The 55,382-nt window shown below is 69.2% G+C and carries 52 protein-coding genes and 1 pseudogene (1 of these 53 running past the window's edge); 21 read left to right on the top strand and 32 right to left on the bottom strand.

Going from position 1 to position 55,382, the window contains the following annotated elements; genetic code table 11:
* A partial coding sequence (locus tag LWW96_RS18240; RefSeq protein WP_291489284.1) for a thioredoxin family protein occupies nucleotides 1-1,469 on the top strand: 1,469 nt, incomplete at its 5' end.
* Nucleotides 1,470-1,505: 36 nt separating this feature from the next.
* On the opposite strand, the gene LWW96_RS18245 is transcribed toward LWW96_RS18240, so the two are convergent.
* Together LWW96_RS18245 and LWW96_RS18250 are read right to left on the bottom strand one after the other, a co-directional pair.
* Complete coding sequence (locus LWW96_RS18245) at nucleotides 1,506-1,856, bottom strand: MliC family protein (protein ID WP_291489285.1); 351 nt, start codon at nucleotides 1,854-1,856, stop codon at nucleotides 1,506-1,508.
* A 286-nt stretch (nucleotides 1,857-2,142) separates the two neighbouring features.
* Nucleotides 2,143-2,952 (bottom strand): IclR family transcriptional regulator, encoded by an 810-nt coding sequence (locus LWW96_RS18250; RefSeq protein ID WP_291489286.1) that lies wholly within the window; start codon nucleotides 2,950-2,952, stop codon nucleotides 2,143-2,145.
* Nucleotides 2,953-3,094: 142 nt separating this feature from the next.
* Here LWW96_RS18250 and LWW96_RS18255 point away from each other — a divergent pair, with 142 nt between their 5' ends.
* From LWW96_RS18255 to LWW96_RS18270, 4 genes are all read left to right on the top strand, one after another.
* The gene (locus LWW96_RS18255; protein ID WP_291489287.1) at nucleotides 3,095-4,054 is read left to right on the top strand and encodes an MBL fold metallo-hydrolase; all 960 of its coding nucleotides are present in this window, start codon (nucleotides 3,095-3,097) and stop codon (nucleotides 4,052-4,054) included.
* Between the two features lie 187 nt (nucleotides 4,055-4,241).
* The gene (locus tag LWW96_RS18260) at nucleotides 4,242-5,894 is read left to right on the top strand and encodes an FAD-dependent oxidoreductase (RefSeq protein WP_291489288.1); all 1,653 of its coding nucleotides are present in this window, start codon (nucleotides 4,242-4,244) and stop codon (nucleotides 5,892-5,894) included.
* A 14-nt stretch (nucleotides 5,895-5,908) separates the two neighbouring features.
* Complete coding sequence (locus LWW96_RS18265) at nucleotides 5,909-6,166, top strand: DUF2783 domain-containing protein (RefSeq protein WP_291489289.1); 258 nt, start codon at nucleotides 5,909-5,911, stop codon at nucleotides 6,164-6,166.
* Between the two features lie 96 nt (nucleotides 6,167-6,262).
* Nucleotides 6,263-7,231: a tripartite tricarboxylate transporter substrate binding protein gene (locus tag LWW96_RS18270; protein ID WP_291489290.1), complete on the top strand. Its 969-nt coding sequence runs from the start codon at nucleotides 6,263-6,265 to the stop codon at nucleotides 7,229-7,231.
* Nucleotides 7,232-7,251: 20 nt separating this feature from the next.
* Here LWW96_RS18270 and LWW96_RS18275 read toward each other — a convergent pair whose 3' ends face one another.
* Complete coding sequence (locus LWW96_RS18275; protein ID WP_291489291.1) at nucleotides 7,252-8,235, bottom strand: TerC family protein; 984 nt, start codon at nucleotides 8,233-8,235, stop codon at nucleotides 7,252-7,254.
* A 127-nt stretch (nucleotides 8,236-8,362) separates the two neighbouring features.
* Between LWW96_RS18275 and LWW96_RS18280 the strand changes: the two genes are divergently transcribed.
* Nucleotides 8,363-9,268: a LysR substrate-binding domain-containing protein gene (locus tag LWW96_RS18280; RefSeq protein WP_291489292.1), complete on the top strand. Its 906-nt coding sequence runs from the start codon at nucleotides 8,363-8,365 to the stop codon at nucleotides 9,266-9,268.
* A gap of 38 nt (nucleotides 9,269-9,306) precedes the next feature.
* Here the strand turns inward: LWW96_RS18280 and LWW96_RS18285 are convergent, their stop codons facing one another.
* Nucleotides 9,307-9,891, bottom strand: a complete 585-nt coding sequence (locus tag LWW96_RS18285; RefSeq protein ID WP_291489293.1) for a hypothetical protein — start codon at nucleotides 9,889-9,891, stop codon at nucleotides 9,307-9,309.
* 187 nt (nucleotides 9,892-10,078) lie between these two features.
* Between LWW96_RS18285 and LWW96_RS18290 the strand changes: the two genes are divergently transcribed.
* The 3 genes from LWW96_RS18290 to LWW96_RS18300 all read left to right on the top strand — a co-directional run bounded on the left by LWW96_RS18290 (nucleotide 10,079) and on the right by LWW96_RS18300 (nucleotide 13,833).
* Nucleotides 10,079-11,665, top strand: a complete 1,587-nt coding sequence (locus LWW96_RS18290; RefSeq protein ID WP_291489294.1) for an MFS transporter — start codon at nucleotides 10,079-10,081, stop codon at nucleotides 11,663-11,665.
* A 154-nt stretch (nucleotides 11,666-11,819) separates the two neighbouring features.
* Nucleotides 11,820-12,938: a uroporphyrinogen decarboxylase gene (gene hemE / locus LWW96_RS18295; protein ID WP_291489295.1), complete on the top strand. Its 1,119-nt coding sequence runs from the start codon at nucleotides 11,820-11,822 to the stop codon at nucleotides 12,936-12,938.
* Nucleotides 12,939-12,972: 34 nt separating this feature from the next.
* The gene (locus tag LWW96_RS18300; RefSeq protein ID WP_291489296.1) at nucleotides 12,973-13,833 is read left to right on the top strand and encodes a helix-turn-helix transcriptional regulator; all 861 of its coding nucleotides are present in this window, start codon (nucleotides 12,973-12,975) and stop codon (nucleotides 13,831-13,833) included.
* Nucleotides 13,834-13,840: 7 nt separating this feature from the next.
* Here LWW96_RS18300 and LWW96_RS18305 read toward each other — a convergent pair whose 3' ends face one another.
* Nucleotides 13,841-14,362 carry an NADH-quinone oxidoreductase subunit B gene (locus LWW96_RS18305; protein WP_291489297.1) on the bottom strand — a complete coding sequence of 174 codons (522 nt, stop codon included), beginning with the start codon at nucleotides 14,360-14,362 and terminating at the stop codon, nucleotides 13,841-13,843.
* A gap of 782 nt (nucleotides 14,363-15,144) precedes the next feature.
* Between LWW96_RS18305 and priA the strand changes: the two genes are divergently transcribed.
* Nucleotides 15,145-17,277: a primosomal protein N' gene (priA, locus tag LWW96_RS18310; protein WP_291489298.1), complete on the top strand. Its 2,133-nt coding sequence runs from the start codon at nucleotides 15,145-15,147 to the stop codon at nucleotides 17,275-17,277.
* Between the two features lie 86 nt (nucleotides 17,278-17,363).
* Here priA and LWW96_RS18315 read toward each other — a convergent pair whose 3' ends face one another.
* From LWW96_RS18315 to LWW96_RS18330, 4 genes are all read right to left on the bottom strand, one after another.
* Nucleotides 17,364-17,936, bottom strand: a complete 573-nt coding sequence (locus LWW96_RS18315) for a midcut-by-XrtH protein (RefSeq protein WP_291489299.1) — start codon at nucleotides 17,934-17,936, stop codon at nucleotides 17,364-17,366.
* A 204-nt stretch (nucleotides 17,937-18,140) separates the two neighbouring features.
* Nucleotides 18,141-19,142: a CDF family Co(II)/Ni(II) efflux transporter DmeF gene (dmeF, locus tag LWW96_RS18320; RefSeq protein ID WP_291489300.1), complete on the bottom strand. Its 1,002-nt coding sequence runs from the start codon at nucleotides 19,140-19,142 to the stop codon at nucleotides 18,141-18,143.
* A gap of 58 nt (nucleotides 19,143-19,200) precedes the next feature.
* A complete protein-coding gene (locus LWW96_RS18325; RefSeq protein ID WP_291489301.1) occupies nucleotides 19,201-20,154 on the bottom strand; it encodes an AEC family transporter in 954 nt (317 codons plus the stop codon).
* 120 nt (nucleotides 20,155-20,274) lie between these two features.
* Nucleotides 20,275-21,507, bottom strand: a complete 1,233-nt coding sequence (locus tag LWW96_RS18330) for an ABC transporter substrate-binding protein (RefSeq protein ID WP_291489302.1) — start codon at nucleotides 21,505-21,507, stop codon at nucleotides 20,275-20,277.
* Between the two features lie 230 nt (nucleotides 21,508-21,737).
* Between LWW96_RS18330 and LWW96_RS18335 the strand changes: the two genes are divergently transcribed.
* From LWW96_RS18335 to LWW96_RS18350, 4 genes are all read left to right on the top strand, one after another.
* Nucleotides 21,738-23,813 carry a UvrD-helicase domain-containing protein gene (locus LWW96_RS18335; protein WP_291489303.1) on the top strand — a complete coding sequence of 692 codons (2,076 nt, stop codon included), beginning with the start codon at nucleotides 21,738-21,740 and terminating at the stop codon, nucleotides 23,811-23,813.
* Between the two features lie 179 nt (nucleotides 23,814-23,992).
* Entirely contained in the window at nucleotides 23,993-24,343 is a 351-nt protein-coding gene (locus LWW96_RS18340) for a hypothetical protein (RefSeq protein ID WP_291489304.1), read from the top strand.
* Nucleotides 24,334-25,566, top strand: coding sequence for a phospholipase A (locus LWW96_RS18345; RefSeq protein ID WP_291489305.1), 1,233 nt, complete (start codon nucleotides 24,334-24,336; stop codon nucleotides 25,564-25,566). The genes LWW96_RS18340 and LWW96_RS18345 overlap by 10 nt, the downstream gene beginning before the upstream one ends.
* A gap of 335 nt (nucleotides 25,567-25,901) precedes the next feature.
* Nucleotides 25,902-26,288 carry a hypothetical protein gene (locus LWW96_RS18350; protein ID WP_291489306.1) on the top strand — a complete coding sequence of 129 codons (387 nt, stop codon included), beginning with the start codon at nucleotides 25,902-25,904 and terminating at the stop codon, nucleotides 26,286-26,288.
* 18 nt (nucleotides 26,289-26,306) lie between these two features.
* On the opposite strand, the gene LWW96_RS18355 is transcribed toward LWW96_RS18350, so the two are convergent.
* From LWW96_RS18355 to LWW96_RS18365, 3 genes are all read right to left on the bottom strand, one after another.
* Nucleotides 26,307-26,753 carry a hypothetical protein gene (locus LWW96_RS18355; protein WP_291489307.1) on the bottom strand — a complete coding sequence of 149 codons (447 nt, stop codon included), beginning with the start codon at nucleotides 26,751-26,753 and terminating at the stop codon, nucleotides 26,307-26,309.
* Nucleotides 26,754-26,836: 83 nt separating this feature from the next.
* Entirely contained in the window at nucleotides 26,837-29,179 is a 2,343-nt protein-coding gene (locus LWW96_RS18360; protein WP_291489308.1) for a cytochrome P450/oxidoreductase, read from the bottom strand.
* Nucleotides 29,180-29,266: 87 nt separating this feature from the next.
* Entirely contained in the window at nucleotides 29,267-30,100 is an 834-nt protein-coding gene (locus LWW96_RS18365; protein WP_291489309.1) for an IclR family transcriptional regulator, read from the bottom strand.
* 90 nt (nucleotides 30,101-30,190) lie between these two features.
* Here LWW96_RS18365 and LWW96_RS18370 point away from each other — a divergent pair, with 90 nt between their 5' ends.
* On the top strand, nucleotides 30,191-31,165 hold the full coding sequence (locus LWW96_RS18370; RefSeq protein WP_291489310.1) for a tripartite tricarboxylate transporter substrate binding protein: 975 nt from the start codon (nucleotides 30,191-30,193) through the stop codon (nucleotides 31,163-31,165).
* A 67-nt stretch (nucleotides 31,166-31,232) separates the two neighbouring features.
* Here LWW96_RS18370 and LWW96_RS18375 read toward each other — a convergent pair whose 3' ends face one another.
* Nucleotides 31,233-31,718 carry a universal stress protein gene (locus tag LWW96_RS18375; RefSeq protein ID WP_291489311.1) on the bottom strand — a complete coding sequence of 162 codons (486 nt, stop codon included), beginning with the start codon at nucleotides 31,716-31,718 and terminating at the stop codon, nucleotides 31,233-31,235.
* A 224-nt stretch (nucleotides 31,719-31,942) separates the two neighbouring features.
* Here LWW96_RS18375 and tgt point away from each other — a divergent pair, with 224 nt between their 5' ends.
* The 4 genes from tgt (at nucleotide 31,943) to LWW96_RS18395 (ending at nucleotide 36,493) form a co-directional block, all read left to right on the top strand.
* The gene (gene tgt, locus LWW96_RS18380) at nucleotides 31,943-33,115 is read left to right on the top strand and encodes a tRNA guanosine(34) transglycosylase Tgt (protein ID WP_291489312.1); all 1,173 of its coding nucleotides are present in this window, start codon (nucleotides 31,943-31,945) and stop codon (nucleotides 33,113-33,115) included.
* A gap of 144 nt (nucleotides 33,116-33,259) precedes the next feature.
* Nucleotides 33,260-33,703, top strand: a complete 444-nt coding sequence (locus LWW96_RS18385) for a hypothetical protein (protein WP_291489313.1) — start codon at nucleotides 33,260-33,262, stop codon at nucleotides 33,701-33,703.
* Nucleotides 33,704-33,789: 86 nt separating this feature from the next.
* The gene (locus tag LWW96_RS18390; protein ID WP_291489314.1) at nucleotides 33,790-34,923 is read left to right on the top strand and encodes a GGDEF domain-containing protein; all 1,134 of its coding nucleotides are present in this window, start codon (nucleotides 33,790-33,792) and stop codon (nucleotides 34,921-34,923) included.
* Between the two features lie 178 nt (nucleotides 34,924-35,101).
* Nucleotides 35,102-36,493: a GGDEF domain-containing protein gene (locus LWW96_RS18395; RefSeq protein ID WP_291489315.1), complete on the top strand. Its 1,392-nt coding sequence runs from the start codon at nucleotides 35,102-35,104 to the stop codon at nucleotides 36,491-36,493.
* Between the two features lie 34 nt (nucleotides 36,494-36,527).
* Here LWW96_RS18395 and LWW96_RS18400 read toward each other — a convergent pair whose 3' ends face one another.
* The 4 genes from LWW96_RS18400 to LWW96_RS18415 form a co-directional block, all read right to left on the bottom strand.
* Entirely contained in the window at nucleotides 36,528-37,580 is a 1,053-nt protein-coding gene (locus LWW96_RS18400; protein WP_291489316.1) for a zinc ribbon domain-containing protein, read from the bottom strand.
* A 76-nt stretch (nucleotides 37,581-37,656) separates the two neighbouring features.
* Complete coding sequence (locus tag LWW96_RS18405) at nucleotides 37,657-38,457, bottom strand: DUF2145 domain-containing protein (RefSeq protein WP_291489387.1); 801 nt, start codon at nucleotides 38,455-38,457, stop codon at nucleotides 37,657-37,659.
* A 137-nt stretch (nucleotides 38,458-38,594) separates the two neighbouring features.
* A complete protein-coding gene (locus tag LWW96_RS18410; protein ID WP_291489317.1) occupies nucleotides 38,595-39,059 on the bottom strand; it encodes a hypothetical protein in 465 nt (154 codons plus the stop codon).
* A 106-nt stretch (nucleotides 39,060-39,165) separates the two neighbouring features.
* A complete protein-coding gene (locus LWW96_RS18415; RefSeq protein ID WP_291489318.1) occupies nucleotides 39,166-39,663 on the bottom strand; it encodes a YiaA/YiaB family inner membrane protein in 498 nt (165 codons plus the stop codon).
* A 227-nt stretch (nucleotides 39,664-39,890) separates the two neighbouring features.
* Between LWW96_RS18415 and LWW96_RS18420 the strand changes: the two genes are divergently transcribed.
* Nucleotides 39,891-41,078, top strand: coding sequence for a saccharopine dehydrogenase NADP-binding domain-containing protein (locus LWW96_RS18420; RefSeq protein WP_291489319.1), 1,188 nt, complete (start codon nucleotides 39,891-39,893; stop codon nucleotides 41,076-41,078).
* Nucleotides 41,079-41,217: 139 nt separating this feature from the next.
* On the opposite strand, the gene LWW96_RS18425 is transcribed toward LWW96_RS18420, so the two are convergent.
* The 15 genes and pseudogenes from LWW96_RS18425 to LWW96_RS18495 form a co-directional block, all read right to left on the bottom strand.
* Entirely contained in the window at nucleotides 41,218-42,201 is a 984-nt protein-coding gene (locus LWW96_RS18425; RefSeq protein ID WP_291489320.1) for an NAD-dependent epimerase/dehydratase family protein, read from the bottom strand.
* Nucleotides 42,201-43,196 carry a fumarylacetoacetate hydrolase family protein gene (locus LWW96_RS18430; RefSeq protein ID WP_291489321.1) on the bottom strand — a complete coding sequence of 332 codons (996 nt, stop codon included), beginning with the start codon at nucleotides 43,194-43,196 and terminating at the stop codon, nucleotides 42,201-42,203. Before LWW96_RS18430 ends, LWW96_RS18425 begins: the two co-directional genes overlap by 1 nt.
* Before the next feature lie 11 nt (nucleotides 43,197-43,207).
* Entirely contained in the window at nucleotides 43,208-44,197 is a 990-nt protein-coding gene (locus LWW96_RS18435) for a tripartite tricarboxylate transporter substrate binding protein (RefSeq protein ID WP_291489322.1), read from the bottom strand.
* Between the two features lie 4 nt (nucleotides 44,198-44,201).
* Complete coding sequence (locus tag LWW96_RS18440) at nucleotides 44,202-44,948, bottom strand: SDR family oxidoreductase (RefSeq protein WP_291489323.1); 747 nt, start codon at nucleotides 44,946-44,948, stop codon at nucleotides 44,202-44,204.
* Nucleotides 44,945-45,916 (bottom strand): tripartite tricarboxylate transporter substrate binding protein, encoded by a 972-nt coding sequence (locus LWW96_RS18445; RefSeq protein WP_291489324.1) that lies wholly within the window; start codon nucleotides 45,914-45,916, stop codon nucleotides 44,945-44,947. The genes LWW96_RS18440 and LWW96_RS18445 overlap by 4 nt, the downstream gene beginning before the upstream one ends.
* Nucleotides 45,913-46,497: a cupin domain-containing protein gene (locus LWW96_RS18450; protein ID WP_291489325.1), complete on the bottom strand. Its 585-nt coding sequence runs from the start codon at nucleotides 46,495-46,497 to the stop codon at nucleotides 45,913-45,915. The genes LWW96_RS18445 and LWW96_RS18450 overlap by 4 nt, the downstream gene beginning before the upstream one ends.
* Nucleotides 46,498-46,512: 15 nt before the next feature.
* Nucleotides 46,513-47,310: a cyclase family protein gene (locus LWW96_RS18455; RefSeq protein ID WP_291489326.1), complete on the bottom strand. Its 798-nt coding sequence runs from the start codon at nucleotides 47,308-47,310 to the stop codon at nucleotides 46,513-46,515.
* A gap of 16 nt (nucleotides 47,311-47,326) precedes the next feature.
* Complete coding sequence (locus LWW96_RS18460) at nucleotides 47,327-48,343, bottom strand: tripartite tricarboxylate transporter substrate binding protein (protein WP_291489327.1); 1,017 nt, start codon at nucleotides 48,341-48,343, stop codon at nucleotides 47,327-47,329.
* Nucleotides 48,340-49,497, bottom strand: coding sequence for an MFS transporter (locus tag LWW96_RS18465; RefSeq protein ID WP_291489328.1), 1,158 nt, complete (start codon nucleotides 49,495-49,497; stop codon nucleotides 48,340-48,342). Before LWW96_RS18465 ends, LWW96_RS18460 begins: the two co-directional genes overlap by 4 nt.
* Nucleotides 49,498-49,509: 12 nt before the next feature.
* Nucleotides 49,510-50,643: an FAD-dependent oxidoreductase gene (locus LWW96_RS18470; RefSeq protein ID WP_291489388.1), complete on the bottom strand. Its 1,134-nt coding sequence runs from the start codon at nucleotides 50,641-50,643 to the stop codon at nucleotides 49,510-49,512.
* A gap of 99 nt (nucleotides 50,644-50,742) precedes the next feature.
* A pseudogene (locus LWW96_RS18475) lies at nucleotides 50,743-50,994 on the bottom strand (Rieske (2Fe-2S) protein); the annotation flags it as partial.
* A gap of 9 nt (nucleotides 50,995-51,003) precedes the next feature.
* Nucleotides 51,004-51,945 carry a VOC family protein gene (locus LWW96_RS18480; RefSeq protein WP_291489329.1) on the bottom strand — a complete coding sequence of 314 codons (942 nt, stop codon included), beginning with the start codon at nucleotides 51,943-51,945 and terminating at the stop codon, nucleotides 51,004-51,006.
* A gap of 46 nt (nucleotides 51,946-51,991) precedes the next feature.
* The gene (locus tag LWW96_RS18485) at nucleotides 51,992-53,155 is read right to left on the bottom strand and encodes a prolyl oligopeptidase family serine peptidase (RefSeq protein WP_291489330.1); all 1,164 of its coding nucleotides are present in this window, start codon (nucleotides 53,153-53,155) and stop codon (nucleotides 51,992-51,994) included.
* An 11-nt stretch (nucleotides 53,156-53,166) separates the two neighbouring features.
* Entirely contained in the window at nucleotides 53,167-53,655 is a 489-nt protein-coding gene (locus LWW96_RS18490; protein WP_291489331.1) for a nuclear transport factor 2 family protein, read from the bottom strand.
* Between the two features lie 25 nt (nucleotides 53,656-53,680).
* On the bottom strand, nucleotides 53,681-54,592 hold the full coding sequence (locus LWW96_RS18495) for a transporter (RefSeq protein WP_291489332.1): 912 nt from the start codon (nucleotides 54,590-54,592) through the stop codon (nucleotides 53,681-53,683).
* A gap of 258 nt (nucleotides 54,593-54,850) precedes the next feature.
* Here LWW96_RS18495 and LWW96_RS18500 point away from each other — a divergent pair, with 258 nt between their 5' ends.
* Nucleotides 54,851-55,382, top strand: the 5' portion of a protein-coding gene (locus LWW96_RS18500; protein ID WP_291489333.1) for a LysR family transcriptional regulator. It continues 380 nt past the right edge of the window; only the first 532 of its 912 coding nucleotides appear in the window; the start codon lies at nucleotides 54,851-54,853; its stop codon lies off the right edge, out of view.

Below are 55,382 nucleotides of genomic sequence, written 5' to 3' on the forward strand. Positions count from 1 at the left end.
CGGCGAAGGTGCCCTTGTCGGACCAGCGCAGCGCCAGCCCGAACCGCATCTCCGTGGTGCTGGCCGAGCAGGCCGGCGCGGCCCATGGCGACGGCCCCGACACGCGCACCGGCTACCGCGCCGAGCTGCTGGTGCTCGGCACGTGGCCGCCCGCGGCGGCTGCGGGCGGCGCGGTCTCGCCCGCGCTGGAAGCCGCGCTCAAGGTCAACGCCGCGCAGGCCGCCGGCGGCGCGGGCACGGCCGGCGGGGCCTCCGCGCTCACGTTGTCGGCCGCGCTGCTCGGGGCCCTGCTGGGCGGGCTGATCCTGAACCTGATGCCCTGCGTGTTTCCGGTGCTGGCCATCAAGGTCGTGGGCTTCACCCGGCACGCGCAGGACCGCCGCGCCCACCGCCTGAGCGGCATGGCCTATACGGCCGGCGTGGTGCTGTCCTTCCTGCTGCTGGGCGCGCTCATGCTGGGCCTGCGCGCGGCGGGCGAGGCCATCGGCTGGGGGTTCCAGCTGCAGTCGCCTGCGGTGGTGGCGTCGCTGGCCGCGCTGTTCACGCTGATCGGGCTGAACCTGGCGGGCGTGTTCGAGTTCGGGCGCTTCCTGCCATCCTCCGTGGCCAGCCTGCAGGCCCGCCACCCGGTGGCCGACAGCTTCCTCACGGGCGTGCTGGCGGTGGCCGTGGCGTCGCCCTGCACCGCGCCGTTCATGGGCGCGTCCGTGGGCCTGACGGCCACGCTGCCCGCCGCGCAGGCGCTGGCCGTGTTCGCCATGCTGGGCCTGGGGCTGGCGCTGCCCTACCTGGCAGCGAGCCTGGTCCCCGCGGTGGCGCGCGCCCTGCCGCGCCCGGGCGCGTGGATGGACACCTTCCGCAAGTTCATGGCCTTCCCCATGTTTGCCACCGTGGTGTGGCTGGTGTGGGTGCTGGGCCAGCAAAGCGGCATCGACGGCGCAGGGGCACTGCTGATCCTGCTGGTGGGCCTGGGCTGGCTGGCCTGGGCGCTGTCGCTGGCCGGCCGCGCACGGCTGTGGATGGGCAGTGTGGCCGTGGCGGCGCTGGCCCTGCTGGCCTGGGCCTTTGCACCCCACATCACCCGCGTCGCGGCGGAACCGGCGGCTGCAACCGCATCCACGGCGTCCGCCGCCGGCTGGCAACCCTGGAGCCCGGGCGCTGCCGAGCAGATCGTGGCCGGTGGGCGCCCGGTGTTCGTGGACTTCACCGCCGCCTGGTGCGTGACCTGCCAGTACAACAAGAAAACCACGCTGGCGAACGCCGAGGTGCTGGCCGACCTGCAGGCCCGGAACGTTGCCCTGCTGCGCGCCGACTGGACGCGCCGCGACCCCGCGATCACCGCCGCGCTGGCCTCGCTGGGGCGCAACGGCGTGCCGGTGTACGTGTTCTACCGCCCCGGCAAGCCCCCGGTGGTGCTGACCGAGGTGCTGAGCGTGGACGAGGTGCGCAGCACCCTCGCCCAGCTGTAGGAACCTGTTCTCAGAACGTGTTCTGAAGCGCCGACCTCAACGCGCCACGCAGTTCACGCGCAGGGCGCGCGGCGCCTGGAAGAACATCGTGTTGCCCTTGCCGCGGATGTAGGTGCCGCCGTCGCCATAGCCGAAGCCCGAGGCCACGCGCTCGGGCTGCAGCGCCACGGTGCGGCCATTCATTTCCAGCAGGGCCGGGCCCTCGGGGGTGGCCGGCCAATGCACCACCAGCATGGGGCCGCGGTCGCAGGCGTAGGTGGTCACGCGCTGCACCTGGGGCGCATCGGGCGCGCGGGGCGGGGTGCAGGCGCTGAGCACGGCCGCCGACAGGGCGGCGGCGGCCAGGGCCGGCAGGCGGCGGGCCAGGAAAGGGGTGTTCTTCTGCATGGGATCTCCTCGAATCGGGGGTGGGCGCGGCCGTGGCGGCCGGTGGCGGCACGCTGCGGGTCCCTCGGCACGGCCCGCGCCGTGGCCGGTATTCTGACGCACGCACACCGCCTTTGCGGCGGCGGCATCCTGGTGTCTGCGGGGAACAACGCTCTGTTCTCGCTGCGCCGGCCGCCCGGCGCGCCATGCTGCCGGCACCGGAAATGCTATCAAAAAAGTAGCTTCTTGCGCTTGATACACAAGCGCCAGAGGCCTTTTTGATGCAAATTTCCGCAGGGCCCGCCGGTCAAGCGGCTGCCGCCGGCGCCCCCAGGCGCCGCGACAGGTGGCCGGCAGCGTCGCGCAGCTGCTGCGCGGCGGGGCTGCGCGGGCCGGCCTGCAGCGTGGCGCTGGGGCCGATCACGGCCAGGCACAGCACCAGCTGCCCGAACCCGTCGAACACCGGCGTGGCCAGCGCGCTGATGCCGGGCAGCAGCTGGTCCGTCACCTGCGCCACCTGGTGGGTGCGCACGGTCTCCAGCTCGGCGGCGAACGCGGGTTCGTCCAGCGCGCCCGCGAAGCCTTCGGCCGCCAGCGCGGCAGCGGCGCGCTCGCGCGGGCCGAACGCCGCGAACACCTTGCCCGTGGCCGTGTGCCGCACCGAGGCCGTGGTGCCATGGCGCATGGCCACGTACACGGCCGTGGGGCCTTCCTCCACCCGGATGATGGTGGGGCCGTTGTCGCCCCAGACCGAGGCCGACACGGTGTAGCCGATGCGCTGCGCCAGCGCGGGCAGCTCGGCAATCGCCAGGCGCACCGGGTCCACCTGCTGCAGGCTGATCAGCCCCAGCTGCATGGCGAGAGGCCCCAGGCCGTAGTGGGCGCTCACGGCGTCCTGCTCGATCAGGCCCAGCTTGCCAAAGCTGACCAGGTAGGGGTGCGCCTTGGCGGCCGTCATGCCCGCGGCGCCGGCCAGGTCCTTGAGCGCCATGCGCCGGCCCGTGCGGGCCAGCACCTTCAGCAGCTGTCCGCCCACCTCCACGCTCTGGATGCCGCGCGGGCTGCGGGGGGCGTCTTCGTCGTCGGCGGAGGGCAGGTCAGGTGGCGTTGCGGTCATGCGCCGATTGTCCATGCGCGGAGGCGCGCCCGCGGGCTTCGGGTTTTCACTTAAACAAATGCATTAGACATGGATGAATTTCTTGCCTAACATCAAAGCATTCCGTTTAGATAAACGAATTCATCATTAACAAACACTGCCCATGAGCACCGTCAAAACCTTTGCCTCCGCCGCCGACCTCGAAGTGAAGAAGGTGAGCTTCGACAAGCTCTCCGACCACGCCTATGCCTACACGGCCGAGGGCGACCCCAACACCGGCATCATCATTGGCGACAACGCCGTGATGGTCATCGACACCCAGGCCACGCCCGTCATGGCGCAGGACGTGATCCGCCGCATCCGCGAAGTGACGGACAAGCCCATCCAATACGTGCTGCTGAGCCACTACCACGCGGTGCGCGTGCTGGGCGCCAGCGCCTACGGGGCCGAGCACATCATCGCCAGCGAGGACACGCGCGACCTGATCGTCGAGCGCGGGCAGTTCGACAAGGACAGCGAGATCGGCCGCTTCCCGCGCCTGTTCCAGAACGTGGAGAGCGTGCCGGACGGCCTGACCTGGCCCACGATGACCTTCAACCAGAAGATGACGCTGTGGCTGGGCAGCGTGGAAGTGCAGATCCTGCAGCTGGGCCGGGGCCACACCAAGGGCGACACGGTGGCTTGGCTGCCGCAGGAAAAGATCCTCTTCAGCGGCGACCTGGTGGAGTTCGACGCCACGCCGTATGCGGGCGACGCGTACTTCCAGGACTGGCCGCAGACCCTGGACAACATCGCGGCCCTGAAGCCCGAAAAGCTCGTGCCCGGCCGCGGCGCCGCGCTGCAGACGCCTGAGCAGGTGCAGGCCGGCCTGGCGGGCACACGTGCCTTCATCAGCGACCTGTATGCGAGCGTGAAGGAAGGCGCCGCGAAGGGCGAAGACCTGCGCAAGGTGTACGAAGCCACGTTTGCCAAGTTGCAGCCCAAGTACGGGCACTGGGTGATCTTCAACCACTGCATGCCGTTTGACGTGACCCGCGCGTACGACGAGGCCACCACGTTCCCGGACCCGCGCATCTGGACGGCCGAGCGCGACGTTGCCATGTGGAAAGCGCTGGAAGGCTAGGCAGAGAACAACCCCCTGAGGCGCTGCGCGCCTTCCCCCTTCTCTCGAACCGCTGCGCGATTCGGAAAGGGGGACGACGCCCTCGCTGCGGGGCGGCCCTTGCTTGGCGTCCCTCGCTCGGGGCGCGTCAGTTGCAACGGTCAGCTCTCGACAACAGGCAATCGATCAAACACGAAGGTCGTAGAACATGAACCCCAGAGACATTCCCGCCGAAGCCTTCCACGCCAGTGGCGCCGAGGTGCAGGCCATCGACTTCGGCTATGTGCGCTCGCCCGACCAGGACCGCGCCACGCCTGCGCAGCATCCCATCGTGGTCATCGGCGCGGGCCCCGTGGGCCTGTCGCTCGCCATCGACCTGGCGCAGCGCGGCCAGCCTGTGGTGGTGCTGGACAACGACCACAAGCTCTCCATCGGCTCGCGCGCCATCTGTTTTGCCAAGCGCACCCTCGAAATCTGGGACCGCCTGGGCGTGGGCCAGCCCATGGTGGACAAGGGCGTGTCGTGGAAGCTGGGCAAGGTGTTCCTGAAGGACGAACAGGTCTACGAATTCAACCTGCTGCCCGAGGAGGGCCACGAGCGCCCGGCCTTCATCAACCTGCAGCAGTACTACGCCGAGGCCTACCTGGTGGAGCGTGCGCTGCAGCTGCCCGGCATCGACATCCGCTGGCACAACAAGGTGACCGCCGTGCACAGCCGCACGGACGGCGCGCTGCTCACCATCGACACGCCCGACGGCACCTACCAGATCGACGCGCAGTGGCTGGTGGCCTGCGACGGCGCGCGCTCGCCCACGCGGCAGATGCTGGGGCTGGAGAGCAAGGGCCGCATCTTCCAGGACCGCTTTCTCATTGCCGATGTGAAGCTGGCGGATGAGGCCAACTTCCCCACCGAGCGCTGGTTCTGGTTTGACCCGCCCTTCCACCCCGGCCAGAGCGTGCTGCTGCACCGCCAGCCCGACAACGTGTGGCGCATCGACTTCCAGCTGGGCTGGGACGCCGACCCCGAGGAAGAAAAGAAGCCCGAGAACATCCTTCCGCGCGTGAAGGCGCTGCTGGGTGCGAATGCGCAGTTTGAATTGGACTGGGCCAGCGTCTACACCTTCGCCTGCCTGCGCATGGACCAGTTCGTGCACGGCCGCGTCATCTTTGCGGGCGACAGCGCCCACGGCGTCTCACCCTTTGGCGCCCGCGGCGCCAACAGCGGCGTGCAGGACGCCGAGAACCTGGCCTGGAAGCTAGACTGGGTGCTCAAGGGCCGCGCCGGCCCCGACCTGGTGGCTACCTATGGCCCCGAGCGCGAATACGCGGCCGACGAGAACCTGTGCAACTCCACCCGCGCCACCGACTTCATCACGCCCAAGAGCGAGGTGAGCCGCCTGTTCCGCGACGCCGCCCTGCACCTGGCGCGCGAGCACGCGTTTGCGCGGCGCATCGTCAACAGCGGGCGCCTGTCGGTGCCGGCCACGCTGCACGCTTCGCCGCTGAACACGCCGGACAGCGATGCGTTCGCGGGCACGCAAATGCCCGGCGCCGTGCTGCTGGACGCGCCGTTGACCCGGCAAGGCCGGCCCACCTGGCTGCTGCGCGAGCTGGGGCCGGACTTCACGCTGCTGGCCTTTGGCCCGGCCCCCGCCTGGGCGCACGGCCTGCCCCACGTGAAGCTGCTGCAGATCGGCGTCGACGTGGCCGACCCCGAGGCACTGGCGGCCCAGCGGCTGGACGCACAGCCGCACACCCTGTACCTGGTGCGGCCCGACCAGCACGTGTGCGCACGCTGGCGCACCCCCACCGAGGCCGCCGTGCGCAGCGCGCTGGCCCGGGCCACCGCCACAGCCCTCTGACCAGGAACACGCCCATGCTGAACACCCAACCGAACCTGCAGGCCTGCGACGACTTTTATGAAGCGCTGATCGCGGCGCACCAGGGCCTGTCCACGCCCGAAAGCCACGCCATGAACGCGCGGCTGGTACTGCTGCTGGCCAACCACATCGGCGAGCAGGCCACGCTGCAGCACGCGCTGCAACTGGCGCGCGGCGCAGCCGTGCCAGTGGCAGACCGGCGCACCCACCAGGCCATCACGCCGGTGGTGCCCAGCCACGCCGTAGCGGCCTGATCACCGCCTTTTTTCCACCCCAGGCTTCAGCGCCGCGCAGACGGTGCGGGGCCCGGCTTTGCCCACGCTTTTTTTAACAACACCGGAGACACCACCATGCAGCGCAAACACTTTCTGGCCACCCTCGCGGGCCTGGCCCTCGCCACCGCCGTTCCGCTGGCACACGCCCAGGATTCCAAGCCCCTCGAATGGGTGGTGGGCTACGCCGCCGGCGGCGGCTCGGACGTGGTGGCGCGCACGATTGCGGAGTCGATGTCCGCCTCGCTGGGCCGGCCCATCATCATCAACAACAAGCCCGGCGCGGGCACCAACATCGCCGCCGAGTACAGCGCGCGCAACAAGGACTACGGCAACCTGATGTTCTCGGCCGACTTCGCCACGCTGGCGGCCAACCCCACGCTGTTCAGCAAGCTCAGCTACAACGCCGAGAAGGACTTCCAGCCCGTGGGCCTGCTGGTGCGCTTTCCGATGTTTCTGGTGGTGTCCCACAGCGTACCGGCCAAGAACCTCAAGGAATTCATGGCCTGGGCCAAGGGCCAGCCCGACGGCGTGAACTGGGCCTCCGCCGGCCCGGGCAGCCCGCACCACCTGGTGGGCGAACTCTTCCGCGAGCAAAGCGGGCTCAAGCTGACGCACGTGCCCTACCGCGGCGCGGCCCCGGCCATCCAGGACGTGATCGGCGGCCAGGTGCCCGCCATGTGGATCGACAGTGCCACCGTGTACCCCTTCCTTGCGGGCAACAAGGTGCGCGCCATCGGCGTGGCCAGCCCGCAGCGGGTGGCCACCATGCCGGATGTGCCCACGATTTCCGAACAGGGCCTGCAAGGGTTTGAAGGCTTTGCGTGGCAGGGCCTGGTGGTGCCCACGGGTGCGCCGGCCGATGTGGTGGCGAACTTCAGCAAGGCGCTGCAGACCGCGCTGGCCGACACGCGCACCAAGGCCCGCCTGCAGGCCCTGGGCGTGGAGCCCATGCCCGGCACCTCCGCCCAGATGGGCAGCTTTGCCCGCGCCGAGCGCGAAAAGTGGGGCCGCGTCATCACCAAGGTGGGCGTGAAGCTGGACTGAAGCGGGCGCGCACGCGCCGGTCAACGTTTGTCCGGAAGCGGTGGTGTCGATGGGGACGCCCCCGCGCCCGAGCTGCGCAGCGACAGGAAGATGGACCCGGCGATCAGCGTGGCTGTGACCAGCAACGCGTAGCCGATCGGAATCTTGTAGAAGTCGATGAGCAGCATCTTGCCGCCGATGAACACCAGCACCAGCGCCAGGCCATAGGCCAGCAGGTGAAAACGGTTGGCCAGGTCGGCCAGCAGGAAGTACAGCGCCCGCAGTCCCAGGATGGCAAAGATGTTGGCCGTAAGCACGATGAACGGGTCGCTGGTGATGGCAAAGATCGCCGGGATGCTGTCCACCGCAAAGATGATGTCCGTGGTGCCGATGAGTACCAGCACCACGAACAGGGGCGTGAAGTGCTTGGCACCATTGACCATGGTCGAGAGCTTCTCGCCATCGAAGCGGTCGGTGATGCGGATGCGCTGCTTCAGGAACTTGAGCACCGGGTTGGTGGCAATGTCCGGCTCCTGCCCCGCGGCGAACCACATCTTGATGCCGGTGACCACCAGGAAGGCGCCGAACACGTACAGCAGCCAATGGAAGGTGGCCAGCAGCCAGGCGCCCGCCAGGATCAGCAGCGTGCGCAGCACGATGGCACCGATGATGCCGATGATGAGCGCGCGCTTCTGGTATTGCGGCGGCACGGCAAAGTAGCTGAAGAGCATCAGGAACACGAAGATGTTGTCCACCGACAGGCTCTTTTCCACCAGGTAGCCGGTGATGAACTGCATGGACACCGTGTTGGCCACCTCGCGGCCCTGGCTGCCGTCCAGGTACCACCACAGGATGGCCACGAACACGAAGGCCAGCGAAAACCACAGCAGACTCCAGCGCACGGCCTCTTTCATGGTGACCTTGTGGGCGCCCTGGCGCTCCATCACCAGCAGGTCGATGGCAATGGCCACGACCACAAAGACGGCGAATCCCGTCCACATCCACCAGGTGCCTATGGTTTCCATCGTGCAGCGCCTCCACAGCAAGTCATTCAACGAAGGCCCGACTGTAGAAGTGCGTCAAGTTCCTTAAAACCTGCAATATCGGTACGATGACTTCGGTTTTTACGAACCTTTAACCCAGCATCGCACCATGAGCCAAAGCTTCAACTACCGGCATCTGTTCTATTTCTGGGTGGTGGCCAAGGAAGGCGGCATCGCCCGGGCCGCCGAACGCCTGGACATGGCGGTGCAGACCATCAGCGCCCAGGTGCGAGAGCTGGAGAAGTCGCTGGGCGTTGCCCTGCTGCGCAACGAGGGGCGCAGCCTGGTGCTCACGGACGCGGGCGTGGCCGCGCTGCACGAGGCGGACCACATCTTTGCGCTGGGCGAGCAATTGCCGCACCGCGTGCGCGAGGCTGCCAGCGGCCAGACGGTGCGGCTGAACCTGGGCATCTCGGACGGCATCGCCAAGCTGGCGGTGCACCGCCTGCTGACCCCGGTGCTGGACGAGCCGCACCTGCGGCTGCTATGCCATGAAGGAGAGTTTCAGCCGCTGCTGGCCGAATTGGCGCTGCACAAGCTGGACGCCGTGCTGGCCGACAGCCCCGCGCCGCCGAACCCGGCGCTCAAGACCACCAGCCAGCTGCTGGGCACCAGCCCCGTGGCCTGGTACGCGCCGCCGGAGTGGGCCGAGGCGGCGGCGCACGCATTTCCGCGCAGCCTGGCAGTGGTGCCGGTGCTGCTGCCCACCGGGCATGCGGCCATGCGTGCGCGCATCGACCACTGGCTGGAACGCGAGCGCATCCGCCCGCGGGTTGCGGGCGAATTTGAAGACAGCGCGCTGCTGAGCACCTTTGCGGCCACCGGCATGGGCGTCATGCCCGCGCCGGTGTCCCTGGGCGGGCACCTGGGCCGCACGCACGGCCTGGTTCAGGTGGGTACCAGCCCTGACGTGCAGGAGCAGTTCCACCTGATCTACAACGCCCGCAAGGTGATGCACCCGCTGCTCACCCGGCTGCTGGCCGCAGGCCAGGGCGGGACGCTACTGAATCAGTAGCGCGCTCGACGGGCCACTGGACCGCCGGGCCCGCCGCGTCACTGGGCCGCGCCCGACTGCCGCTGCAGGTACTGGTCCAGCACAGCGCGCGCAGCGCCGGTCGGGTCGAGCACCTCGCCGGTGCGGGCCGACCGGATGCCGGCGGCCGTAATGGCGGCAGTGCGGTCCGTGATGGAGATCACCGCCTGGTACAGGCCATCGTCGCCGGCGCGCTCGTTGGTGTACACGCACAGCGGCTCGCCCGGCTGGGCAAAGTAGATCACGCCCGAATCGGTAGGCCGGTTGGGTGCGCGCAGGAACTGCGTGTACAGGATCGTGGGCAGCGGGTCCTGCACCGCGCCGTTGATGTAGTACGGCTGCTGCCAGTCATCGTTGGACACCACCAGGTTGTAGGCCAGCGAGCGCACCTGGAGCGTGGGGTTGCGGCCGTTGCCCACCGATTCGGCCAGCACGTACAGGATCTTGGTGCCCCGGTACAGCGGACCGTCGGTCCCGACCACCGTGCAGGCCACGCCTTGCAGGCTGGACGCCGAGTGCACGGCCGCCGTGCTGATGTTCAGCAGATCGGCGTGGGCCATGCCCGCCGCCAGAACCATCCCCATCGAAATTGCAATCTTTTTCATATCCCTCTTCTCCATTGGCTGATGAGGCAGGCATGCTCCAAGGCGTAGACCTCCAGGCCATGCCGCCGCAGCCAGTCTACCCCCGCTTCCCCGCAAAGGCGCCCGCCAGCGCAGGCGTAGCGGAGCGTCTACCATGCAGCCGGTCTCTCCTGGTCAACCACTTTACTTTTTATTGCACCGCACCCCCATGGCCGCACCGTCCCCCACCTCGTTATGGAGCCCCTTGCGCCAGCCGGCCTTCCGGGGGCTGTGGCTCTGCGGCGGGGTGTTCTTCATCGGCAACGGCATGCAGTCCATGGCGGCGGCCTGGCTGATGGTGGAACTGTCGGGCTCGTCCTTTCTGGCGGCCCTGGTGCAGACGGCCGTGTTCATGCCGATGTTCCTGCTGGCGCTGCCTGCGGGGGTGCTGGCGGACACCACCGACCGGCGGCGCCTGATTTCCGGCGCCTTGCTGGCCCAGGCGGGGGCCTGCGCGCTGCTGACGCTGCTGGTGCTGCTGGGTTGGGGCGGGCCTGCATCGGTGCTGCTGCTGGTGTTCGTGTGCGGCTGCTGCACGGCCGTGCTCACGCCGGCGTGGAACTCCTCGGTCATCGACCCGGTGCCGCGCGACGAATGGCCCCAGGCCATCACGGCCGTGAGCATTGCCTACAACGCGGCGCGGGCCGTGGGGCCGACGCTGGCTGGGCTGGTCTTTGCCCAGTTGGGGGCCGGCTGGGTGTTTGCCGTCACAGTGGCCACCACGCTGGTGATGTGGGACGCCATCCGCCGCTGGCCGCCCCGGGCGCACCCGCCGTCCAAGCTGCCGGCCGAACGCCTATGGGGCGGCACGCTCAGCGGGCTGCGCTTTGCCTGGCATTCGCGCCTGATCCTTGCGCAGCTGGTGCGGGTGATGGCCTTCAGCGCAGCCGGATCGGCCCTGTGGGCGCTGCTGCCGGTGATCGCGCAGCGGCAACTGGGCACAGGCGCGCAAGGGTTTGGCCTGCTGATGGGCTGCCTGGGCACGGGCGCCGTGGGGGTGGGGCTGATCCTGGGCCGCCTGCGGGCGCGCTTCGGCCTGGAAAAAATCGTGGGCATGGCCGGGGTGGTGTTTGCCGCGGCCATGCTGGTGGCGGCGCTCACCCATGTGGCGGGCGTGGTCTATGGGGTCATGCTGTTTGCGGGCGCGGCGTGGATGTCCGCAATGTCCACCTTCAACACCGCCACGCAGGCCAGTGCGCCGCAATGGGTGCGCTCGCGCGCCGTCGCGATGCACATGGTGGCGGCCCTGGGGGCGTTCGCGCTGGGCTCGGCCTTCTGGGGTGCGGCGTCCGACATCCTGGGCCTCGCACCCACGCTGATCGCAGCGGCGGCGCTCATGGGCGCAGGCCTGCTGCTGGCACGGCCCATGCCCCTGCGCATGGGTGCGCTGCACGAGGTGACCCAGGCCACACCGTGGGACGAGCTGTTCATCGAGGCCGAGCCCTTGCCCGAGGCCGGCCCGGTCGCTGTGGAAGTGGGCTACCGCATCGCCCCCGGCACGGACGCCGCCTTCCTGGACACCATCAGCCGCATGAAGGCCCCGCGCCGGCGCGACGGCGCCACCTTCTGGCGCGTGTACAAGGACCTGGGCGAGCCGTCGCGCTATGTGGAGCGCTTCATCGTGGAGTCCTGGGCCGACTACCTGCACCAGCGGGCCCGCGCCACCATGGCCGACCAGGCGCTGGAGACCGAGGTGCGGGCCTTCCTCGCGCCCGGCGAAGTGGCGCGCATGTCGCACTACATTGCCGAGCGATAGCCCCCCCTGAGCCGCATCGCGTGCGCCCGGAAGGCGGGCGCCCCCTGCGGCTTGGCAAAGTCCGTATTCGGCGGGCGCACTGTCTTGACGCGGGTCAAATTTTCACCGCCAGATCAGGTGCAGAGGCCGGGGGCCGGCCTGCGACAATCGCGGGATGACCTTCGCGCCCCTCTCCAACGACACCTTCCTGCGCGCCTGCCGCCGCCAGGCCACCGACTACACACCCTTGTGGCTCATGCGCCAGGCGGGCCGCTACCTGCCCGAGTACAAGGCCACGCGCGCCCAGGCGGGCAGCTTCATGGGCCTGGCCACCAACGTGGACTACGCCACCGAGGTCACGCTGCAGCCGCTGGAGCGCTTCCCGCTGGATGCCGCCATCCTGTTCAGCGACATCCTCACGGTGCCGGACGCCATGGGCCTGGGCCTGTCGTTCGCCGAGGGCGAAGGCCCGCGCTTTGCCAAAGCGGTGCGGGACGAGGCCGCCGTGGCCGCGCTGGCCGTGCCCGACCTGGACAAGCTGCGCTACGTGTTCGACGCCGTCACCAGCATCCGCAAGGCCCTGAATGGGCGCGTGCCGCTGATCGGCTTCTCGGGCAGCCCCTGGACGCTGGCCTGCTACATGGTCGAGGGCAAGGGCAGCGACGACTACCGCCTCGTCAAGACGCTGATGTACAGCCGCCCCGACCTGATGCACCGCATCCTGGCCGTGAACGCCGACGCCGTGGCCGCGTACCTCAACGCCCAGATCGACGCGGGCGCCCAGGCGGTGATGATTTTCGACAGCTGGGGCGGCGTGTTGGCCGACGGCTGTTTCCAGGAGTTCAGCCTGGCCTATACCCAGCGGGTGCTTGCGCAACTGAAGCGCACGGGCGCGGACGGCCAGGACGTGCCGCGCATCGTCTTCACCAAGGGCGGCGGGATCTGGCTCGACGACATGAAGGCCATCGACTGCGAAGTGCTGGGCCTGGACTGGACGGCCAACCTCGGCAAGGCGCGCGCCATCGTCGGCGGCCGGGCCGGCGGCCCCGGCAAGGCGCTGCAGGGCAACATCGACCCCAATGTGCTGTTCGCCCCGCCCGCGCAGATCGTGACCCAGGTGCACGCCGTGCTCGACAGCTTCGGCACGCCGCACACCGACAAGTCCACCACCGGCCCCACGCACATCTTCAACCTGGGCCACGGCATCAGCCAGTTCACGCCGCCCGAGCATGTGGCGGCGCTGGTCGAGGCCGTGCACAGCCACTCCCGCGCGCTGCGCGCGAAGGCCGCCTGAGCGGCGCGGCCGTCGGCCCAGGGCGCAGGCCGCCATGCCGGCAGACACGATCCACAGCGCTTCGGCCGTGCAGGCGCCCGCACCGGCCCTGTCCGGCTGCGTGCGCGCCTACATCTGGCGCGACCTGGCGGCGCTGCCCGCCGGTACGCCGCGCGACACCCGCGTGCCGGCCAGCCCCTATCCCGGCCTCCTGTGGCTCGTGCGCGGGGCCGTGCTCCTGCACGAATGCGCCGGGCAGCCCGCCGACCAGTGGCTGCCCCGCACCGCCCTCTCGGGGGCACACCGGCATGCCTACCATTCCACCTCCGAGCCCGGCGGCGACTTCTTTTGCCTGGCCTTCCAGCCCGGCGCGCTCGCCCTGCTGACCGGGCGCGACCTGCAGCCGCTGACCGACCGCGTGGAGGACGCGCACGACTGGCTGCCCGCCGGCCCTGAGCGCGCGCCCTGGCAGGCCTGGCTGCACGCCATGCACGGGGCACCCGACCACGGGGCCCGCGTGGCACTGTGCGAAGCCTTCCTGGCGCCGCGCTGGGCCGCCGCCGCGCACGAGCACGCGCCCTGGCTTCGCGTGCACGCCGCCCGCTGGGAACGCCCCGCCCGCCAGGCCCTGGCCCAGGCGCTGGGCTGGACGCCCCGCCACCTGCAGCGGCGCGTGCACCAGCTCACCGGCCTGCGCCCCGGCGAGGTGGAGCGCATGCTGCGCGCCGAAACCGCCCTGCTGGCCATGCGCGACGCCAACGCCAGCGCCCTTGACGCCGCCCTGCACCACGGCTACGCGGACCAGGCCCATTTCAGCCGTGAAACGCGGGCGCTGTACGAGCGCCCGCCCGCCGCGCTCAAGGTGCACACCCTGCTGCCTGCCACCGACGCCGACTGGATGCTGCGGCGCGGCTGAGCGTCCGCTACCGGGCGATCACCCGCGGCCGCCGGATCTTGGCCTGCAACTGCAGGATGCCGTAGAGCAGCGCCTCGGCCGTGGGCGGACAGCCGGGCACATAGACGTCCACCGGCACGATGCGGTCGCAGCCGCGCACCACCGAGTAGCTGTAGTGGTAGTAGCCCCCGCCGTTGGCGCACGACCCCATGGAGATCACATACCGCGGCTCGGGCATCTGGTCGTAGACCTTGCGGATGGCGGGCGCCATCTTGTTGGTCAGCGTGCCCGCCACGATCATCAGGTCGCTGTGCCGGGGGCTGGAGCGGGGAATGATGCCGAAGCGGTCCAGGTCGTACCGTGCCATCGCGGCGTGCATCATCTCCACGGCGCAGCAGGCCAGCCCGAAGGTCATGAACCACAGGCTGTCGGTGCGCGCCGCCTGCACCACGTCGTCCAGCCGGGCCAGCATGAACCCGTCGCGCTCCAGGGACGGCACCAGCGCGGGAGAGGGAGAAGGAGAAGGAGAGGTGTCTTGAGAACTTGCCATGGCCGGCGTCTTGGGCAGAGGGCGCTGGCATGTCTTGAAGCAAAGCGACATGGCCGGGGCGCGGCAGGCTCACCCCGGAAGTGCGCCGCAGGCCCTGCGACAATGCAGCGGGCGGGCCGTTACCGTGCAGCCGCCCGCACTACTTATGCACAAAACTGGAGCATGGACCCCACTTCGATCAAAAAAGCCCACTTGCCGTAAGAAGACGTTACAAAGAACCTAAGTGCTTGATTTGCAAGGAAATTAAAACCCTGCCGTTTTGACAGGCAAGCCACTCGGAGCACGGATTTTCAAGCACTTGCGAGCCAAACCCCATGGATATCAACAAAGTTATCCACAGAAATTCTGGATTTCTCCGATTTGCCCTTCCAAATCAAGCACTTGCAGCACAAACCTAACAATTGGATGAACACGCGGCCCCTCGGCTAGCACAAAAACCGGCCTCCACAGGCTCTTGACGCGACCCTGTTGTCTGACTTATGCACACCAGACATCGTGCACTGCAGCATGCGCCAGCGCCTCCGGCCTAGCACAAAAAAAAGCTTGCAAAACCGTCAGAGGGTTGATTTATAACGATTTTTCAAGACTGCCGCATTTCCAGGCAATCTGTTCGGGCCCAGTCTTCATGCGGCTTGCGCGGCGGTCGGGGCAGGATGTCAACAAAGTTATCCACAGAAATCCGGGATTACCCATCCGCACCAGCCAAATCAAGCACTTGGCGATGACATCTCCACGCCACCTGCACAACCTGCTCCAACTGCCGTTCAGCCGCTTTCCCTGCCGTGTCCGCCCCTGCTTCGTTCCTTGTCCACGTCGCCTTGCACACGCCCGCGCACAGCGGCGTCGGGGACCTGCTCAGCTATGCCTGCGACCGGCCGCTGCCTGCCGGCACGCTGGTGCGCGTGCCCCTGGGCCGCCGCGACGTGCTGGGCGTGGTGTGGGACGCCGAGGACGCCCCGGGCGAGCTGCCGGAGGGCGCAACCCTGCGCGCCATTGCGGGCGTGCTGGACGGCGTGGCCCCGCTGGACCGGTCCTGGCGCCGCCTGGTGGCCTTTGCCGCCCGCTACTACCAGCGCGCCCTGGGCGAGGTGGCCCTGGCCGCGCTGCCGCCCCAGCTGCGCGACCTGCAACCCGAGCAGCTCGCCCGCCGCCTGCGGCGCCCGGCCAAGGCACTCGCCGCCGAAGGAGGCACGGACGCTATAAAAAACATAGCGCTTAGCGCAGAACAGGAAAGCGCCAGGGCCCGAATTGCCTCAGAACCTGGCCCCTTCCTGCTGTTTGGGAGCACCGGCAGCGGCAAGACGGAGGTGTACCTGCGCTGCGTGCAGGAGGCGCTGGAAGCCGACCCGGCCGCCCAGGCGTTGGTGATGGTGCCCGAGATCAACCTCACGCCCCAGCTGGAAGAGCGCTTCACCGCCCGCTTTGCGCCACGCTTCGGCAGCCAGGCCGTGGTGTCGCTGCACAGCGGCATGACGCCCCCGCAGCGCCTCAAGAGCTGGCTGGCGGCGCACAGCGGCGTCGCCCGCATCGTGCTGGGCACGCGCATGGCCGTGTTTGCCAGCCTGCCGGGGCTCCAGCTCATCGTGGTCGACGAGGAGCACGACCCCAGCTACAAGCAGCAGGAGGGGGCGCGCTACTCGGCCCGTGACCTGGCCGTCTGGCGCGGGCGCGAGCAGGGCGCCAAGGTGCTGCTGGGTTCGGCCACGCCCTCGCTGGAGAGCTGGCACGCCAGCCGCCCGCCCACGCCCGAAGATCCGGAGGGCGGGCGCTACCTGCGCCTGCACATGCCCAGCCGCATTGGCGCGGGCGCCCTGGCCCGCGTGCGCCGGGTGGACATGAACCAGCAGCCCCGCCGCACCGTGTTCAGTGCGCCGCTGCTGCAGGCCATTACCGAACGGGTGGCGCGCGGCGAGCAGAGCATGGTCCTGCTCAACCGCCGCGGCTACGCCCCGGTGCTGCACTGCACGGACTGCGGCTGGAAGAGCGACTGCCCGCACTGCAGCGCCCACCAGGTCTTCCACAAGACCGACCGCACCCTGCGCTGCCACCATTGCGGCTACACCGTGCGCGTGCCGCTGCACTGCCCCGCCTGCGGCAGCCCCGACATCCATTCCATGGGCCGGGGCACGGAACAGCTGGAGGAACAGCTGGCCGCCCTGCTGCGCAACGTGCAGCGCCCGGACGGAAATCCCGCCCGCATCGCCCGCATCGACGCCGACACCACCAAGGCCAAGGGCGCCCTGGAGGCCCAGCTGGCCCAGGTGCATTCGGGCGAAGTCGATGTCCTGGTGGGCACGCAGATGATCGCCAAGGGCCATGACTTCCGCCGCATCACCCTGGTGGCCGCCGTGCAGCCCGATGGCGCGCTGTTCAGCAGCGACTTCCGTGCGCCCGAGCGGCTGTTTGCGCTGCTGATGCAGGCGGCCGGGCGTGCCGGGCGCGACGCCGCCTACGTGGCCGCGCAAGGCACGCAAAGCGAGATGTGGGTGCAGACGTACCACCCGCAGCATGCCGTCTATGAGGCGCTGCGCAAGCACGACTACGAGGCGTTTGCGGCCCAGCAGCTGCGGGAGCGTGCCGAGGCGGCCATGCCCCCGTTTGCCTACCAGGCCCTGGTGCGGGCCGACGCCCGCACGCAGGAGGTGGCCCAGGGTTTTCTGTCCGCCGCCACCGCCGCGGCGCATGCGGCCGGCTTGCCCGGCCTGGACGTGGTGACGCTGTTCCCGCCCGTGCCGCTCACCGTCCAGCGCGTGGCCAATATGGAGCGGGCGCAGATGCTGATGGAAAGCCCCAGCCGCGCCGCGCTGCAGCGTTTTCTGGCCGCGTGGCAGCCCGTGCTGCAGGCCACCCGCGCCCAGCCCGCGCACAAGGGGCTGGTGCGGTGGCTGGTGGATGTGGATCCGTTGACGATCTGACCCGGGCGCAGGGCCCGTCCGGAGGGGAAATGCCCCACCGGGTGGCAGCCCGCGCCAGGGTGGCGACGGCGCCTTCCTCAGCCCGGTCAGCCCGGCATGTTCATGCCGTTGGCCTTGAGATAGCACATGTCATTGGGCTGCAGCACCAGCCCCACCGTGCACTCCGGCGTGAAGCCCGTGGGCGTCTCCAAAAGAAGGTCGGGCCGCGTGCTCACCTCAGTGATCCGCTGCGCGTGCGCCGTCTGGTTCTGCACGGTGTACACATGGGTGAACGGGGGGGAGAACAGCTCGGGGTTGTGCGGGATGATGGCGGCGCCGCCTGCAGCTTGGTCCAGCACGATTTCCACCGCGGGCGGGGGCGGGGCCGCGACGGCGTTGCGGTTCCACAGCGCGGTCGACAGGCTCGCACATGCCAGGAGGCCGGCGGCCCACACCTTCAGCGTGCGCCCGCCGTTCGAGCGCAGAGCATGGTAGGCCACCACGGCGAGCAGGCCGGCCATGCCGATCAGCGCCCATTCCGACGCCGTCGGCACGTTCGAGGCCGCCAGCGGGGCATAGGCCACGGTGCCCATGGACTGTGCGGCCGCGCCCTGCGCCACCAGAAGCCCCACCATCGCGGTGGCAGACCACCGTGCGCGACGCGACATCAATTGCTTCATTCGAGAATCCTCCGAGTAAAGCCGAAATTGTTACAAGGGATTGCAGACCGCAGCAAGCAAAGAATTGCCGCGGCAGCGACAGTGCAGGGCCGCCCCCAGCGCGCCCCGCTCACCCCGCCGCCCAGGACGCCCGAACCGTTCGCCCAAACCCTGGCCCGGGAAGGCTTTGCCGCGCCGGCCCGCGCCCGGCGGCTGAGGGCCAGCCTACGATGTCCCAGGGTCCGGCACGCCGTGCGGGAGCCTGTGGATCTCGATGGTGGAATGGACCACTTCTTCATGCACGCCCAGCCGCTGGCGCAGCAGGTCGGGGGTGATGCCCGTGTCGCGCGTGACCACCGTGAGGGCGCAGGCGTACAGGCCCTTGCCCACCCGCCAGACATGCAGGTCGGTGACCCGGGTCCACCCCGGCGCGTCCGGCTGCTCGATCACCTCGCGAATCTCCTCGACCACAGGATGGTCCATTTCCCGGTCCAGCAGCACCTTGGCCGTGTCCACCACCAGGCCCTTGGCCCACCAGCCCACCAGCACGGCGCCCACGATGCCCATCACGGGGTCCAGCCAGGACCAGCCGTAGGCCCAGCCCCCGGCCAGGGCCACGATGGCCAGCACCGAGGTGGCGGCGTCCGCCAGCACGTGGAGGTAGGCGGACTTGAGGTTGAGGTCCTCGCCGTGCCCGTGGCCATGGTCGTGCCCGTGGCCGTGCCCATGGCCGTGGTCATGGCCCGGGTGCTCTCCGTGGTGGTGCGCGTGCCCCAGGATCCAGGCGCACACCGCATTCACCAGCAGGCCCGCTACGGCCACCGCGATCGCCTGACGGTACTGGATGGGTTGCGGCGAAAGCAGCCGCTCGACCGAGCCCACCACCATCAGCACCGCCACCCCCAGCAGGAAAATGGCGCTCGCAAAGCCCGCGAGCACCTCGATCTTCCAGGTGCCAAAGGCAAAGCGGGGGTCGCTGGCGTAGCGGCGCGCGGCCGCATACGCGGCGGCCGACAGCCCGATGGCCACGGCGTGCGAACTCATGTGCCAGCCGTCGGCCATGAGCGCCATGGAGTTGAATCCCCACCCGGCGGCGATCTCGACGCCCATGGCCGCCAGGGTGATCCACATCACCACGCGGGTGCTGCGTTCGGCATGGTGCGTTCCGTGCTCGGAAGCAAAACGGTGGTCGTGCGCCCAGGGGGCGGCAAAGTCATCGGCGTGCATGGCGCCACTGTACGCCACGCCCCACGGCGCAGGCGACGGGCTGCGGCGCCGCCAGCGGTCAGGTCAGCAGCGCCACGGCGGCCGAGAAGCTGAGGAACGCCAGCGCCGTGGAGACCAGGATGATGCGCGCCACGCGCCCGTTGTTGGCACCGAACTTCTCGGCCAGCAGCGAGACGTTGCTGGCGCTGGGCAAGGCTGCCAGCAGCACCATCACGGTCAGCGCGAACGGCGCGAGCGGCACGCCCAGCGCGATGGCGGCCGTGCCGGCGGCCCACACCAGCAGCGGGTGCACCAGCAGCTTGGCCAGCGCCACGGGCACGTACAGGCGTGCGGGCACCTGCTCGTGCTGGTTCATCTGCGAGCGGGCCAGCACCGCGCCGATGGTGAACAGCGCCACCGGCGAGGCCGCGTCGGCCAGCATGGCGATGGTCTTGTCCACCGGGCCGGGCAGGCGCAACTGCAGCGCGGACGCCAGGGCGCCCAGCGCAATCGACCAGGGCATGGGATTGGTGGCCATGCCGCGGAAAGCGTTGCGCAGCGCCACGCCCACGCCGTGGGTGCCCGCGCCGTCCAGCCGGGACAGGGCGATGCACAGCGAGCTGGTGACGACCATGTCCACCACGATGGTGACGATGGCCGGGCCGGCGCTGTGCGCGCCCAGCAGCGCCACCAGCAGCGGCACGCCCATGAAGCCCGTGTTGGGGAAGGCTGCGACCAGGGCGCCAAAAGCGGCGTCGTTCCAGCCGATGTGCGCGTTGCGCGTCAGGGCCACCGTGCCGCCCACCATGGCCAGGGCGCACAGCAGGTACACGCCGGCCACGGCCGGGTCCAGCAGCTGGGCAATGGGCGTGCTGGCGCCAAAGCGGTACAGCATGCACGGCAGCGCGAAATAAAGCACGAAGGCGTTGAGCCCCGGGATGGCGGGCTGCGGCAGCACGCCGCGCCGCGCGGCCAGGTAGCCGCACAGCACGAGGGCAAAGAACGGAAAGGTGATGAGCAGGACGGACAGCACGGGCCTATTGTCCCGTGGCGGGCCGCCGCGCCGGGGCCCTGCGGCCCGCGGTGGTCAGCGCAAAGTCAGGCGGCTGCCGTCGCCAACGGCGGGTGCTGCGGGTACGGCGTGCGGCGGCGCTCACTGCTTGCGCTGCACGATCAGGTTGCGCTTGGCATCCTCGGGGTAGGCAAAGGTGATGGCGCCGTTCTTGACCTGGCCGATGACCAGCATGTTGCGTGTGATGGCGTCCTTGTCCTGCGGGCTGAACGGCTTGTCGTAGGTGGAGACCACGCCGTAGTAGGTCTTCATGCGGCCTTCCAGCGATTCCTTGATGGCGCGTCCCGTCAGGTTGCCGTCGCGCACCCCCAGGAAGGCGTACATCAGCAGGTAGGTGGCGTCGTAGGCGTTGGCCGCAGCCATGGGCACGGCGACCTTGCCGTGGTATTTGCGGGTGTAGCTCGACAGGAACGCGGCCCGGCGCTCGTTGCTGGGCTCGGCGATGAAGGTCTGCACCATGAGCGCGCCTTCCGCCGCGTCCTTGGCGCCGTCCAGGAAGAACGGGAACGACAGCGGCCATGCGCCCACCTGCGGCACCTTCCAGCCCAGGGCCTTGCGGCCGTTGGCGATGACGGCGTTCTCGGGGCCGACGGTGTAGCTGTAGACCACGTTGGCGCCGGCGGCCCGCGCAGCCGCCAGCTCGGCGGAGAGGTCCTTCACCCCCAGGTCGAAGCGCGCCACGTGCACCGGCTTGAGGTTCTTGGCCGCCAGCGCAGCCACCACGTCGTTGTAGCCGCCTTCGCCATAGCCGGTCTTGTCGGCAAAGAGGGCCACCTTGTCCCAGCCGCGCTTGAGGATGTCGTCCACCATGAAGGGCGCCTGCAGCGCGTCCCGGGCCTGCACGCGGAAGATGTAGCTCTCGGCCGCGGGATAGGTGCTGGTGAGGGCCGTGCCGGTGGCGCAAGGGATGATGAGCGGACTGCCGCTGCCCTGGAACAGGTCGATGGCCTTGAGCGCCACCCCCGTGTTGCAAAAACCGAGGGTGGCGACCACTTTCTCGGCCAGCAATTCCTGCGAGGCCTTGCGGCCCTGCTCCGGGCTGGCGCCGTCGTCCTTCACCACCAGTTCCAGGGGGCGGCCCAGGTAGCCGCCCACGGCATTGATCTCGTCCACTGCCAGCTTGATGCCATTGAGCATGGGCACGCCAAAGTCCGCCGACGCGCCGGTGAACGGCCCCACCACGCCGATGCGCACCGGCCCGGCACTGCTGGCCTGCGCCTGGGCTGGCGCCTGCAACGCGCAAGCGGCCAGCAGGGCGGAGGCCGCCGCGAGGCGGGACCAGAAACGGGTGCGGAAAGAGCAGGCAGCGGGCATGGTTCGGCCATCGTCGGGAAGACGGGGCCCGGATCGAGCCCCACGGCAGAAGTATCAGATTGTGACAACCGGCCCCGCCAGCGGGGTTACCCGCAGCGCAAAGGGCCGGCGCGGGCGGGGAGCCGTTCCAGCGCCCGGTATCATTGCGCGCTCTCCGCCCTGCCGCCTTCGGCCGGAGCGCCGGCCCCACGGCCTCGTCCTGCAGTTTCTTCCCGCTCCCACCGCTTCCCATGTCCGCCGGCCTCAACCTCGCCCAGCTTCAGGCTGTCCACTACACCGACGGCGCCTGCCTGGTGCTGGCCGGCGCGGGCTCGGGCAAGACACGGGTGATCACCATGAAGATCGCCCACATGATCGAAAAGGGCCTGGCGCCCAAGCGCATCGCGGCCATCACCTTCACCAACAAGGCGGCGGCGGAAATGCGCGAGCGGGCGCAGGGGCTCATCGGCAAGCGGGCCAAGGACGTGCTGGTGTGCACCTTCCACGCCCTGGGCGTGCGCATGGTGCGCGAGGACGGCCATGTGCTGGGCCTCAAGCCGCAGTTCAGCATCCTGGACGCCGACGACGTGACCGGCATCCTGAAGGACGCGGCCGGCGGCACCGTGGACATGGCCACCGCCCGCCAGTGGCAGTGGGTGATCAGCAAGTGGAAGAACATGGGCCTGAACGCCGAGCAGGCCCTGGCCCAGGCGGCGGACGACAACGAGCGCAGCATCGCCGTGCTGATGGCGCGCTACGAGGAGCGGCTGACGGCCTACCAGAGCGTGGACTTCGACGACCTGATCGGCATGCCGCTGCGGCTGCTGCGCGACTTCCCGGAAGTGCGCGCCAAGTGGCAGGCGTCGCTGGGCCATGTGCTGGTGGATGAGTACCAGGACACCAACGCCACGCAGTACGAGCTGCTCAAGCTGCTGGTGGGCGAAAACGGCCACTTCACCGCCGTGGGCGACGACGACCAGAGCATCTATGGCTGGCGCGGCGCCACGCTGGACAACCTCAAGAAGCTGCCGGTGGACTTCCCCCACCTCAAGGTCATCAAGCTGGAGCAGAACTACCGCTCCACCAGCGCCATCCTGCGCGCGGCCAACAACGTGATCGGCCCCAACCCCAAGCTGTTCCCCAAGACGCTGTTCAGCGAACTGGGCGAGGGCGAGCCCGTGCGCGTGGTGGACGCCGACAACGAGGAGCACGAGGCCGAGCGCGCCGTGGCGCGCATCCAGAGCCTGCGCGCGGCCAGCAACCCGCCGCCGGACTGGAAAAGCTTTGCCATCCTGTACCGCGCCAACCACCAGGCCAAGCCGTTTGAGAAAGCGCTGCGCAAGGCCAACATCCCCTACAAAGTCTCGGGCGGCACCAGCTTTTTTGACCGGGCGGAAATCAAGGACCTGTGCGCGTGGTTCCGTCTGTGGATCAACAACGACGACGATCCGGCGTTTTTGCGCTGCATCACGAGCCCCAAGCGCGGCATCGGCCACACCACGCTGGCGGCGCTGGGCGCGTTTGCCACGCAGCACAAGCAGAGCATGTTCGGCGCGCTGTTCAACGGCATGCTGCCCGCGGCGATTCCGAAGCGTGCCATGGACGGGCTGCATGAGTTTGGCCGCTACATCAACTACCTGGAGTACAGCGCGCGCCGCACGCACGGCGCCGAAGACGCCCGCGCCTTTCTGAACGAGTGGCTCAAGGAAATCGGCTACGAGCAACACCTGTACGACAACGAAGACAGCGAGAAGGTGGCCGCCGCCCGCTGGAGCAACGTGATGGAGTTCTGCGACTGGATGGCCCAGCGCGCGGGCGGGCAGATCGACGACACCGCCGGTGCGGTGGTAGCCAAGGAGACCAAGAGCCTGCTGGAGGTGTCGCAGACCATCGCGCTGCTCTCCACCATCAGCGAGCGCGAACAGGAGCAGGACATGGTCACCCTCTCCACCCTGCACGCCAGCAAGGGGCTGGAGTGGCCGCACGTGGTGCTGGTGGGCGTGACCGAAGGCATGCTGCCCTTCAAGCTGGACGACGACGAAGGCCGCCAGCAGAAGGTGACCGACGATGTGCTGCAGCGCCTGCAGGAAGAGCGCCGCCTGATGTACGTGGGTATCACCCGCGCCCAGCGCACCCTGGCCGTGAGCTGGACCAAGAAGCGCAAGAAGGGCCGCGAGATGGTGGCGGCCCAGCCCAGCCGCTTCATCGCCGAAATGGGCCTGGACAAGACCACGGCCCGCGAAGACCCGCGCGAAAAGCTCAAGGCCCTGCGCGCCGAATTTGCCGCCCGCAAGGCCCAGGCGGGCGCGCCCCAAGCCACCTTGTGAAGCCCGTGCCGTCCTCTGTAATGTTCTCTTTCTGGATTTGCCCGGCGCCAGCGGAGCGCATTTTTCGCGCACTGCCGGTCTTGTGCGCTTTTATTTTCATAGCGGCCAGCGCTTGTCCTACAAGCGCCAGAGCCCAAAACGATCCACAATCCACGGCGGCGTGCCCGGCCGCCGAGGCAATGGACCACCAGCACCTGCAGGGCCGCTGGCAGGCCGAACTGCTGGCGCCGGGGGCAGACCGCCCCGTCGCCGCCACGCTGCAGCTGGGCCCCCACCCGGAGCTGGCCGAGAGCGTGCGCGGCACCGTGCAGCGCGAGGGTGCCGAAGCACTGGTCAGCGGCGACGTGGATGCCGGCGAGCTCACCCTGGAAGAATCAAGCAACGGCACCAACATCAGCGCCACCTGGATCGGCCAGGTGGTGGATGGCAGTTGCGGCAAGGAAATACGCGGAACATGGAACAACGCCCACCCCACCCCCTCCGCCCCGTCCGCGGACTTCGTGCTGCGCAAGCAGGCAGCATGGCAGTGACCCACGGCCCGCACGGGCTGGCCGCCGTGGCGCTGGCCGCCCTGGCCGTCCTGGCACCGGGGGGCGCGGCGCTGGCCCAGGCCTCTGCGGCGGCACCGGCCAGCCCGCCCCGGGCCGACGCCGGCGACGCGTGGCGCCGCTGCACCCAGCTCGCCAGCGACCCGCAGGCCCGGCTGGCTTGCTTTGACCAGTGGGCGGCCGGCCAGAAATGGGTGGCGCCCGCGGCGTCTGCCGCGGCTTCCGGGGTTGCAGGCAGCGCCGGGGCCCCTGCGGAGGCCGCCGCCGCGTCTTCCGAGGTGCCTCCGCCCGTGGACACCACGCTGCCCGCCACCCGCATCATTGACGTGGCCCGGGTGGAGGGATGCCGCGACGCGCAGTACAGCGACCTCTCGCGCTTCTGGGAGCTGGAGGCGGGCAGCGACTGCGGCACGTTCAGCTTCCGCGGGTACCGCCCCATCACGGTGTCGGTGGTGGCCTCCGACTCGGTCAACCGCCAGCCCACGTCGCCCTCGCCCAACCACTCCGCCACGGAAAGCACGCCCTACCGCACGACGGAGAACCGCATCCAGCTGTCGGTGCGCACCAAGCTGGCCCAGGGCCTGCTGACCCAGGGGCACCCCACGCTCAAGGACTCAGTGTGGTTCGGCTACACGCAGCAGTCGTACTGGCAGCTGTTCTCGCCCGCGATTTCGCGCCCCTTCCGCGCCACCGACCACGAGCCCGAGGTGATGTACGTCTACCCCACCACTGCCCAGCTGCCTTTCGGCTGGAAGTGGCGCTACAGCGGCGTGGGCCTGGTGCACCAGTCCAACGGCCAGAGCGAGCCGCTCTCGCGCAGCTGGAACCGCGTGTACCTGATGACCGGCATGGAGCTGGACAACCGCTGGACCGTCAACGCCAAGGTGTGGAAGCGCCTGTCGGAAAGCTCCGGCAGCGACGACAACCCCGGCATCAGCGACTACGTCGGCCGCGGCGAGCTGTCGGTGTTCTGGAACATGAACAAGGACAACACCCTGGGCGCCACCTTGCGCCACTCGCTGTCCAGCAGCGACCGGGGCTCCGTGCGGCTCGAATGGATGCAGACCCTGGGCAGCGGCCTGTGGGGCGGCAAGAGCAACCTGCGCCTGCACACGGCCCTGTTCAGCGGCTACGGCGACAGCATGATCGACTACAACCGCAAGCGCACCGTCTTCAGCCTGGGGCTGAGCCTGGTGGATTTCTAACAGGTAGTGCACACCTCCCAAGGCGCTGCGGCGCCCGCTGCCGGCCGGGGGGCGCAGCCCTCGTGCGGGATGGGCCGTGCTTCGCGGGCTCGCACGGGGCTGCGCACGCGCCTGCGCTGCGACCCACGGGCTGACGTCGCGGTTGACGCCGCGCAAAAGACAAACAACTCGTAACGACATCGTCCTCAAGTTTTGCGCCAGGGTGCCGACGCGCCGCCACAATGGCACGCGCACTCCACTGCGCGTGGCTGGGAATAAGGCCGGTTTTCCTGCCGTTTTACATGCCATCGTCCTCCGGGTGCAACCTCCAAAATGCGCCCCAGGAGAGGAACACCATGGACATGCAATACCAGCTCAAGGCCGGCAGCTATTACCTGTACGACATGCGCGAGGCGCCCAGCGCCGTGACGGGAGAGCGGCGCTTCAAGCTCAAGACCGACACCGTCGCCATTGCATTTGACCTGCACACGGGCGAAGTGCACCAGCACGGCAGCCCCACACGCATCCAGTCCTGGGCCAACAACACCCGTCGGCGCCTGCGTGCGGCAGGTGCACAGGATGCGGCCAACGACATCGTGGTGGTGTCCGGCCCCCTGCCCGTGGATGAGCTCAACAAATGCCTGTGGGTGCGCGGCTACGTGCGCCGCATGTTCTCTCGCCTGGCAACCTTGCCGCACGGCAAGCTGCAGCGGCCCGCAGAGCCGTTCCGCAAGGCGGCCTGACCCCCCGCCGCGGGCCGCCTACCCGCCGGCCGCGCCCGCGAACAGTGCCAGCCCCAGCCCCAGAGCCCCCAGGATTCCCAGCAGCACCACCGCCCCGATCTTGTGCTGCAAGTGGTCGGCCCGTTCAAACGCCGGCCAGTCGCCCCGCAGCGCATGGCGGTGGCGCCGGAACACCAGATAGACACAGTAGACATTGGCCGCGATGGCCAGCAGCGCCAGCCCCACCTTGGCATGCAGCAGCGCACTGGGCGGCGCTCCCGCCAGCAGCAGCGCCCCCGTGGCCAGCACCAGGGCAAAGGCGGGGATCTCGACGAAGGTGTCCACGCGCTTGTGCAGCACCGCCAGGATGAGTTCCTTGTCGCGCCCCTGGCCCAGCAAGGCCCGCTCGAACAGCGCCTCCGTCAGAACACAGCCCAGCCACAGGCCGACAAAAGTGAGATGCAGGGGTAGCAGCAGTGCGCGCATAAGAACCTCGGTGAAAAAGCCCATGTCCGGCAGCGCGGCGCGGCCAGTGCCGCAACCTCACTCCCGGGAGGGTTATACACCGCCTACAACGCCAGCACGATGCGCTGCCCCGCCGCCCGCGAGCAGCACGCCAGCATGCGCTGGCCCGTCGCGCGCTCGCTGTGCGTCAACACCTTGTCGCGGTGGTCCACGGCGCCTTCCAGCACGGCCACCTCGCAGGTGCCGCACAGGCCTTCATTGCAGTCGCAGGGCACGTCCACGCCGGCGGCCTGCAGGGCCTGCAGCAGGGTGCGGTCGGGCGGCACCTGCACCTGCAACTGCGAGTCGCGCAGCTCGGCCACAAAGGCGTGCTCGCGGGCCGGGTCCAGCGCCGCGCCTTCGCCGCTGAAGTGCTCGAAGTGCAGCACGCCCTCGGGCCAGTCGGCGCCCAGGGTTTCCAGTTCGTCGATCAGCCGGTCCGGCCCGCAGGCGTAGACACGGTCTTGCGCACCGACCCCGGCCAGCAGCGCAGGCAGATCCATGCGCTGGCCTTCGGCCTTGACGTACAGCCGCAGGTGCGCAGCGTGGTCGCGCTCGGCACGAGAGAGCAATGCCATCTGGGCGCGCGAGCGGCCCGCGTAGTGCAGGGTGTAGGGCTTGCCCAGGCGCTTCAGGCGGTCGGCCATGGCGAGCATGGGCGTGATGCCGATGCCGGCCGCAATCAGCACGTAGCGCGCGGCGTCCTCCTGGAGGCGGAACAGGTTCTTGGGGCCGGCCAGCTGCAGGCGCTCGCCCACCTGCAGCGCGTCGCAGAAGTGGCGCGAGCCGCCGCGGCCGCCGGCCTCGCGCTGCACCACCACCTGCAGGTGGTGGCGGTGGTCGGGGTCGCCACACAGCGAGTATTTGCGGCGGAATCCGCCGGCCACCAGGTCCACATGCGCGCCGGCCGACCAGGCGGGCAGCGGGCCGCCGTCCGGGCTGGCGAACACCAGGCGCCACAGGCCATCGCCCTCGGGCTCCTTGGCGTGCAGCACCACCGTGCGGGTAATGCTCTCCTTGGGCGGCGGGCCGATGGTGAAGGCGGCGGGCGCCGCTGCCGCATGGGCCGCCAGGCGCTCGGGGTTGCGCGCCGGATCCCATTCCACCCACAGCGTGGACGGGCCACGGAACGAGGTGTTGGAGAGGTAGTCGATTGTCTGGCCCTCCACCAGCCGCATGTGCGGCAGGCGGCGCACGAACTCTTCGATGAACACGCGCATCTGCAGGCGGCCGATGTTCTTGCCCATGCACTGGTGCGCGCCGTAGCCGAAGGTGAGGTGCTCCACCGCGCTTTCGCGGTACACGTCCACCTCGTCGGGGTTCTCGAAATGGCGCGGGTCGAAGTTGGCCGAGGCCTGCACCAGCAGCAGCTTGCCGCCCTTGGGGATCGGCACGCCGCCCACCACGGCGTCGGCCGTGGCCACGCGGCGCCACGCGATGATGGAGCCGGCCACGCGCAGGCACTCCTCCACGGCGTTGGGGATGAGCGCGGGGTTGGCGCACAGGTCGTCCCAGGCCTTGCGGTGCGACAGCAGGGTGAGGAAGGCATTGGCCGTGGCATTGGACGTGGTCTCGTGCGCGGCGGCCAGGATGGCCATCATCATCGAGCGCAGGTACGACTCGGGCACCACGTCGGGGTGCGCGATGTGCTGGCGGATGGTTTCGTACATCCAGCCTTCGCCGTCGGGCTGGGCGCGCATGGCGTCCAGAATGCGCTGCGCGGTCTGCCAGAAGCGGCCCACGTTGTGCGCGATCTCCACCTGCTCCTCGGGCGTGGGCCGGCCCCAGGTGTTGAGCGTGTGGGCCACCGCAAACTGCCGCAGCTGCTCGGCCCCGTCGTCGGGCACGCCCAGGAACTTGAGCGCAATGGTCAGCGGGATCTCGTAGAACATCTCGCCCACCAGGTCGGCGCGGCCCTGGTCGATGAAGCGGTCCATGGTCTGGCGCGCCAGCTGGCGCACCATGGGCTCCAGCGTGATCAGCCGCTCGGGCAGAAAGGCGTCCATCAGCAGGCGGCGGCGCGCCATGTGGTCGGGCTCGTCCTCGTTGACCATGGTGCGGTTCATGGCAAAGCCGTAGCCCTGCAGGATCTGCAGCACCTCGGGCGAGGCGGGCGTGATCTTCTCCAGCGCCACCGCGGGCGAGAACAGCAGGTTGTCGCGGAACACGGCCTTCACGTCGTCATACCGCGTGACCACCCAGTAGCCCAGTTGCGGGCTGAAAAACACCGGCTCTTCCTCGCGCGCCCAGCGCAGGTAGTCACCCGGGGCCTGCATGTAAGCGGGCTCGAAGGGGTTGAACGCGGCGGCGCGGGCGCTCACCGGGCAGCCCGAGGGCGCGGCGGCGCCCGCCAACGCGGAGTGGTCGATGGGGCAGCGCCCGGCGGGGGTGGCGGTGGAAGGGTTCATGTCTCGGCGTCGTGAATTTTGCGCAATGCTATTACGCATTGCGTAAATCGACAAACGCCGACCAAAACCTGTCTGCCTTGAGGTGAATCAAGCGGCAGGCGCCGCAAACCCCATGGCGGCGCTGATCCCCTGCGCCTCGTGCACGACGCTGGGGCAGACCTTGCCGCCCGGCCGCGTGTCGAACCCGTTGCTGGCCCCCAGCGCCGTGAGCACCGCCACCACATGCCCCCGGGCGTCGTGGATGGGCGCCGCAATGGCGCTGATGCCTGCCAGCAGGGTGTCGCGCACGATGGCGCAGCCCTGCGCGCGCACCTGCTGGCAGAGCACGGCCAGCGGGTCCGGCCCGGCCATCAGCGAGCGCTGCTCGGCGCTGGCGGCCGCGAATTCGGCCTCGGCCTGGGCGTGCAGCTGGGCATCGTCCGAGAACGCCAGGAACGCCTGCCCGCTGGCCGACCAGACCACGGGCAGCACCGAGCCGGGGCGGATGTTGACGGTGACGGGCAGCGAAGGCTCCTCCATGCGCATCACTGTGGGGCCCATGTTGCCCATCACGGCAATGAAGCAGGTGACCTGTAGCGATTCGCGCAGGCGCAGCAGCGCCGCCTCGCCCAGGCGCACCGGGTCGCACTGGCGCAGGGCCGCCAGGCCGATGCGCACGGCCTCGGGCCCCAGGTGGTAGTGCTGGGTGGCGGGGTGCTGCGCCACCAGGCCCTCGCTGGCCAGGCTGGACAGGTAGCGGTGGACCTTGGCAGCGCTCTCGGCCGACTCGGCGGCAATGGCGGTGAGGCTGGCCGCGCCGCCCAGGCGCGCCAGCGCCTTGAGGATGGTCATGCCGGTTTCGGCCGACTGCACGCGCTGGCGCCGCTTGGCGGAGAGGTCGGGGGAGGATTCGGAGACAGGCATGGCGGCAGTGTCGGACATAAAAGGCAGGGTAAGTGCGGTGAATTTATTACGCATTGCGTAATATCATTGCAAAATATAAAACGCTTGATCTATTTCTCAGGAGACACCATGTTGAATCGACGCTCTGCCACCGGCCTGCTGGCCGCCCTTGCGGTGCTGGCCGCTCCGGTGGCGTTCGCCCAGGGCTATCCCGCCAAGGCCATCCGCTGGGTCGTGCCCTACCCGGCCGGCGGCGGCTCGGACTTTCTGGCGCGCACCATCGGCCAGCAGCTGTCCACCCAGGTGGGCCAGCCCGTGATGGTGGACAACAAGCCGGGCGCCAACACGGCTATCGCGGCTGCAGAGGTGGCACGCTCGCCCGCCGACGGCTACACCATTCTCTCGGCCGACAACGGCACCATGGTGTTCAACTCGGCGCTGTACAGCAAGCTCTCCTACAACCCGGACAAGGACCTCGTGCCCGTCACGCTCATGGGCCGCTTCCCCATGATCCTGGTGGTCGGCCCCAACTCGGACATCCGCGACGCCAAGGATTTCGTGGCCAAGGCCAAGGCAGCCCCCGGCAAGCTCAGCTACGGCTCGGCCGGCGCGGGCAGCCCGCACCACTTGGCGATGGAGCTGCTCAAGGTGAACAGCGGCCTGCACATGGTCCACATCCCCTACCGCGGCGCCGCCCCGGCGCTCACCGACCTGGCTGGCGGCCAGGTGAACGCGATGATGGTGGACCTGGCCGCAGGCGCCGGCTTCATCAAGGGCGGCAAGCTGCGCCCGCTGGCGGTGGCCCACCCCACGCGCCTGCCCCAGCTGCCCGATGTGCCCACGTTCGCTGAACTGGGCTTCAAGGGCGTGGAAGCCTCGGCGCAAGTGGGCATCGTGGCCCCGGCCGGCACGCCGCCCGACGTGGTGGCTGCGCTGCAAAAGCAGGTGGCTGCCGCCATCAACCAGCCCGCCATCCGGCAAAAGCTGGTGGACTTTGGCATCGAGCCCGTGGGCAACACGCCCCAGCAGTACGGCGACCTAATCCGCAGCGAAGTGCAGCGCTGGCACAAGCTGATCCGCGACCAGAAGATCTCGCTGGACTGACCGCGAACCACCTCCCACCCTGTACTGCCGCCCCTTGCCGGGGCGGTTTTTTTTGGGCGCGGTGCCGTCAGCCGCCGCGGGGCGCCTCGTCCGCCAGATCGTCGCCTTCGGCCTCCAACGGCTCGGCATGCTTGACCACCGTGACCGGCACGCGGCTGGCGCGCACCACCTCCTGGGACACCGAACCCATCAGCACGCTGGAGAGCGCGCCGTGCCCCTGCGCGCCCAGCACGGCCAGGTCGCAGCCCGAGCGCTCGATCAGCTCCAGCAGCGTGTGGGCCGGGTCGCCCACCCCCACATCGGTCTCGTACGGCACGCCTGCGGCGTCCAGCAGCGCGCAGGCCGACGCCATGAGGTGCTGGCCCGCCTCCAGGCTGGCGGCGGCAATCAGCGCGGGGTCGCGCGCGGTGACCAGCTCATACAGCGTGGCGGGCTCCTGCACATGGCCCAGCACCACCGTGGCCTGCAGGCCTTGGCGCACCAGGTTCAGCACATGGTGCACGCCATCGAGCGAGAGTTCCGAGCCATCGACTGCGATCAGGATCTTGAGCATGGGGGCCTCCTTGTAGGGTTGTTCAGGCCAGTTTAGGGCCTGTTCACCCTATTTTTGCCAGTGCGAAGGTTTCCCCCACCGCGCCAATCTAGGCGCGTGACGACGCCAAGGCCGGGGCCTTGGCTAGGAACGCAACGACGAGTGGCGTGGCGGGGGAAGCCTTCCCTTCGGGTTGCGATGCCCTTGAGCCAGGTCAGGGTAGTGCGTCTGGGACAATGCCGCCCATGCTGCAGTTCGACCTCCTGAAAACCGACCCCACCAGCCACGCGCGCCGTGGCACGCTCACGCTCAACCACGGCGTGGTGCAGACCCCCATCTTCATGCCCGTGGGCACCTATGGCACCGTCAAGGGCGTGATGCCGCAAAGCCTGCACGACATGGGCGCGCAGATCATCCTGGGCAACACCTTCCACCTGTGGATGCGCCCGGGCCTCGATGTGATGCAAAGCTTTGGGGGGCTGCACGGCTTCGAGCAGTGGAACAAGCCCATCCTCACCGACTCCGGCGGCTTCCAGGTGTGGAGCCTGGGCGCCATGCGCAAGATCACCGAGGAAGGCGTGCACTTTGCCAGCCCCGTCAACGGCGACAAGCTGTTCATGTCGCCCGAGGTCAGCATGCAGATCCAGACGATCCTGAACTCCGACATCGTCATGCAACTGGACGAATGCACGCCCTACGAGACCAAGGGCCACCTCACCACCGAGGCCGAGGCGCGCAAATCCATGGAGATGAGCCGCCGCTGGGCCGTGCGTTCCAAGGCCGAGTTCGAGCGCCTGGGTAACCCCAACGCGCTCTTCGGCATCGTGCAGGGCGGCATGTACAAGAACCTGCGGCAGGAGTCGCTCGAAGCGCTGGTGGAGATGGACTTCCCCGGCTACGCCATCGGCGGCGTGAGCGTGGGCGAGCCCAAGGACGAGATGCTGGACATCATGGCCCACACCCCCCACCGCCTGCCCGCCCACAAGCCGCGCTACCTGATGGGCGTGGGCACGCCCGAGGACCTCGTGGAAGGCGTGGCCCAGGGCGTGGACATGTTCGACTGCGTGATGCCCACGCGCAACGCGCGCAACGGCACGATCTTCACCCGCTTTGGCGACCTGAAGATCCGCAACGCGCGCCACAAGGCCGACCACCAGCCGCTGGACACCACCTGCACCTGCACCGCCTGCGCGGGCAGCACCGGCGTGTCGTGGGACGACGGCGGGCGCGGCGGCTTCAGCCGCGCCTACCTGCACCACCTGGACCGCTGCGGCGAGATGCTGGGCCCCATGCTGACCACCGTGCACAACCTGCACTACTACCTGAACCTGATGCGCGAAGTGCGCGAGGCGCTGGACGCCGGCAGCTTCGCGCAGTTCCGGGCGCGCTTCCGCACGGAGCGGGCGCGCGGCGTGTGACGGCGTTGGGCCAGCGATCAATTGCTATTTTTTATATAGCTGCTTGCGCTTGATGGACGCGCGCTAGAGGCCAAAATCATTCAAAACTTTCTGCACCAACTGCTGCGCTGGCCCGCCCGCGCCCTGTCGGGCCTGGCGAGCGGTGTGCTGGCCCTGCTCATCCTGTTCGAGGAATGGGGCTGGGTGCCGCTGCAGCAGCTGCTGGCGCGCATCGGCCGCTGGCCCGGGCTGCGGTGGATCGAGGGCTGGGTGCGCTCGCTGCCCCCGTGGGGCGCGGTGGGCCTGTTCGCCCTGCCCACCGCGCTGCTGCTGCCCGTGAAGCTGCTGGCCCTGTGGGCCATGGGCCACGGCCACGTGGTGCTGGGCCTGGCGGTGATCGCCCTGGCCAAGGTGGGCGGCACGGCCGTGGTGGCCCGGCTGTTCACCCTCACGCAACCGGCGCTGATGCAGTTGCGCTGGTTCGCCTGGACCATGGCGCACTGGATGCGCTTCAAGAATGCCGTGCTGGAGCGCGCCCACGCCACCTGGGCCTGGCGCATGGCGCGCGTGCTGCGCCGCCACTGGGTGCAGCGCTGGCGGCGGCGGTGAGCACGCTTGCGCCCCGCCTTGCCACGGCCTCCCTTTCCCACCGCACCCTCCCACCGCACCCTCCCACTGCACCCTCTCACGGCACCATGGACCTTCAGCTGGACCTGCCCACGGTTCTCGTTCTCTACAAGACGGCCCTGATCGCGGGGGCGCTGAGCATTTTTCACATCAGCCGGCACGCCTGCCAGCCGCGGGGCATGCGGGCCATGGCGGCGGCCTACGTGCTGCTGGCGGCCGGGGCCGAGCTGGCCGGACAGGGGGAGCATTCCGCGCTGCCAGCGTGGTTCTGGACCCATGCAAGCCTGCTGCTGGGCACCGTGGGCTACCCGCTTTTCTGGGCGGGCACGCGGGGGCTGAGCAGCCGCCGCCGGGTGGCCTGGGGCTGGCTGCTCCTGGTGCCCCTGGGCTGGCTGGCGCTGGGGCTGGCCACGCAATTCCCGCTGAACAACCTGCTGCGGGCCGGGGCCTTTCACATCACCGCCACGGTGGCCGTGGCTGCGTCGGCCTGGGAGGTGTGGAGGGACCGCCACGTCGAGCCCCTGCCGTCGCGCCCCGTGCTGGCCGCGCTGATGTTCACCAGCGCCGCCCTGTTTGCGGTGCGGCTGGTCTACATCGCCACCGAGACCGTGAGTTCCACCGGCTTCGCGGGCGCCTTCTACGTGCAGATGTTCTGCCACTTCGGCATTGCGCTCATGGTGTCTGAGGTGTCCAGCGAGCGCGCGGAAGCCCGGCTGGAGCGCATGGCGCAGACCGACCCGCTGACCGGCGCGGGCAACCGGCGCTGGCTCCTGGCCAAGCTGCCGGCCCAGCTGCCCGCCGGCAGCGCCGTGCTGCAGATGGACCTGGACCGCTTCAAGCAGATCAACGACCGGTTCGGCCACGCGGCGGGCGACCGCGTGCTGGAGGCGTTTGCCGAATGCGCGCGCCGGCAGCTGCGCGGCACCGATCTGCTCGCCCGCATGGGCGGCGAGGAGTTCGCTGTCTACCTCCCCGGCGTGGACCCCGCGGGGGCCGAATCCATCGCGCAGCGCCTGTGCCAGGGGGCCGCCGCGCTGCGGCTGCAAGCCGACGGGCAGGATGTGCCGGTGAGCGTCAGCATCGGCCTCGCCTGCGTCACGTCGCCGGGCACGCCCTGGTCCGCGTGGCTGGCGCGCGCCGACGAGGCGCTCTACGAGGCCAAGCGCACGGGCCGCAACCGCGTGGCCGTGTACCAGCCTTAGAACGCGGACGTCCCGGCCAGGCCACGGGCGGCCTGCCCGTACCGGAGCGAAGGCCGGCACCCACTGTTACTTATTGTTGGAAGACGTCAACAAAAGTTTCTCGCGCTGCCGCATTGGAAGCCACTGCAGAGGACAATCGGGGGCCTACAAGACCCGCCACACCCGCAGCCCCCACCCCATGCCCCGCCTCCCCGCACTTCACCGGCTGCCGCCGGTGTCCGTCTGGATCGGCCTGGGGCTGGTGGTTTTTGCTGCGTGCCTGGTGGGCATCTTTGCGCGGCCCATCGGCTTTCTGTCGGCGTTCTGGCCGGCCAATGCGCTGCTGCTGGGTTTGCTGGCGCGCTACCCCGTGCTGGCCCGCCCGCCCGCCTGGGCCGCCGCCGCCGTGGGGTATGTGGCGGCCGATCTGGTCACGGGCAGCCCCTGGGGCCTGGCCCTGTGGCTGAACGCTGCCAACCTGCTGGGTGTCACGGCCGGGTGGCTGGTGCTGCGCCGGCTGGACGATTCCGTGCTGCGCCTGCGGCGCCTCTCGTCCGCGCTGGACGTGCTGCTGGCCGCCCTGGCCGCGAGCGCGATCGGTGCGCTGGCCGCGTGCGGCGCAGCGCCCGTGTACTTTGGCACCCCGTGGACGGACCTCCTGTCGCTGTGGTTCAGCACCGAGCTCATGAACAGCGTGCTGATCGTGCCCGTGGTGCTGGCGGCTCCGCACGCGGACGATCCGGCGCCCCTGCCGAGCGGGGATGCGCGGCTGTGGCGCGTGGCGCCGCTCAGTTCGCTGCTGCTGGCCGAGGGCGTGCGAATGCTGGTCGGCGGCCCGGGCATGCTTGCCCTGGCGGTGCCGGGATTGCTGTGGTGCGCGCTGAGCTACAGCCCTTTCACGGCCTGCCTGCTGACCCTGCTGGTGTGCCTGTGGACCATGGCGGACGTGGCCACGGGGGTGCTCAACTTCACCCCCGCCCACGCGGGCGAGGTGTTCTCGCTGCGCGTGGGCGTGACGCTGCTGGCGCTGGGGCCGCTGGCCGTGACCTGTGCCAGCGCCGCCCGGGCCGAGGCCCTGCGGCGCCTGGGCGACGCACATCGTGTTCCCGATCTGCCCGGCGTGCTGGCGCGCACGGCCCTGCTGGAGCAGGGCGGCCAGCTGCTGGCACAGCACGAGCGGGAGTCCGCCGGGCTCGCGGTGCTGATGCTGCATGTGGACCATTTCAAGCGCCTGCAGGCCGAGCACGGCCACGCAGCCAGCGGCGACCTGCTGGTGGGCATCGTCCGCACGCTGCGGCAACTCCTGCCCACGCAGGGCCTGCTGGGCCGCACCGGCACGGTGAAGTTCGCCGTGGTGCTGCCCGGCCTGTCGCCGGCCGACGCCCAGGCCCTGGCCGAACGCCTGCGCAGTGCCGTGCAGGCGTACGCGGCGTCGCCCCAGGGCGCGCCCGGCCTGCGCGCCACGGTCAGCATCGGCATGGTGCACAGCTCAGCCCTTGGCGGCGAGGTGGACATGGACGTGCTGCTGCTGGCGGCCGACGCGGCCCTGTACCGCGCCAAGGCCCAGGGGCGCAACTGCGTGGCCACCTGACAGCCGCCGCCCCCGCGGCCGGCAGCCCGGGGCGTCATTCGCGCGCCAGCTTCACCCCGACGCTCGCGCCACAGGCGTGGCAGAACCGGGCAAAGGCACTCTTGCGGGTGTTGCACTGGCCGCAATGGTCGAACAGGCCAATGCCGCAGTGGGGGCAAAAGTCGATGGATTCGTTCTTCAGGTCCACCGGCCGCTCGCATCCGGGGCACACGTTCTTGGCCAGCCGCGCCAGGGCCACGTCGTAGCCCAGCTCCTTGCGGCGCTGCTGGTCGGGCAGCGCCTCGGCCTGCTTCTGGCGCTCCAGGTAGCGGTGGAGCGCCAGGATGGCGTAGCGGCCCACCAGCGCCGTCACGGCAAGGCCCACCACGTAGCGCACATAGCCGCCGTAGCTGGGCAGGTAGGGCACCAGCTCCACGAAGAAGGCAAACAGCGCGAAGAAGATGAAGCCCCACACGAAGGGCCAGTACGTGCCCTTGCGCTTCTTGGCAAACAGCCAGCCGGCCACCACCAGCAGCGGCAGCGTGAGCGCCAGGCGGTACAGGAACACGCGCAGTTCGACCTTGCGCCGCTCGGCCGCCATCTTTTCGTAGCCCTGGGCCTCCATCTCGCTCAGGCGGGCCTGCGTGGCTGCAGCCGCCTGGCGGGCGTCCAGCGCGGCTTGCTGCTGCGCCTCCACGGCCTGCTGGGCGCGGCGCTCGGCCTGCTTGAGCTGGTCCAGCGCCTGGGTGCGCGCCAGCACTTCGGGGTCGTGCTCGGCGCGCTGCGTCACGCTGCGCGCGGCCAGCCAGTTGTTGAAGGTCTCGCGCTCGGCCTGGCTTTCGCTGCGGGCCTTGCTGCGCTGCAACTGGGCCTGCTCCAGCGCCGTTTGCGCGTCCTGCTCGGCCTGGCGCAAATCCTTGGCCTGGGCGCGCAGCTGGGTGGAGGCGGCCTTGTCCAGGAAGTCGTCCAGGCGCAGCGGCGTCTCCACCTTGGGCAGGTCGCCCACGATGGTGCCGCCGAGCCCGATCAGGAAGCTGGCAAACACCACCGCCACCAGCCACAGACCGCGGCGGAACCACTTTTCCGAAAGTCGCAGGGATTTGCTCATGGCACCAGCCTTGCAGAAATGCTATATTTTTGATAGCTTCCAGCGCTTATCCATCAAGCGCTAGAGGCCATTTTGCTCAATTTTTTGGCACCACCACGGGGGCCGCCGCCAACTGCACGCGCTGCATCCACGCCAGCACGGAGTCCACGGTCACGGTCTCGATGCGGTCCGAAAAGCGCTTCTCGTTGGGATGGTCGTCAAACGCGATGTTGGCCGCGGTCACCCGCCCGCCCATGCGCGTGAGCGGCCCGAGCTTGAGCGGGGTCGGCTCGTACCCCTTGAACTGCAGCCACGCCTGGGCCTGCTCGCGCGTGCGCACGGTGGCGGGCTCCATGGCCAGGGCCAGGGTTTCCAGCGCCCACTGGTTGGACTGCTGGTACTTGCGCCCCCAGGCATAGCTGACCATGCTGTACGGCGCGTGCTGCAGCGCACGGGTGCGGTCCCTGTCCTGCAGCACGGCCAGCAGGCGCTGCTGCACCTCGGGCGCGGGCACGGCGTACACAGCCTCGTAGCGCCACAGGTCGTCCAGAAAGAACTCGCCCAGCCCCTGCCGGTACAGGGAACCCACGGCGGTGCCGCATTCGTTGAGCTTGTGCGCCACGCGCCACGGGCCCTCGGGCGTCTTGTAGGCCCAGCCGAAGTGCGAGTAGCGCAGGCCGTACTTGGAGAGGTCTTGCCCCGCGCGGGCCAGCGCCACCACTTGCGCGCCCGATTTCGCGTGCTCCGCATCCAGCGCCGCCGAGGTCTGCGCGGCCAACGCCATGCCGCGCTCGATGACCTGGGGCGTGGGCTTTTTCGCCTCGCACGATCGGCCCGCATGGGCTGGGGCCGATGCCAACGCTGCGGCGACCGCCAGCGTCGCAAACCCGCAGCCCATCCAAGGGGCGCGAACCCAGTGAGGGATGCCAAGCAAGGGCTGCCCCGCAGCGAGGGCATCTTCGCCCTTGCCGCAGCGCGCAGCGCGTGGAGAAAAGGGGAAAGCCGCGCAGCGGCGCAAAGGGTTGTATTGCATATTTACAGACGTTCGTTGTGCAGCAGCGCGCGGCCGATGGCGTTGGGGATGAAGGCAATCGCCTCGCCCGCCACGGACAGCACCACGCCCGTGCCGATCACACTGCAGGTCACGACCGTCCCCACGGCGTAGGCCGAAGCGCCCACCCCGCGGCCGACCACCTCCACGCTGGCCTGGGCGCCGTCGGACGCGCGCTCCAGCAGGTACACCGTGCCCACGGCCGAGGCTTCGACGGCCTTGACCGTCAGCGCCGCGCCGCCCACCGACAGCGCCACCGGCACGGTCGCCACGGCACCAGCGGCGGCCCCCGCCACCGACGCCGCGCCCACCACCGAGGCCACGGGCAGCATGGACACCGCGGCCGAGGCCTCGCTCTGCGCCCGGGCAGGCAAGGCAGCCACGCCGCACAGCAGGCCGGCGGCGAGCGCCAGACCCAGGATCCTGGGGATTTGGATGAGGTTCTTCATGGTTCACTCCTTTGGGTGGTGCCGCGCGCGGGGCACGGCATCGTTCTCTTTTTTTCAAGGCAACCTGCGAGCATCCCCCATTCGCACGGGGCCGCAGACCGGAATCTCACAGGCTGTTGTTACCAGACGTAGCACCGGCGCTGGCCACGGCCTCGCGCCGCCCCTGCAGGCGGGCTTGCAACAGGTCGGCCTCGTGGCGGTCGCGCAGCATCTTGGCCAGCGTGAACGCGGTGGTGATCAGGTACAGCCAGCTCACGCCCAGAAAGGCCTTGTAGGTCACGTTGATCTCCATGCCCATCAGCCCCCAGCCCGTCAGGCCCATGGCCACGGCGAAGCCGCCCCACACCACCAGCTTCCACAGGGGCGTGTCGCCACCTCCGCGGCGCGCCGCACTTTCGCTGTCGCGCACGAACTTTGCCAGCACGAAGGCGGCCGAGAGGCAGAACACATAGCCCATCACCATGAACGCCTGCTCCAGCTGCGCACCCGGCAGCCAGGCCAAACCTGTGGCGCACAGAAACACGGCCATGCCGAACGAAATCCAGACCTGCCATTGCCAGGCGCGGGTATCACGCTGCACGAGAAAGGGAGCGGGGTGGGACATGCCAGTGGGGGCCGCAAGGCCGTTGTTGAACACGGAGCGCATGGTGCCGGCCAGCCCGCCGCGGCAAGCCATCCGGCAGCACCAGTGGCTGCTGCCCGGCTCCTTGGTATCGTCGGGCGATACTTTTGAGCCGCCGGACCTGCTGCGCGTTGGTGACACGCCGGTCCCCGGTTGTCTTTCACAATCCACCGCTTTCCCCCTTGCGTTTTGCCCGGAGACCGCCCGCCATGAACCCGTCCAAACCCTTTGACCTCGTCGTCCACGGCGCCACCGGCTTCACCGGCCGGCTGGTGGTGGAATACCTGCTGCAGCGCTACCCCGCCGGCAGCGGCGTGCACTGGGCCATGGGCGGGCGCAACGCCGACAAGCTGGCCGCCGTGCGCGACGAACTGGGCGCACCGGCAGACACCCCGCTGGTGGTGACCGACACCAGCAACCCCGCCAGCCTGCAGGCGCTGATGGACGCCACCCGCCTGGTGCTCACCACCGTGGGCCCGTACCAGCTCTACGGCAACGAACTGGTGGCCGCCTGCGCCCAGAACGGCGTGGACTATGTGGACCTGTGCGGCGAACCCGCCTGGATGCGCCAGATGATCGACGCGCACGAAGCCGCGGCCCAGGCCAGCGGCGCGCGCATCGTGTTCTCGTGCGGCTTCGACTCCATCCCCTTCGACCTGGGCGTGTTCCTGCTGCAAAAGGAGTTCCGCCACCGCTTCGGCCACCCTGCCCCGCGCGTGCGCGGCCGGGTGCGCAAGATGAAGGGCACCTTCTCCGGCGGCACCGCTGCCAGCCTGAAGGCCACCATGGCGGCCGCTGCCAGCCAGCCCGGCGTGCTGGACCTGCTCAAGAACCCGTTCTCGCTCACGCCCGGCTTCGAGGGGCCGCGCCAGCCCTCGGGCAACAAGCCCATGGTGGACGAGGCGCTGGGCGATGGAATCTGGGTGGCCCCGTTTGTCATGGCCGCCATCAACACGCGCAACGTGCACCGCTCCAACTTCTTGCTGCAGCACGCCTACGGCGCGGACTTCGTCTACGACGAGATGCTGGTCACCGGCACCGGCGAAAAAGGCGAGGCGATGGCCAACGCCGTAGCGGGCGACAAATCCCTGGGCTCCGACAAGGGCCCCAAGCCCGGCGAAGGCCCCTCCCGCGCAGAGCGCGAAGCGGGTTTCTACGACGTGCTCTTTCTCGGCACGGACGCGGACGGCCACACGCTGCGCGTGGGCGTGAAGGGCGACCGCGACCCTGGCTATGGCTCCACCTCCAAGATGATCACCGAGGCCGCCCTGTGCCTGCTGCAGGAAGCCACGGACACGCCCGGCGGCATCTGGACCACGGCGCCTGCGATGGGCGACCGCTTGATCGCGCGGCTGCAGGCGAATGCGGGCCTGGACTTCGCGGTGGAGACGCCGTGAAGGCCCCGTAGCGCCGGCGGACAGGATCGGCGGGTGTGAACGTCTGGCGCGTCATGGGCGCGCTGCAACGCACGGCGCCGCCCACCAGTCCGGCACCCGCCCCGCAGCGCGCCCCATGGCGCGCTCTTTTTTGTCTCCCCTACTTCACACCGCCACCACCGCCCTGCAGCCCGCCCAGCACGCGTGCGGTCAGGGCCTGCAGTGAGCCGTCGTTCTGAAATCCCGCAGCCTCCGCGCGCGGCGTGCTCAGGGCCGGCAGGCGGCCGAACAGCGCTTCAACCCGCGCATCGGGCGCATACCGGATCCATTCGGCGGCATCGGCATCCGCCGCACGGGCCATGGCCTGCACCACCGCCTCCACCGAAGAGTGCAAGACCGGGAGCTGCCAGCACCGGGCAGCCGGCAGGCCGTGCGCGGGCAGGCGCGCCGCGTGCAGCAGGTTGTCCAGACAGCACTCCAGCGACATCCACCACGCCGTGGCCTGCGGCGACACGGTGCAGGTGTACGCCTGCCGCGCATGCAGCGCATGGAAGATCTGGCTCATGAATGCGGAACCATGGCCCGTCTCCGCCGGAGGCCGCGCCACGACGCCGGGCAGCCGCAGGCTGCGGCCATCGATGTCACCGCGCCGGGCGTAGTCGGCCACCAGCAGCTCCGCCATCCATTTGTGCGCCCCATAGCTGAGTGTGGGCTGCGGCCACTGGTCCTCATCGACAGGCTGGGTTCCGAGCGCGCCGTATACCGCCACGGAGCTGGCAAAGACCAGCCGCGGGACCGGCGCCCGGCCTGCGCGCACCGGGCGCGCCAGCCCCTCGCACAAAGCCACGGTATCCAGCAAATTCGCCTGCACACCCAGGACAGGCTCGCGCTCGGCCAACGATCCCGGGACACTGGCCAGGTGGAATACGCAGTCGGGCGGATGGTCTTCCAGCGCTTCGAACAAGGCGCGGTCGGCAAAGCTACCAACGTGCCAGTGCACGCCGGGTGCGCAAGCTGCACGGGGCCCGACGCGATCCACCAGCGTCAGGCGCAAGGGCGCGCCGGGCACCAGCGGGGCAGACTGCAACCGCTCGGCCAAGGCGGCACCAATGAATCCGCCGGCACCGGTGACGAGCACGTGCATCAGCGCACCCCCTGCCCTGCAGCCACCACACGCTGGTGCACCACCCCAAAAGGTCCATCACGGCCATCGGGCCAGCGCGCCTGCATGCGCACGGTGTCGCCGTAGCGCATGAAGGGCGTCTTGGCGGCGCCCTCGTCCAGGATTTCGATCACACGCCGCTCGGCCAGGCAGGCGGAGCCCGCATCGCGCGCCTGGTTGGACACCGTGCCCGAACCGATGATGGTGCCCGCCGTGAGCCGCCGTGTGCGGGCGGCGTGGGCCATGAGCTGGCCAAAGCTGAAATTCATTTCGCCGCCATGGGGGTGGCCAAACCACTGGCCGTTGGAGTCCACATGCAACCGCAGATGCACCCGCCCGCCCTGCCAGGCATCGCCCAGCTCGTCGGGAGTCACCGCCAAGGGAGCAAAGCTGGTGGAGGGCTTGGCCTGCAGGAACCCGAAGCCGGTCTTCATTTCGTGGGGTCCCAGCGCACGCAGGCTCCAGTCATTGATCTGCACAACCAGCCGCACGCAGCCCAACGCGGCCTCGGGCGTGACCCCCATGGGCACCGGGCCGCAGACCACGCCGAACTCGCCTTCGAAGTCGATGCCGTCGGCCTCGCTGGGCAGCGGCACGTCGTCCTGCGGGCCCAGAAAATCGTCGCTGGCGCCCTGGTACATGACCGGAATGGTGTCGAAGTGCGGGATGGGCGGCGTGTTGAACGCTCGCTCCATCAAGCGCCCGTGGTTGAGGAAGGCCGATGCATCCAGCCACTGCGGGCTGCGTGGCAACGGCGCGCTGCAGGCGGCGGGGTCGAACGCGAAGATACCGGTTGCCGTGCCTGCCTCCAGCGCCGCGGCGCGCTCGCGCAGGGCGGGCTCCACCGCGTCCCAGTTCTGCACAGCGGCCAGCAGGCTGGCCGCTAGGGGAGCGGCATCGACGGCCAGCAAGCCGTTGGAAGAAACCAGCACCAGGCGGCCGTCCAGGCTGCCGTCTTTCAAAGTTGCAAATCGCATCGTCAGTCCGTTCAGGAAGAAGGTGTTTCAAGTCGCAGCCCCGCCGCCCGGATGACGCGGGCGTAGCGGTCTGTCTCTGCCGCCAGAAATGCGCCGAATTCGCGCGCACTCCGGGTGGGGGCTTCGGCACTGCCCAGCAAGGCCAGCTTCTCGCGCAGCTCGGGCAGGGCCAGGATGCGCACGCATTCGGCATGGAGCCGGCCCACCGGGTCAGCAGGCATGGCCGAAGGCGCCAGCAGACCAAACCAGCCGGTGACCTGAAAGCCGGCCAGGCCCGGCGTTTCGGCCACCGTGGGCAGATCTGCGGGCAAGGCGGGCGAGCGCCGTGCGCCGGTCTGCGCCAGCAGGCGGACACGCCCGTCCTTGACCATCGGGGCCACGGCCAGGGCGCTGTTGAACATCAGGTTCACCTGCCCGGCCGCCAGATCGTTGAGGGCGGGCGCAGCGCCTTTGTAGGGGACGTGCAGCAGTTGCACCCCGGCCTGCTGCGCCAGCATCTCGCCGGCCAGGTGCAGCACGTTGCCGATCCCGGCCGATGCGTAGCTGACCTGCCCGGGCTGCCGCCGTGCCAGGGCAATCAGCTCAGCCAAGCTGCGCACTGGCAGGGCCGCAGGCACCGCAACGACCATCGGCCCGGGGCTGGCCACCAGGGCCACGGGGGCAAAGTCGCGCTGGCTGTCATACGGCAGCCGGGGGTAGAGGCTGGCATTGATGGCGTGGGCGGCACTGACCCACAGCAGGGAGTGCCCATCGGTGCTGCGGGCCACCGCCTCCGAGGCAATGATGCCGTTGGCCCCGGCGCGCGACTCCACCACCACGGGGCTGCCCAGGGCCTGGCCCAGCTTGTCGGCCAGCAGGCGGGCCACCAGGTCGGAGCTGCCTCCCGCCGCGAACGGCAGCACGATGCGCAGCGGGCGCGTGGGCCAGGGGGCCGCCCAGGTGCTCAGGGGCAGTGCCAAGGCACTCGCCACCAGGGCTCTGCGGTTCAGCATGCGGTGCATGGTTTCAACTCCCGTCGCTGATGGTGGTGCCGCCGTCAACCACCAGGTTGTGTCCTGTCACAAAGGCCCCGGCGGGGCTGGCCAGCATCGCAACCACACCGGCCACTTCCTCGGGTTCTCCGGCACGCCGCAGTGGCGTGGCCTGGATGCGCCGCGCCATGAATGCGTCGTCGGCCATGAGCCGCTCGGCCAGCGGTGTGCGGATCAGGCCGGGCGACACGGCATTGACCCGCACGCCTGCAGGCCCCCATTCCACGGCCAGATTGCGCGCCAACTGGGCGAGCGCAGCCTTGGTCAGCCCGTACAGGCCAATCGACCGGTTGCCGCGCAGGCCCGCGATGCTGGCAATGAGCACCGCGCTGCCGCCACCCCGCGCCGCCATGCCGGGCAGCACCAAGGCACACAGCCGTGCAGCGGCGCGCAGGTTGATGTCAAACACCTGCTGCCAGTCGGCATCGCTGGCATCGGCCAGCGGGCCGGCCGGCCCCTGGATACCTGCGTTGCAGACCAGGATGTCCAGCGACCCGGCGCGCTCCACCAGCGCCACGATCTCAGCGGGCACCGCCATGTCGGCAGCGACACCGATGGCGTTGGGCAACGCGGCCGCCACCTGCTCACAAGCGAGCGAATCGCGGTCGGAGACCACCACCCGGGCGCCCTGGTCCGCCAGGGTGCGCGCAATCGCAAGGCCCAGGCCCTGGGTGGCGCCAGTGACCAGGGCGGTGCGGCCACGCAGGTCAAAGAGGCTCATTCGACCTTGATCCCTGCCTGACGAATGGCCCGGCCCCACCGTTGCGATTCGCTCTGGATGAACTCGCCGAATGCGGTGGGCGCGAGGGGCGCAGCCTCCAGGCCCAGCGGGCGGTAGCGGCCCAGGACCTCGGGCGACTCCAGTGCCGCCACGACGGCCCGGTGCAGCAACTCCACCACAGGGGCCGGCGTGCCCGCGCGCACCATCACACCGTTCCAGCCCGGGATATCCAGGCCTGCGTACCCCGCTTCGGTCAGCGTGGGCACCTGGGGCAGCACTTGCAGGCGCTGCTCGCTGCCCACGCTGACCAGCGCGCGCAGCTTGCCTTCGCGCACGAACGGCAGGCTCGATGCCACCACATCGCACATGAAGTCCAGGCGCCCGGCCATCAGGTCCTGCAACGCGGGCGCTGCGCCTTGGTACGGCACATGGGTCATGCGCGAGCGTGTCTGGATGCGCAACTGCTCAGTCCACACATGGGGCTGGCTGCCCTGCCCGTAAGAGCCGTAGTTGAGCCCGTCGCCTGCAGCGGCCGCCCGCAACAGGTCGGCCAGCGTCTGAAAGGGACTGCCCGCTGGCACGACCACCACCAGCGGCGACTTGAACAAGCGCGTGAGGGGCGCAAAGTCCTTGAGGGGGCTGAAGCTCAGCTTGGCGTAGAGCGCCGGGTACATGGCCAGCGGGCCGATGTCTGCGTACAGCAGGGTGTGGCCATCGGCGGGCTGCTGCTTGACGTACTGTGCCGCCAGCTGCGCCGCACCGCCGGGCTTGTTTTCCACGACCACGGCCTGCTGCATGCGCTCTCCCAGCTTCTGCACCAGCAAGCGCGACATCGCGTCGCCAAAACCCCCGGCCGGGTAAGGCACCACCCAGCTCAGGGGCCGCGCGGGATACGGAGCCTGCGCCCACGCCCAGGGCGTCAGCGCGGTGGACGCTGCAGCGCCCAGCCATTGACGGCGCGTGCTCATGGTTGTTGCTCCTTCGCCGGCGCGGCCACCGACGCATCAAAACGCCCATCCACCAGCACAAACAGCATGCGGCACGGCGCGCCCGAACGGTTGGCCCACGCGTGGTTGGTGCCGCGCTGCACCACCACGCTGCCCGGGCGCAGTTGCACCTCGCCCTCGTCCAGCACCAGTGTCAGCTCGCCCTCGATCACTACGCCGTAATCCACCGATTCGGTGCGGTGCATGAGCGGGTGCGGCGAGCTGGCCTTCACCGTGGAGGCCGCAGCGTCACCGATCTGGGTGAAGGCGTCATGCATGCGTTCAGCGCCGTGGGCCAGAAACTCCGGCGTGTCTGGCGGAATGTCCACAAACCGGAAGCGCGTTCCACCCTGCGAGGGCGGCAGCACCAGCGGGCCGAGCGTCGGGTCCGGGCCGTTGTCCACGACCGCAGGCGATTCGGACGTGTTCCACACTTCGTGGAACACCGTGCCGGGGATGGCGGCGATCTCGACCACGGTGGGCAGCGGCCCCTCGCTGGCAATCACGGACCGACCTTGCGCGCTGTGGCCGGTGACCACACGATGGATGGTTGGAAAACCCATGAACGGACTCCTCACTCAATCTTCAAAAATGGCGACCGCACGCGTCCAGCCTGCCGAGGCGCCGCGGATCTTGTGGGGGAAGCAGCTGATCGTGAAACCCGTGGGCGGCAGCGCCTCCAGGTTGTGCAGCTTTTCCAGGTGGCAGTAGCCGATGTCGCGGCCGGCCTTGTGGCCCTCCCAGATCAGGGCTTTGTTGCCGGTCTCGGCCACGCGCTGGGCGGTGTATGAAAACGGTGCATCCCAGCTCCAGGCGTCGGTGCCGGTCAGGCGCACGCCGCGCTCCAGCAGGTACATGGTGGCCTCGTAGCCCATGCCGCAACCAGCGCCCAGGTAATCCTTGTGCCCGTAGCGCGAGCCGGCGCGGGTGTTGACCACCACGATGTCGAGCGGCTGCAGCGTGTGGCCGATGCGGGCGAGCTCGGCCTCCACGTCGGCAGCGGTGGCGACATAGCCATCGGGCAGGTGGCGGAAGTCCAGCTTCACCCCCGGCTGAAAGCACCATTCCAGCGGCACCTCGTCGATGGTGATGGAGGGGCGGGCGCCGCCGTTCTTGGCGTCCTGCGTGGAGTGGAAATGCCAGGGCGCGTCCAGATGGGTGCCGTTGTGCGTGGTCAGCGTGACCCACTCGGCCGCCGCGGCTTCGCCGTCGGGGTAATCATCCGGCTGCGTGCCGGGGATCATGGCCATGAACTCGGGCAGCGTGTCGGCGTGCTTCTGGTAAGTGATCTTGGGCGCCAGGGGTGGCGGGTCGGAGAGGACATCGTTTTCCAGGTAGATGGAAAGGTCCACGAAGCGGCGTTGGGGTTTGGTCATGGCAGGGGTACAAAGCTCACTCGGGCACCACACCCACGGTGCGGGCGAGGGCCTGGTGGATCTGGATTTCGGATTGGTAGAACTTTTCCAGGGAGTCCAGCGACAGCGGTTCCTGGGGTTCGGTGCCGTTGGCGCGCAGAAAGCTCTGCACCTCGGGGTCGCGCAGGGCCACGCCGAAGGCCTGGTACAGGCGATGCACCGCCGCATCGGGGGTACTGCGCGCCACCAGCAGCGCGCCCCAGGCGGTGTATTCAAAGCCTTTGAGCGCCGCGGACTGCTGGCTCAAAGGCGCGACGTGCGGCAGCAGCGAAGGCGCCTTGGCGGCCGTGCTGCCGAAGGCGCGCAGCTTGCCCGTCTCCAGCATGTTCAGCGCTGCACCGCCCAGCGGCACAAAGGACAGGTCGATCTGATTGCCCATGAGGTCCTGCACCACGGGCGGTACACCCCGGTACGGCACATGCACCAGCGGCACGCCGCACAGGCGCGCCCACTGGGTGCCCATGAGGTGGATCATCGAGCCTTGCCCGATGTGCCCGAAGGTCAGCGGCTTGCTTGCAGCAGCCGCTTGCCGCGCCATGTCCAGCAACTGCGCGTGGCTGGTTGCTGGCATGTCGGACCGGCCTGCCAGCACGTAGCTGGTGCGCCCCAGCGTGCCGATGGGGCGCATCTGCTCGGGCTTGTACCGGGCGCTGGCCAGCGACAAAGGGGTAAGGATGGGCTCGGTCTGCGAGACCACCACCACCGTCGCACCATCGGCAGGCGCGTTCAGCATGCGCTGCACACCGATGGAGCCACCAGCGCCCGGCAGGTTCTCGATGACGATGGTTTGGCCCAGCTCCCGCTGCATCAGCGTCTGGAGCTTGCGCGCAAACACGTCGCTGGGGTTGCCGGCAGGCTGGGGCACGATGAAGCTGATGTGCCGGCCCGACTGCGCTCGGACCCACGGCGCAGCCATGCCCGCTGCAGCCGCCACCAGGCAGGCGCGACGGCTGAGCCGGGGCTGCGCCTGCACGAAGGAAGCAAGACGGCTCATGCCATGCCCTTCACTGCGGCAACGGTGCCTGGAGCGCGGTGAATGCGCGCAAATGCATAGACCGCCACCGCGTCGATCGCCAGGGCGGCGACGCCCAGGCTGCCATAGCCCCAGACCTTGACCAGTGTGCCGCCCAGAATGGGGCCAATGGCCGCGCCGAACATGAGCATGGCCGGGGTGGCAGCCAGCGCCCGGCCGCTGGGGTCCAGCCGCGCCAGCACACCGAAGGCGAAGGTGTGCGTGAAGATCATCACCGCGGCAAACACGGCCGCCGCAGCGGCATAAGGCGCGAACACGGGCGAGTTCATGATCACCACCACCAGCAAGGCTTGCAGGGCGGGCCCCGCCAACAGCACGTTGCGGGCCGCCCAGCGCTTTTCCAGCACGGCGGCCAGCGCCGCAGGGAAGAGGTTGACCACACCCAGCGCGATGAGCACGCCAGTGACGGCCTGCAGCCCGTAGCCCCGGTCGCTGCCCACGCGCTCCAGAAAGCTGAAGGTCATGGATTGCACCAACCCCAGGGCCGCAATGCCTGCCACGCCCCACCAGACGGCTGCGGGCAGCGGCGCTGCATGCGCCCGGGAAAGCTCCGCACCGGCGGTGTCAGGTGCGGGAAACGCCACTGCCGCAGCCACCGCGCCCACGGCCATGACACCGGCAAACACCTGGAACAGCACCGGCCCGCCCTGCTGCGCCACCAGCACCGGTGTGCCGCCGAGGAACACGATGGCAAACACGCCCAGCGCCATGCCCACCAGGGCGAACATGCGGTGGGGGTTCTGGCTGCGGGCGATGGTGCCGTGCGTCACGCTCAGGGCCGCACCCGCCGCCACCCCGGCAACGGCGTGCAACAACGCCAGCAACGCGAACTGGTGCGTGGTGGAAGCCGCGGCAAACGCCACGGCGGCGCAAGCAAACCCCACGGTAGCCACGCTGCGCCCGCGCAGCAGCTGGAAGAACGGCGCCAGCACCAGGCTGGCCGCAACCGCCCCAGCCAGGAACAAGGTGGCCAGCAGGCCCGCCTGCTGCGGGTCGAAGCGGTACACCGAGATCAGCGTGCCCACCCACACCGGCAACGCGACCAGGTCGACCATGCCCGCGCAGTGGCCCACCATCAGGGCCACGCGGCCCCGCAGCGAATTGGTTGTGATCATGGCGGCCTCGCTTCAGATGGGCTCGGCCAGCGCCACGAGGGACTCTCGCATGATGCGCGAGTGCTCTTCCTTGTCGCCGCCTTCGATCTCGATCTCGCCCAGGCGCGCCGAGTTCTCCACCACCATGCGGCAGCGCTCCCAGCGGCGGTTTTCAAAGGCCGCCAATGCGGCCGGCACGTCGCCCCCAGCCTGCGCCAGCTCATCGGCCAGCACCAGCGCGTCCTCGATGCCGATGCACGCGCCCGATGCCAGGTGGGGCGTGGTGGCATGCACCGTGTCGCCAATCAGCGCCACCCGGCCGCGGGACCAGGGACGGGGCATGAGCAGCCCTTCCAGCGGGCGGTACACGATCTGGGAGTCGGGGCCGATCTGGCTGCGGATGGCCTGGAGTGTGGGCGCGGCAAAGCCGTCCAGCAGCGCGCGCAGGGTGTCCACGAACGTTGCGGGATCCACATGGTCGTTGGTGGGGCGCGGCTCGGTGACGAAGAGGTACATCTCGGTCTTGGAGACCGGGTTCACGCCGGGTTTGATCCGGGGGCCCAGCCACATCGTGGCCGTTTCGATCTCCGGTGGCCGGGGCAGCACGGCGCGCCACACCGCCTGGCCGCTGTAGCGCGGCCGGGGCGCGTTTTCAAACACGGTCTCGCGCACCTTGGAGTAGAGCCCGTCCGCGCCGATCACCAGGTCATAGCGCTGGCGCTGGCCGTCGGTGAAAGTCACCTGCACCCCGTCGGCCTCCTGGTCGATGGCCGAGAAGGTGCAGCCCAGGCGCACATGGGCACCCGCCGCGCGGGTGGCCTCGGCCAGGATGCGGGCCAGCACCGGGCGCAGGATGGCGCCGCCGCCCGGCACATCGCCGCCCGCCAGGCGCGGGGTGGGCAGCGTCGCCACCAGGGGGCCATGGGGCAGGTGCAGGTTCACGCCGTCCGAGGCGTTGCCTTGCGCCAGAAAGGCTTCCAGAACACCAAGGCGCCGCAGCGCCCGCAGCGTGGCGCCGCCCAGGCTGATGCCGGCGCCATAGCTGCGCCAGCCGGGATCGATCTCGACGATGTCCACCTGGGCGCCCTGCTTGCGCAGTTCAATGGCCGCGGCCATGCCGGAAAAGCCGCCGCCGATGACCAGGATGCGGTGGGAAGAAAGGCTCATGGGTTTGTCTCCTTGTTCATTTTTTGGGTTCGCCAGATGGACCTCGCCATCGGCTTGCAGGACCAGCGGCACGGGGGTGAGCGCATCGCCCAGGCACGGCCCCAGGGTGCACACCCCGGTGGCGATGTCGAACAGCGCGCCATGGGCCGCGCAGACGATGCGGTCACCGGCCGCGTTCAAGTACCGGTCCTTGCGCCATGCCATCGGAACGCCATGGTGAGGACAGGCGTTGGCATAGGCATGCAACCGCGGGCCCTGCCGCACGACGATGACCGTGTCCTGGCCGTGGCCTGCGGGGTCAAAGCCCCGCGATTCGCCGTCGGGCAGGTCGCTCCAGTGGCAGAGCTTCATGGTGCGCGTTCAACGGGGTGCCTGCGTGGGGGCGGGGCCGGAGGGCGCCCACTTCTCGCGATGCTGGAACAGGAACAGCTGAGAGGCATCGGCGCTCATCGGGACCTCGCGCGGTGCCCAGTTGTCGTCGTGAAGGTCCATGTCCGCGTCGTATTCGACGTGGCAGCCCAGGGGCGAGTTGAAGTACCAGAACCAGTTGCTGCCGAACTTGTGCCGCCCCGGTCCCCAGAAGCTCTGGTAGCCCTTTTCCGCGAAGCGGGTGCCGGCCAGCAGCACGTCGGTGGGGCCGCCCATGTGGAAGGTGAAATGCTCGCAGCCTTTCATGAACGGGGGCGTCTGGATCATGAACAGCGTGTGGTGGTCTTGCGTGCCCGCAGGGCGCAGGAAGGGGCCGACACCGGTGAAACGGTCTGTGCAGACAAAACCCAGGCGGGCGTAAAACGCCTCGGCCTTGGCCGTGTCCGGCACGAAGTACACGACATGCGACAGCGAGCGGGGGCGCGCCAGCATGTCGGGTGACAGGCCCAGCGCGTTGGGCGCCCGCTGCGGCGCGGCCCCAGGGGCGTTGACGGGCTCCGCAGGCAACGAAAGCGGCTTGCGCACGGTGACCTGGAACGCGAGGGCAAAGCCCAGGTCGTCCGTGGTGCGCAGCACGCCGCCCTGGCGCACCACCGCGCGGTCGCGGGCCAGTTCGGCCTCGATGGCGTCGAGCGTGGCCGTGTCGGCCACGCCGTACACGGTCTCGCGCAGCAGGCTGGCCGTGCCCAGCGGGGGCGGCAGCGCCGGATCGTCCTGGGCGCGGATCTCCACGGCCGTGCCGTCCAGGGCTTCGAAGCGCCCGCCTTGTGCCGTCACCCCGACCGGGGTCAGCCCGTAGTCCGTCAGGTACTGCGCGCAGGCGGCGATGTCGTCCACGCCAAAAACCAGCGCGTCGGGTCCAATGATGTTCATCTCTTGTCCTTTGTGTTGTCGGTGGTGCGGTTGGGCTTCCAGCGCTTCAGGCGGTGTGTCCGCCCAGGACTTCTGCCACCCAGTCTGCGATGTAGTGGCCCGCATTGATGCTGTTGTCGAAGCTCGCGTGCTGCGAGCCGCCTTCGCGGTCGGTGAATACCTTGAGTTCGCGGCGCGGGCTGTTGACCAACTGCTCGTAGGTGCGGTGCGCCCACTTGAGCGGGATCTGCGAATCGTGCTCGCCATGCGTCACCAGGAACGGCACACGGATCTTCTCGACCACGCCATCCAGGTGCACGTTCTGGGCGATCCGCATGAAGTCGTCGATGTCCTTGGCGCCCCACACCCAGCACACATGGGCCCAGTAGTGCGGCACCGGAAAGTCACCCTCTTTCTGCAACCGGCGTTCCTGCACGTCGCGCCAGTCGTGGTTCGCGCCCCAGGCCACGCCGCAGGCAAAGCGCGGCTCCATCGCCACGCTGCGCGGGCAGTAGTAGCCGCCCAGGGACACACCTTCGCAGCCGATGCGCTTCGGGTCCACGGCGGGGTGTTGCTCCAGCCAGTCCACCACACGGCTGGCCCAGTGTTCGGTGTCGTACCGCGCCGTGAGCCCCTGCAGGCGCAGCGCCTCGCCGGTGCCCGGCTGGTCCACCACCAGGGAGGACACGCCGCGCTGGGCGAGCCACACAGGCAAGCCGACCAGGTGCTTCATTTCCTTGGTGGAGTCCAGGCCGTTGAGCTGCACCAGAATCGGCGCCCGCTCGCCCGGCTGGAGCCCTTTGGCGGGGTAGTACAGGGCGGACAGGTGGGTGCCCTCGTACGGAATTTCCACGCGTTCTACCGGATCGCCCAGCAGGGCCGAGCCTTTGAGGAACAGCTCCAGTTCACGGCGGTAGATCGCCAGGCGTCCCGGGGCGTTGTGCGCCTGCAGCCGCTCGGCCGTGATCAGGTAGCCCGAAGCGCGCCGGTATTTCTCACCCGCCGAAAGCATGCGCCCCCGGGCTTCGTCTTCTTCGGCCAGCCCGCAGAGCTTGTCGGCCATGCGCACCCAGGTGTCGCGAAAGGCCTGCGTGCCGGCAGCATCCGGGGCCTTGGCGGCCTCTTGCAGGGGGGCGCACATCTCCTCGATTTCGCCGATGCGCGCGCCCATTTCAATGGCGAGATCGACGGACAGGTTCCAAACGTAGTTGGTGGGGAAATACTTGAACATCTCATTCAAACTCAGGGTTGGGAACTGCGGGGGCGCGGCGTGATGCCGATGCTGGCGAAGAAGCGGGCCGTGGCAGCGTCCGTGAAATCCGGCACAAAGCGGAAGGCGCGGATCCGGCCCCCTTCGATGCGCAGCACATCGCTGCCGACGATGCGCTCCACGCCTGCCTTGTCGTACAGCGGGCTGCGCACCTCCAGCCGGGCGGACAACTCGCTGGCGCCCGCCTCGACCGAAAGCACCGTGAGCCGGGCGCGCGGCTGCACCACGGTCTGGTCGATGTAGAACGCCAGGCACGCCGCGTTGTCCATTTGCGCGGTGCAGGCCGGATAGTCCGACCGCTCGACATCCGGGGCGATCAACGCGCGCACGGCCGCCATGTCGGCCGCGTGCACGGCCTGCACGTAGCGCTCGAACACCGCCTGTGGCTCGGCGGGCGTGGCCGCATGGGCCAACGCGCAGGCGGCAAGCAGCGGGGACGCAATCAGGGATTTCTTGGTCATGGTGTGCCGTGCGGAATGTGCGAAGTCAGTGCTTGATCCAAAGCGGAATGGCGATCCCGATGCCCAGGATGTTGTTCTTGGTGGTGTTGGCCGCATACACGCCGCGCTGGTAGTTCAGGCTCACGCTGAAGGGGCCGGCGTTGTAGTTGAGCGAGGGCCCCAGGGCAAAGCTGCGGGCGCGGTTACCCTGCAGGGTGGCGCCGCCCTGCCGGTCGTCGGTGAACTGGTTGAGGTAGGAGCCCACCATGCCGAACTTCCACGGGCCGGCGTTCCAGCCGGCCGTGAATTCGCCCGCATAGCCATTGCCCGAGCGGTAGTGGGTGGTGCTGTTTTCACGGTTCACCATCAGACGGTTGATGAAGCCGACATCCAGTCCGCTCGGATCGTTGTGGCGGAACGCAAGTACCGGCTGGATGGAGGTGTAGCCGGTGGAGACGCTGGGCCGGTGCGGGTCGTAAGAGCCGTTGGGCAATGCGATATCCAGGCCCGCCACGGCATAGGCGCTGTCCGTCAGGCTCCAGCGCAGCACGGCGGGCGTGACGGTGAGGTTGGCCACCCCGTTGTGCCGTTCGCTGTGGCCGGCAACGTCGGTGCGCAATGAGACGGCCGGAATCACCAGCTGCGAATACAGGCGAGCGCCCAGCACCGTCGTGTCGTAGGCCGCCAGCAGCCGCGTGGTGGCCGAGGTCGCGCTCATCTTGAACGGGATGGGGCGCTTGTCGCCGTGGTTGTCATAGAGACCGCTGGACGACGTGTGGTGCACCTGCTCCAGCAAAAACAACCCGGGAATGGGGGGCAAACCGGCCACGTATTCCCCGGTGGAACCGACCGGGAAGGGCGACACGCCCCCTTCGAAAGCCTGGGCACCGGAGGCGCCCAGCAGGCTCAGCAACATGCAGCCCGCAGCCTGCGCGGCGCGGGAAAATTCCGTCTTCATCGTTGTCTCCTTGTTCTACGCAACCAGCCAGGCTGGGCGTTTTTTTGCTTTGCTCGACAGGGCCCCCGGTAGCACGGGGAGCCCTCATCGGGGTCTGCCAAGTGGCAGGACGGGAGCGAGATTAAGATCGGCCTTAACTTAGATCAAATGGATTGATTCCATTTGCAGTATTGATCCCATGAATAGATCAAGGGCTCCGCAGCCGCCTGCCGTACTTGGCGGGGCGCTCAGTAAGAAGCCTTCACCGATGCCCCGCCCATGCGCTTCAACAAACTGGACCTGAACCTGCTCGTGGCACTGGACGCCCTGCTCACCGAGCGCAGCATCAGCCGCGCCGGAGAGCGCCTGCATCTGAGCCAGCCGGCCACCAGCAACGCGCTGGCGCGTTTGCGCACCTATTTCGACGATGAACTGCTGGTGCAGCAAGGCCGTACCATGGTGCTGACACCGCGTGCCGAGGGGCTGGTGGACCCCGTGCGCGAGGTCCTGATGCGCATCGACAGCACCATTGCCGAGAAGCCCAGGTTCGACCCCGGCACCTCCACCCGCAGCTTCATCCTGCTGGTGTCCGATTTCACGACCACGGTGCTCATGCAACCGCTGATCGAGCAGCTGTTCCAGGAAGCGCCCGGGGTGCAGCTGCACCTGCGCGCCCAGAACAATCGGCCTGTGGAGCAACTGGAGGAATACGGGGCCGACATCCTCATCATTCCCGAGCAGTACGCCTCGCCCCGGCACCCGAGCGTCACGCTGTTCGAGGAAACCTACCTGTGCGTTACCTGGGAAGGCA

Origin of the sequence: Acidovorax sp., assembly GCF_021287135.1 — a bacterium.
In the GTDB taxonomy this organism is placed as follows: domain Bacteria; phylum Pseudomonadota; class Gammaproteobacteria; order Burkholderiales; family Burkholderiaceae_C; genus Acidovorax.

Coding starts and splice junctions, on each gene's coding strand:
- LWW96_RS18290 (WP_291489294.1), top strand. CDS start 10,079: ATGGCCGCACCGTCCCCCACCTCGTTATGGAGCCCCTTGCGCCAGCCG.
- LWW96_RS18465 (WP_291489328.1), bottom strand. CDS start 49,497: ATGATCACAACCAATTCGCTGCGGGGCCGCGTGGCCCTGATGGTGGGC.
- LWW96_RS18265 (WP_291489289.1), top strand. CDS start 5,909: ATGCTGAACACCCAACCGAACCTGCAGGCCTGCGACGACTTTTATGAA.
- LWW96_RS18250 (WP_291489286.1), bottom strand. CDS start 2,952: ATGACCGCAACGCCACCTGACCTGCCCTCCGCCGACGACGAAGACGCC.
- hemE (WP_291489295.1), top strand. CDS start 11,820: ATGACCTTCGCGCCCCTCTCCAACGACACCTTCCTGCGCGCCTGCCGC.
- LWW96_RS18360 (WP_291489308.1), bottom strand. CDS start 29,179: ATGAACCCTTCCACCGCCACCCCCGCCGGGCGCTGCCCCATCGACCAC.
- tgt (WP_291489312.1), top strand. CDS start 31,943: ATGCTGCAGTTCGACCTCCTGAAAACCGACCCCACCAGCCACGCGCGC.
- LWW96_RS18260 (WP_291489288.1), top strand. CDS start 4,242: ATGAACCCCAGAGACATTCCCGCCGAAGCCTTCCACGCCAGTGGCGCC.
- LWW96_RS18405 (WP_291489387.1), bottom strand. CDS start 38,457: ATGGGCTGCGGGTTTGCGACGCTGGCGGTCGCCGCAGCGTTGGCATCG.
- LWW96_RS18315 (WP_291489299.1), bottom strand. CDS start 17,936: ATGAAGCAATTGATGTCGCGTCGCGCACGGTGGTCTGCCACCGCGATG.
- LWW96_RS18350 (WP_291489306.1), top strand. CDS start 25,902: ATGGACATGCAATACCAGCTCAAGGCCGGCAGCTATTACCTGTACGAC.
- LWW96_RS18415 (WP_291489318.1), bottom strand. CDS start 39,663: ATGTCCCACCCCGCTCCCTTTCTCGTGCAGCGTGATACCCGCGCCTGG.
- LWW96_RS18375 (WP_291489311.1), bottom strand. CDS start 31,718: ATGCTCAAGATCCTGATCGCAGTCGATGGCTCGGAACTCTCGCTCGAT.
- LWW96_RS18280 (WP_291489292.1), top strand. CDS start 8,363: ATGAGCCAAAGCTTCAACTACCGGCATCTGTTCTATTTCTGGGTGGTG.
- LWW96_RS18330 (WP_291489302.1), bottom strand. CDS start 21,507: ATGCCCGCTGCCTGCTCTTTCCGCACCCGTTTCTGGTCCCGCCTCGCG.
- LWW96_RS18455 (WP_291489326.1), bottom strand. CDS start 47,310: ATGACCAAACCCCAACGCCGCTTCGTGGACCTTTCCATCTACCTGGAA.
- LWW96_RS18480 (WP_291489329.1), bottom strand. CDS start 51,945: ATGAACATCATTGGACCCGACGCGCTGGTTTTTGGCGTGGACGACATC.
- LWW96_RS18470 (WP_291489388.1), bottom strand. CDS start 50,643: ATGAGCCTTTCTTCCCACCGCATCCTGGTCATCGGCGGCGGCTTTTCC.
- LWW96_RS18245 (WP_291489285.1), bottom strand. CDS start 1,856: ATGCAGAAGAACACCCCTTTCCTGGCCCGCCGCCTGCCGGCCCTGGCC.
- LWW96_RS18410 (WP_291489317.1), bottom strand. CDS start 39,059: ATGAAGAACCTCATCCAAATCCCCAGGATCCTGGGTCTGGCGCTCGCC.
- LWW96_RS18340 (WP_291489304.1), top strand. CDS start 23,993: ATGGACCACCAGCACCTGCAGGGCCGCTGGCAGGCCGAACTGCTGGCG.
- LWW96_RS18300 (WP_291489296.1), top strand. CDS start 12,973: ATGCCGGCAGACACGATCCACAGCGCTTCGGCCGTGCAGGCGCCCGCA.
- LWW96_RS18490 (WP_291489331.1), bottom strand. CDS start 53,655: ATGACCAAGAAATCCCTGATTGCGTCCCCGCTGCTTGCCGCCTGCGCG.
- LWW96_RS18345 (WP_291489305.1), top strand. CDS start 24,334: ATGGCAGTGACCCACGGCCCGCACGGGCTGGCCGCCGTGGCGCTGGCC.
- LWW96_RS18255 (WP_291489287.1), top strand. CDS start 3,095: ATGAGCACCGTCAAAACCTTTGCCTCCGCCGCCGACCTCGAAGTGAAG.
- LWW96_RS18450 (WP_291489325.1), bottom strand. CDS start 46,497: ATGGGTTTTCCAACCATCCATCGTGTGGTCACCGGCCACAGCGCGCAA.
- LWW96_RS18365 (WP_291489309.1), bottom strand. CDS start 30,100: ATGTCCGACACTGCCGCCATGCCTGTCTCCGAATCCTCCCCCGACCTC.
- LWW96_RS18285 (WP_291489293.1), bottom strand. CDS start 9,891: ATGAAAAAGATTGCAATTTCGATGGGGATGGTTCTGGCGGCGGGCATG.
- dmeF (WP_291489300.1), bottom strand. CDS start 19,142: ATGCACGCCGATGACTTTGCCGCCCCCTGGGCGCACGACCACCGTTTT.
- LWW96_RS18495 (WP_291489332.1), bottom strand. CDS start 54,592: ATGAAGACGGAATTTTCCCGCGCCGCGCAGGCTGCGGGCTGCATGTTG.
- LWW96_RS18270 (WP_291489290.1), top strand. CDS start 6,263: ATGCAGCGCAAACACTTTCTGGCCACCCTCGCGGGCCTGGCCCTCGCC.
- LWW96_RS18275 (WP_291489291.1), bottom strand. CDS start 8,235: ATGGAAACCATAGGCACCTGGTGGATGTGGACGGGATTCGCCGTCTTT.
- LWW96_RS18435 (WP_291489322.1), bottom strand. CDS start 44,197: ATGCACCGCATGCTGAACCGCAGAGCCCTGGTGGCGAGTGCCTTGGCA.
- LWW96_RS18390 (WP_291489314.1), top strand. CDS start 33,790: ATGGACCTTCAGCTGGACCTGCCCACGGTTCTCGTTCTCTACAAGACG.
- LWW96_RS18400 (WP_291489316.1), bottom strand. CDS start 37,580: ATGAGCAAATCCCTGCGACTTTCGGAAAAGTGGTTCCGCCGCGGTCTG.
- LWW96_RS18430 (WP_291489321.1), bottom strand. CDS start 43,196: ATGCGATTTGCAACTTTGAAAGACGGCAGCCTGGACGGCCGCCTGGTG.
- LWW96_RS18305 (WP_291489297.1), bottom strand. CDS start 14,362: ATGGCAAGTTCTCAAGACACCTCTCCTTCTCCTTCTCCCTCTCCCGCG.
- LWW96_RS18445 (WP_291489324.1), bottom strand. CDS start 45,916: ATGAGCACGCGCCGTCAATGGCTGGGCGCTGCAGCGTCCACCGCGCTG.
- LWW96_RS18485 (WP_291489330.1), bottom strand. CDS start 53,155: ATGTTCAAGTATTTCCCCACCAACTACGTTTGGAACCTGTCCGTCGAT.
- LWW96_RS18355 (WP_291489307.1), bottom strand. CDS start 26,753: ATGCGCGCACTGCTGCTACCCCTGCATCTCACTTTTGTCGGCCTGTGG.
- LWW96_RS18440 (WP_291489323.1), bottom strand. CDS start 44,948: ATGAGCCTCTTTGACCTGCGTGGCCGCACCGCCCTGGTCACTGGCGCC.
- LWW96_RS18395 (WP_291489315.1), top strand. CDS start 35,102: ATGCCCCGCCTCCCCGCACTTCACCGGCTGCCGCCGGTGTCCGTCTGG.
- LWW96_RS18335 (WP_291489303.1), top strand. CDS start 21,738: ATGTCCGCCGGCCTCAACCTCGCCCAGCTTCAGGCTGTCCACTACACC.
- LWW96_RS18460 (WP_291489327.1), bottom strand. CDS start 48,343: ATGAGCCGTCTTGCTTCCTTCGTGCAGGCGCAGCCCCGGCTCAGCCGT.
- LWW96_RS18420 (WP_291489319.1), top strand. CDS start 39,891: ATGAACCCGTCCAAACCCTTTGACCTCGTCGTCCACGGCGCCACCGGC.
- LWW96_RS18370 (WP_291489310.1), top strand. CDS start 30,191: ATGTTGAATCGACGCTCTGCCACCGGCCTGCTGGCCGCCCTTGCGGTG.
- LWW96_RS18425 (WP_291489320.1), bottom strand. CDS start 42,201: ATGCACGTGCTCGTCACCGGTGCCGGCGGATTCATTGGTGCCGCCTTG.